This window comes from Lacticaseibacillus porcinae (assembly GCF_003946305.1).
GTDB lineage: Bacteria > Bacillota > Bacilli > Lactobacillales > Lactobacillaceae > Lacticaseibacillus > Lacticaseibacillus porcinae.
Genome location: NZ_RHNS01000022.1, coordinates 1 through 49,083, shown reverse-complemented (window position 1 = coordinate 49,083; position 49,083 = coordinate 1). Strand labels below are relative to the sequence as shown.

55 protein-coding genes and 1 tRNA gene are annotated in these 49,083 nt (G+C 46.8%); 24 read left to right on the top strand and 32 right to left on the bottom strand.

All coding sequences use genetic code 11. The features are described 5' to 3' along the window. Positions 1-125 precede the first annotated feature (125 nt). Positions 126-551, bottom strand: a complete 426-nt coding sequence (locus EKM92_RS12610) for a PTS sugar transporter subunit IIA (RefSeq protein ID WP_164510005.1) — start codon at positions 549-551, stop codon at positions 126-128. A gap of 112 nt (positions 552-663) precedes the next feature. Between EKM92_RS12610 and EKM92_RS12605 the strand changes: the two genes are divergently transcribed. Further along, positions 664-1,152 carry a GNAT family N-acetyltransferase gene (locus EKM92_RS12605; RefSeq protein WP_125711340.1) on the top strand — a complete coding sequence of 163 codons (489 nt, stop codon included), beginning with the start codon at positions 664-666 and terminating at the stop codon, positions 1,150-1,152. A gap of 5 nt (positions 1,153-1,157) precedes the next feature. On the opposite strand, the gene EKM92_RS12600 is transcribed toward EKM92_RS12605, so the two are convergent. Further along, complete coding sequence (locus EKM92_RS12600) at positions 1,158-2,654, bottom strand: UDP-N-acetylmuramoyl-L-alanyl-D-glutamate--2,6-diaminopimelate ligase (RefSeq protein ID WP_125711338.1); 1,497 nt, start codon at positions 2,652-2,654, stop codon at positions 1,158-1,160. A gap of 106 nt (positions 2,655-2,760) precedes the next feature. On the opposite strand from EKM92_RS12600, the gene EKM92_RS12595 reads away from it, so the two are divergent. Next, positions 2,761-2,958, top strand: a complete 198-nt coding sequence (locus tag EKM92_RS12595; protein WP_125711336.1) for a hypothetical protein — start codon at positions 2,761-2,763, stop codon at positions 2,956-2,958. A 58-nt stretch (positions 2,959-3,016) separates the two neighbouring features. Here EKM92_RS12595 and EKM92_RS12590 read toward each other — a convergent pair whose 3' ends face one another. The 3 genes from EKM92_RS12590 to EKM92_RS12580 all read right to left on the bottom strand — a co-directional run bounded on the left by EKM92_RS12590 (position 3,017) and on the right by EKM92_RS12580 (position 5,448). After that, positions 3,017-4,417, bottom strand: a complete 1,401-nt coding sequence (locus EKM92_RS12590) for an MFS transporter (protein WP_125711348.1) — start codon at positions 4,415-4,417, stop codon at positions 3,017-3,019. Between the two features lie 131 nt (positions 4,418-4,548). Beyond that, on the bottom strand, positions 4,549-5,187 hold the full coding sequence (locus EKM92_RS12585) for a histidine phosphatase family protein (protein ID WP_125711334.1): 639 nt from the start codon (positions 5,185-5,187) through the stop codon (positions 4,549-4,551). Between the two features lie 69 nt (positions 5,188-5,256). Continuing rightward, complete coding sequence (locus tag EKM92_RS12580) at positions 5,257-5,448, bottom strand: hypothetical protein (protein WP_125711332.1); 192 nt, start codon at positions 5,446-5,448, stop codon at positions 5,257-5,259. A 177-nt stretch (positions 5,449-5,625) separates the two neighbouring features. On the opposite strand from EKM92_RS12580, the gene EKM92_RS12575 reads away from it, so the two are divergent. The 4 genes from EKM92_RS12575 to EKM92_RS12560 are packed head-to-tail and all read left to right on the top strand — an operon-like array spanning position 5,626 to position 8,878. Then, the gene (locus tag EKM92_RS12575) at positions 5,626-6,363 is read left to right on the top strand and encodes a 1-acyl-sn-glycerol-3-phosphate acyltransferase (RefSeq protein WP_125711330.1); all 738 of its coding nucleotides are present in this window, start codon (positions 5,626-5,628) and stop codon (positions 6,361-6,363) included. Further along, the gene (locus tag EKM92_RS12570) at positions 6,356-7,174 is read left to right on the top strand and encodes a glycosyltransferase (RefSeq protein WP_164510004.1); all 819 of its coding nucleotides are present in this window, start codon (positions 6,356-6,358) and stop codon (positions 7,172-7,174) included. Before EKM92_RS12575 ends, EKM92_RS12570 begins: the two co-directional genes overlap by 8 nt. Positions 7,175-7,178: 4 nt before the next feature. Then, positions 7,179-8,105, top strand: a complete 927-nt coding sequence (locus tag EKM92_RS12565) for a glycosyltransferase family 8 protein (RefSeq protein WP_125711328.1) — start codon at positions 7,179-7,181, stop codon at positions 8,103-8,105. Further along, a complete protein-coding gene (locus EKM92_RS12560; RefSeq protein WP_125711326.1) occupies positions 8,102-8,878 on the top strand; it encodes a lysophospholipid acyltransferase family protein in 777 nt (258 codons plus the stop codon). The genes EKM92_RS12565 and EKM92_RS12560 overlap by 4 nt, the downstream gene beginning before the upstream one ends. 34 nt (positions 8,879-8,912) lie before the next feature. On the opposite strand, the gene EKM92_RS12555 is transcribed toward EKM92_RS12560, so the two are convergent. Continuing rightward, positions 8,913-9,539, bottom strand: coding sequence for a TetR/AcrR family transcriptional regulator (locus EKM92_RS12555; protein ID WP_125711324.1), 627 nt, complete (start codon positions 9,537-9,539; stop codon positions 8,913-8,915). Between the two features lie 159 nt (positions 9,540-9,698). Between EKM92_RS12555 and EKM92_RS13835 the strand changes: the two genes are divergently transcribed. Continuing rightward, on the top strand, positions 9,699-9,821 hold the full coding sequence (locus EKM92_RS13835; RefSeq protein ID WP_263853899.1) for a hypothetical protein: 123 nt from the start codon (positions 9,699-9,701) through the stop codon (positions 9,819-9,821). A 41-nt stretch (positions 9,822-9,862) separates the two neighbouring features. Here EKM92_RS13835 and EKM92_RS12550 read toward each other — a convergent pair whose 3' ends face one another. The 9 genes from EKM92_RS12550 to EKM92_RS12515 all read right to left on the bottom strand — a co-directional run bounded on the left by EKM92_RS12550 (position 9,863) and on the right by EKM92_RS12515 (position 18,001). Next, a complete protein-coding gene (locus EKM92_RS12550) occupies positions 9,863-10,366 on the bottom strand; it encodes a shikimate kinase (RefSeq protein WP_125711322.1) in 504 nt (167 codons plus the stop codon). A gap of 3 nt (positions 10,367-10,369) precedes the next feature. Beyond that, positions 10,370-11,236 (bottom strand): prephenate dehydrogenase, encoded by an 867-nt coding sequence (locus EKM92_RS12545; protein ID WP_125711321.1) that lies wholly within the window; start codon positions 11,234-11,236, stop codon positions 10,370-10,372. Between the two features lies 1 nt (position 11,237). Next, complete coding sequence (gene aroA / locus EKM92_RS12540) at positions 11,238-12,533, bottom strand: 3-phosphoshikimate 1-carboxyvinyltransferase (RefSeq protein WP_125711319.1); 1,296 nt, start codon at positions 12,531-12,533, stop codon at positions 11,238-11,240. 8 nt (positions 12,534-12,541) lie between these two features. After that, positions 12,542-13,708, bottom strand: coding sequence for a chorismate synthase (gene aroC, locus EKM92_RS12535; protein ID WP_125711317.1), 1,167 nt, complete (start codon positions 13,706-13,708; stop codon positions 12,542-12,544). Continuing rightward, positions 13,708-14,019 (bottom strand): chorismate mutase, encoded by a 312-nt coding sequence (locus EKM92_RS13800; RefSeq protein ID WP_164510003.1) that lies wholly within the window; start codon positions 14,017-14,019, stop codon positions 13,708-13,710. The genes aroC and EKM92_RS13800 overlap by 1 nt, the downstream gene beginning before the upstream one ends. Next, positions 14,010-15,227, bottom strand: a complete 1,218-nt coding sequence (locus tag EKM92_RS12530; RefSeq protein WP_225420811.1) for an MFS transporter — start codon at positions 15,225-15,227, stop codon at positions 14,010-14,012. The genes EKM92_RS13800 and EKM92_RS12530 overlap by 10 nt, the downstream gene beginning before the upstream one ends. A gap of 346 nt (positions 15,228-15,573) precedes the next feature. After that, positions 15,574-16,482, bottom strand: a complete 909-nt coding sequence (locus EKM92_RS12525; RefSeq protein WP_125711315.1) for a DMT family transporter — start codon at positions 16,480-16,482, stop codon at positions 15,574-15,576. A gap of 111 nt (positions 16,483-16,593) precedes the next feature. Beyond that, positions 16,594-17,421 (bottom strand): sugar phosphate isomerase/epimerase family protein, encoded by an 828-nt coding sequence (locus EKM92_RS12520; protein ID WP_125711313.1) that lies wholly within the window; start codon positions 17,419-17,421, stop codon positions 16,594-16,596. A gap of 13 nt (positions 17,422-17,434) precedes the next feature. Beyond that, on the bottom strand, positions 17,435-18,001 hold the full coding sequence (locus EKM92_RS12515; RefSeq protein WP_420812595.1) for a restriction endonuclease: 567 nt from the start codon (positions 17,999-18,001) through the stop codon (positions 17,435-17,437). 117 nt (positions 18,002-18,118) lie between these two features. Here EKM92_RS12515 and EKM92_RS12510 point away from each other — a divergent pair, with 117 nt between their 5' ends. Continuing rightward, on the top strand, positions 18,119-18,907 hold the full coding sequence (locus EKM92_RS12510; RefSeq protein WP_164510002.1) for an aldose epimerase family protein: 789 nt from the start codon (positions 18,119-18,121) through the stop codon (positions 18,905-18,907). 30 nt (positions 18,908-18,937) lie between these two features. On the opposite strand, the gene galU is transcribed toward EKM92_RS12510, so the two are convergent. Next, complete coding sequence (gene galU / locus EKM92_RS12505; protein WP_125711309.1) at positions 18,938-19,846, bottom strand: UTP--glucose-1-phosphate uridylyltransferase GalU; 909 nt, start codon at positions 19,844-19,846, stop codon at positions 18,938-18,940. Between the two features lie 164 nt (positions 19,847-20,010). On the opposite strand from galU, the gene EKM92_RS12500 reads away from it, so the two are divergent. Beyond that, positions 20,011-20,817, top strand: coding sequence for an SGNH/GDSL hydrolase family protein (locus EKM92_RS12500; protein ID WP_125711308.1), 807 nt, complete (start codon positions 20,011-20,013; stop codon positions 20,815-20,817). A gap of 135 nt (positions 20,818-20,952) precedes the next feature. Here the strand turns inward: EKM92_RS12500 and EKM92_RS12495 are convergent, their stop codons facing one another. From EKM92_RS12495 to EKM92_RS12485, 3 genes are all read right to left on the bottom strand, one after another. Then, on the bottom strand, positions 20,953-22,023 hold the full coding sequence (locus tag EKM92_RS12495) for a phosphomevalonate kinase (RefSeq protein WP_125711306.1): 1,071 nt from the start codon (positions 22,021-22,023) through the stop codon (positions 20,953-20,955). A 179-nt stretch (positions 22,024-22,202) separates the two neighbouring features. Then, a complete protein-coding gene (locus EKM92_RS12490; RefSeq protein ID WP_420812596.1) occupies positions 22,203-23,552 on the bottom strand; it encodes a DUF2252 domain-containing protein in 1,350 nt (449 codons plus the stop codon). 44 nt (positions 23,553-23,596) lie between these two features. After that, a complete protein-coding gene (locus EKM92_RS12485; RefSeq protein ID WP_125711301.1) occupies positions 23,597-24,196 on the bottom strand; it encodes a TetR/AcrR family transcriptional regulator in 600 nt (199 codons plus the stop codon). 244 nt (positions 24,197-24,440) lie between these two features. Here EKM92_RS12485 and EKM92_RS12480 point away from each other — a divergent pair, with 244 nt between their 5' ends. After that, positions 24,441-25,673, top strand: a complete 1,233-nt coding sequence (locus EKM92_RS12480; RefSeq protein WP_125711299.1) for an aminopeptidase — start codon at positions 24,441-24,443, stop codon at positions 25,671-25,673. A 476-nt stretch (positions 25,674-26,149) separates the two neighbouring features. On the opposite strand, the gene EKM92_RS12475 is transcribed toward EKM92_RS12480, so the two are convergent. Then, complete coding sequence (locus EKM92_RS12475) at positions 26,150-28,480, bottom strand: ABC transporter ATP-binding protein/permease (protein ID WP_125711297.1); 2,331 nt, start codon at positions 28,478-28,480, stop codon at positions 26,150-26,152. 162 nt (positions 28,481-28,642) lie between these two features. On the opposite strand from EKM92_RS12475, the gene EKM92_RS12470 reads away from it, so the two are divergent. Continuing rightward, positions 28,643-29,113, top strand: a complete 471-nt coding sequence (locus EKM92_RS12470) for a MarR family winged helix-turn-helix transcriptional regulator (protein WP_125711294.1) — start codon at positions 28,643-28,645, stop codon at positions 29,111-29,113. Positions 29,114-29,290: 177 nt separating this feature from the next. On the opposite strand, the gene rbsK is transcribed toward EKM92_RS12470, so the two are convergent. Further along, entirely contained in the window at positions 29,291-30,217 is a 927-nt protein-coding gene (gene rbsK, locus EKM92_RS12465) for a ribokinase (RefSeq protein WP_125711292.1), read from the bottom strand. A 415-nt stretch (positions 30,218-30,632) separates the two neighbouring features. Here rbsK and EKM92_RS12460 point away from each other — a divergent pair, with 415 nt between their 5' ends. Continuing rightward, complete coding sequence (locus EKM92_RS12460; protein WP_125711290.1) at positions 30,633-31,805, top strand: MFS transporter; 1,173 nt, start codon at positions 30,633-30,635, stop codon at positions 31,803-31,805. A gap of 38 nt (positions 31,806-31,843) precedes the next feature. On the opposite strand, the gene EKM92_RS12455 is transcribed toward EKM92_RS12460, so the two are convergent. Both EKM92_RS12455 and EKM92_RS12450 read right to left on the bottom strand, forming a co-directional pair. Further along, positions 31,844-33,013, bottom strand: a complete 1,170-nt coding sequence (locus EKM92_RS12455; protein ID WP_125711288.1) for an iron-containing alcohol dehydrogenase — start codon at positions 33,011-33,013, stop codon at positions 31,844-31,846. 87 nt (positions 33,014-33,100) lie between these two features. Next, positions 33,101-33,772: a zinc metalloprotease gene (locus EKM92_RS12450; protein ID WP_125711287.1), complete on the bottom strand. Its 672-nt coding sequence runs from the start codon at positions 33,770-33,772 to the stop codon at positions 33,101-33,103. Positions 33,773-33,879: 107 nt separating this feature from the next. Between EKM92_RS12450 and EKM92_RS12445 the strand changes: the two genes are divergently transcribed. After that, positions 33,880-34,209 (top strand): DsrE family protein, encoded by a 330-nt coding sequence (locus tag EKM92_RS12445; RefSeq protein ID WP_125711284.1) that lies wholly within the window; start codon positions 33,880-33,882, stop codon positions 34,207-34,209. 125 nt (positions 34,210-34,334) lie between these two features. Next, positions 34,335-34,408: transfer RNA gene (locus EKM92_RS12440), tRNA-Arg, on the top strand. A 66-nt stretch (positions 34,409-34,474) separates the two neighbouring features. Here EKM92_RS12440 and EKM92_RS12435 read toward each other — a convergent pair. Genes EKM92_RS12435 through EKM92_RS12425 form a run of 3 tightly spaced genes read right to left on the bottom strand, consistent with a single transcriptional unit; the run spans position 34,475 to position 37,168 of the window. Continuing rightward, positions 34,475-34,897 carry a DUF3284 domain-containing protein gene (locus EKM92_RS12435; RefSeq protein ID WP_125711282.1) on the bottom strand — a complete coding sequence of 141 codons (423 nt, stop codon included), beginning with the start codon at positions 34,895-34,897 and terminating at the stop codon, positions 34,475-34,477. Between the two features lie 18 nt (positions 34,898-34,915). Beyond that, the gene (locus EKM92_RS12430; RefSeq protein WP_125711279.1) at positions 34,916-36,184 is read right to left on the bottom strand and encodes a DEAD/DEAH box helicase; all 1,269 of its coding nucleotides are present in this window, start codon (positions 36,182-36,184) and stop codon (positions 34,916-34,918) included. Between the two features lie 6 nt (positions 36,185-36,190). Beyond that, complete coding sequence (locus EKM92_RS12425; RefSeq protein ID WP_125711277.1) at positions 36,191-37,168, bottom strand: Gfo/Idh/MocA family protein; 978 nt, start codon at positions 37,166-37,168, stop codon at positions 36,191-36,193. A 145-nt stretch (positions 37,169-37,313) separates the two neighbouring features. On the opposite strand from EKM92_RS12425, the gene EKM92_RS12420 reads away from it, so the two are divergent. From EKM92_RS12420 to EKM92_RS12410, 3 genes are all read left to right on the top strand, one after another. Next, positions 37,314-37,688, top strand: a complete 375-nt coding sequence (locus tag EKM92_RS12420; RefSeq protein WP_125711275.1) for a DUF4828 domain-containing protein — start codon at positions 37,314-37,316, stop codon at positions 37,686-37,688. A gap of 96 nt (positions 37,689-37,784) precedes the next feature. Beyond that, on the top strand, positions 37,785-38,207 hold the full coding sequence (gene ndk, locus EKM92_RS12415) for a nucleoside-diphosphate kinase (protein ID WP_125711273.1): 423 nt from the start codon (positions 37,785-37,787) through the stop codon (positions 38,205-38,207). Between the two features lie 112 nt (positions 38,208-38,319). After that, positions 38,320-38,940, top strand: a complete 621-nt coding sequence (locus EKM92_RS12410; RefSeq protein WP_125711271.1) for a hydrolase — start codon at positions 38,320-38,322, stop codon at positions 38,938-38,940. A gap of 38 nt (positions 38,941-38,978) precedes the next feature. Here the strand turns inward: EKM92_RS12410 and EKM92_RS12405 are convergent, their stop codons facing one another. Beyond that, positions 38,979-39,572 (bottom strand): DUF1054 family protein, encoded by a 594-nt coding sequence (locus tag EKM92_RS12405; RefSeq protein ID WP_125711269.1) that lies wholly within the window; start codon positions 39,570-39,572, stop codon positions 38,979-38,981. 62 nt (positions 39,573-39,634) lie between these two features. Between EKM92_RS12405 and EKM92_RS12400 the strand changes: the two genes are divergently transcribed. Next, entirely contained in the window at positions 39,635-40,072 is a 438-nt protein-coding gene (locus EKM92_RS12400) for a YueI family protein (protein WP_164510001.1), read from the top strand. Positions 40,073-40,110: 38 nt separating this feature from the next. Here EKM92_RS12400 and EKM92_RS12395 read toward each other — a convergent pair whose 3' ends face one another. After that, on the bottom strand, positions 40,111-40,308 hold the full coding sequence (locus tag EKM92_RS12395; RefSeq protein WP_125711265.1) for a helix-turn-helix transcriptional regulator: 198 nt from the start codon (positions 40,306-40,308) through the stop codon (positions 40,111-40,113). Positions 40,309-40,451: 143 nt separating this feature from the next. On the opposite strand from EKM92_RS12395, the gene EKM92_RS12390 reads away from it, so the two are divergent. Further along, positions 40,452-40,850: a helix-turn-helix domain-containing protein gene (locus EKM92_RS12390; protein WP_125711263.1), complete on the top strand. Its 399-nt coding sequence runs from the start codon at positions 40,452-40,454 to the stop codon at positions 40,848-40,850. Here the strand turns inward: EKM92_RS12390 and EKM92_RS12385 are convergent. Continuing rightward, positions 40,830-42,494 carry a hypothetical protein gene (locus tag EKM92_RS12385; protein WP_125711261.1) on the bottom strand — a complete coding sequence of 555 codons (1,665 nt, stop codon included), beginning with the start codon at positions 42,492-42,494 and terminating at the stop codon, positions 40,830-40,832. The two genes, EKM92_RS12390 and EKM92_RS12385, sit on opposite strands and share 21 nt — an antisense overlap. Positions 42,495-42,604: 110 nt before the next feature. Here EKM92_RS12385 and EKM92_RS12380 point away from each other — a divergent pair, with 110 nt between their 5' ends. The 3 genes from EKM92_RS12380 to EKM92_RS12370 all read left to right on the top strand — a co-directional run bounded on the left by EKM92_RS12380 (position 42,605) and on the right by EKM92_RS12370 (position 45,738). Then, the gene (locus EKM92_RS12380) at positions 42,605-43,882 is read left to right on the top strand and encodes a replication-associated recombination protein A (RefSeq protein ID WP_125711259.1); all 1,278 of its coding nucleotides are present in this window, start codon (positions 42,605-42,607) and stop codon (positions 43,880-43,882) included. A 1,034-nt stretch (positions 43,883-44,916) separates the two neighbouring features. Beyond that, the gene (locus EKM92_RS12375; RefSeq protein ID WP_125711257.1) at positions 44,917-45,192 is read left to right on the top strand and encodes a hypothetical protein; all 276 of its coding nucleotides are present in this window, start codon (positions 44,917-44,919) and stop codon (positions 45,190-45,192) included. 54 nt (positions 45,193-45,246) lie between these two features. Beyond that, the gene (locus tag EKM92_RS12370) at positions 45,247-45,738 is read left to right on the top strand and encodes a universal stress protein (RefSeq protein WP_125711255.1); all 492 of its coding nucleotides are present in this window, start codon (positions 45,247-45,249) and stop codon (positions 45,736-45,738) included. Between the two features lie 21 nt (positions 45,739-45,759). Here the strand turns inward: EKM92_RS12370 and EKM92_RS12365 are convergent, their stop codons facing one another. Then, positions 45,760-46,632 (bottom strand): RluA family pseudouridine synthase, encoded by an 873-nt coding sequence (locus tag EKM92_RS12365; protein WP_125711253.1) that lies wholly within the window; start codon positions 46,630-46,632, stop codon positions 45,760-45,762. Between the two features lie 72 nt (positions 46,633-46,704). On the opposite strand from EKM92_RS12365, the gene EKM92_RS12360 reads away from it, so the two are divergent. Together EKM92_RS12360 and EKM92_RS12355 are read left to right on the top strand one after the other, a co-directional pair. Next, positions 46,705-47,466, top strand: a complete 762-nt coding sequence (locus EKM92_RS12360) for an alpha/beta hydrolase (RefSeq protein WP_164510000.1) — start codon at positions 46,705-46,707, stop codon at positions 47,464-47,466. A gap of 3 nt (positions 47,467-47,469) precedes the next feature. After that, entirely contained in the window at positions 47,470-47,766 is a 297-nt protein-coding gene (locus EKM92_RS12355) for a hypothetical protein (RefSeq protein WP_125711249.1), read from the top strand. Here EKM92_RS12355 and EKM92_RS12350 read toward each other — a convergent pair. Together EKM92_RS12350 and EKM92_RS12345 are read right to left on the bottom strand one after the other, a co-directional pair. Continuing rightward, a complete protein-coding gene (locus EKM92_RS12350) occupies positions 47,756-48,184 on the bottom strand; it encodes a MarR family winged helix-turn-helix transcriptional regulator (RefSeq protein ID WP_125711247.1) in 429 nt (142 codons plus the stop codon). The genes EKM92_RS12355 and EKM92_RS12350 overlap by 11 nt on opposite strands. A gap of 108 nt (positions 48,185-48,292) precedes the next feature. Continuing rightward, positions 48,293-49,083: EAL domain-containing protein (locus EKM92_RS12345; RefSeq protein WP_225420809.1), on the bottom strand; the 791-nt coding region annotated here is incomplete at its 5' end.

Below are 49,083 nucleotides of genomic sequence, written 5' to 3'. Positions count from 1 at the left end.
TATTTGACTCCACCCGCACAGCGGGTGGTTTTGAGGCACGCGCGTTTTCCGCGCGTACCAGGCTAAAGCCTGCACAATAAAAACAGCCGCAAAGGCAGCTGTTTCATTTTGCTTCTATTCATATTTTACAATTGCCGGCGTAGTTTTTCCGATGCCCCAGCCGCAATTGGTTGGGTAAAGTCTGCCGTTAAGCTTTCAAGTTTACCTGCTACGGCTTGCATTGCTGGGTCAGGATCAGCAGATTCTGGAATAATCACGCCGACAACAGTGTCAACTTGGGCATTTTCTCCCCAAGCAATGGCAGCATCGAAATTGACAATGACAATTTCAACTTTTTTCACCGCGGCACTGGAGGCATGGGTCAACGCGATATGACCCGAAATGACCTTTGAACCGCTGGCTTCACTTGCTAAAAACCCTGAACGTAAGCTTTGACTAGCCAAATCTAATTTTTCTCCTGCAAAGCTGGCCACCTTGGCAATTGCCGTTAATTCTGAAGGTTCTTTCAAGTCAACATTGACCAACACTTGTTTTTTTAATAAGGCGAACATAAGCTTTTCCTCCTTTAAGACCACATTTGCTTTCAACATCCAAAGCGTAACTTGAGAAACGCGTTACAGGTCAACCCTGATTCGCAAAAATCTTTCAAAACAGGTAGACTGGATGCAGACTGTTAAAGGAGTGTTGCTGATGATCACCTTAGAAACCATGTCTTTGGCCGCATTTGGCACTTGGCGCGCCAAAGCGATCAAAGATTTCGCTCAAGATAAAATTGATGCCTTAACTTGGACGCCAGAAGAAGCATTGGAAAAATCCCGCGCTTCCTATCAAGCGCTGTTGCCTCAAGGGTTGCATACTCCAGGTGAATTATTGTTCACGATCAACCATGATGGCACTGCCATCGGTTCACTTTGGGTGCATATTGATAAAGCCACCAATCACTATTTTATTTATGATATCAATATCGATGCAGATCACCAAAATCAAGGCTTCGGTCAACAAACGTTGCAAGTGCTTGAAACCCTCGCCCGTCAGCGTCACATTAAAGCCATCGATTTGCATGTGTTCGGCAGCAACTTGCGCGCGCAACATGTCTACGCCAAAATGGGCTTTATTACCACGGATATCAATATGTCGAAACCACTGGATTGACTTGATCAGGCTTGTTGCTGAATGGTTTTAGCGGCGAAAAAATGACGCACCACTTCCGCATCGTCGAAATGATGTTTGATCGACCCAACAATTTGATAAGTTTCATGACCTTTACCGGCAATCAAGACGACATCTCCTGTTCCTGCCAAACTTAACGCATAACTGATGGCTTGTTGACGATCACTTAATCGCGTGTAAGTCGCAGGGTCTAAGCCTGCCACCATTTGATCAATAATAGCTTCTGGATCTTCTGAACGTGGATTGTCTGCGGTAAAAATCGGATCAGTTGCTGCTTGTAAAGCAATCGTCGCCATTTGTGGGCGTTTCTCCACATCACGGTCGCCACCACAACCCACCACACAAAAAATTCGGCGTTTGGCAAACTTTTGAATCGTGCTTAACACATTTGCCAAGCCATCAGGGGTATGGGCGTAATCAACAATCACAGTCGCCGCTCCTGGATGTGGGATCACTTCGAAGCGTCCGCGGACGCCAGAGACTGTTTCTAACGCTTGAATGATCACCAAAGGATCAATGCCATGCACATAAGTCGCTCCAAACGCTGCTAAGGCATTATACACGTTGAATTCCCCCATTAACTGTAAGTGGACTGGGTAACTGTGACCCGCGATCCGCAATTGAAAGCTAGTGCCGCGACTGGAGACACGAATCTGTCTGGCTTGCAACATGCCTCGCCCTTTCGTCCCATAAGTTAACACATTCGCTGCAGTGCGACTCACCAGCCGCTGACCGTAGGGATCATCGATATTGATCACTGCGGTTTTATTTTTGCGGCCATGGTGATAACTGTTGCCTAACTGTTCAAATAATAAGGCTTTGGCTTCAAAATATGCTTCAAAGGTTTTGTGATAATCCAAATGATCTTCAGTTAAATTCGTAAACACCGCAGTATCAAAATCGATGCCACGTACTCGACCTTGGTCTAAACCAATCGACGACACTTCCATGGCGCAAGCCTTTTTTCCTGAGTGCACCATTTCACTTAAATATTGTTGGTTGGTAAACGGGTCCGGCGTGGTATTATTTGCCGCATGTAATGTCTTGCCACCTTTGGTATACAATGTCCCAATCAACCCACAGTCCAGTTGGGCAGCAGTGAGAATCTTTGCAATTAAATGCGTCACTGTGGTTTTACCATTGGTGCCAGTGACACCAAAGACTTTCAATGCCGCACTCGGATCATCAAAAAAGGCGACTGCGAGTTGCGCCAACGCTTTGTGGGTGTCTGGCACTTGGACGATCAAAGCCCCACTGGCGGAAACTGGGTGTTCGACAACGACCATGATCGCGCCAGCATCGATTGCCGCTTGCACATGTTGATGACCATCAAAATGTTCGCCGTGAATCGCCACAAAACAACTATTGGCAGTGACTTGTCGGGTATCTGGCGTTAAATTGTTCACAACGCGGCCATCCTCGGCTAATGATTTTTGGGTTTGGTGATCAAGATTTAATAACGAAGCACAGTCTGCGATTTGCATAGTCAACATCCTTCCTGAAGTTGTGGTTAGTATCTCGACTCAACCATAAAGTTGGCTTAAATCGTGAAAATTGTGTTATACTAAACCCATAAGGAGGCGGTTTCATATGTTGATGATTTCCGTTTTGTTACTTTTAACGATTGCGTTGATCGCATTGGCACCGCGCACTGTCACCACCTGCCAAACTGCCCGGGTCCCGGTGGCATCTACCCGCGCACAAATCGCATGGTATCAACAAGAGTTGTCATTAGGCCACATCACACCAGCCCAATTTCAAGCCATCAAACGCGAACTTTTACGTTAATTTGAACCCAATAAAAAAACACCCTTTGCGGTGTCTTTTTTAATTTTCAGTTAAAGTCTTAGTCAATGACCTCGCGATTAGGATCTAAGGCGTTGACGACCCACACGATGGCCAACAAGATCACAACCACCACGAACACCGTTTGCAAAGCACCCAACAAAATACCAGCTGCTTGAGGGCTACCGCTGTGTCCAGCGACCACTGCATCCAACTCACGCATTGGCACATTGCCATGTCGCAGTTGAAGCACCACGTTCATGACAGCACCGTAAATCGCAGTCATGACGGTTTGTCCTAATGAGCGACCGAGCGTAAACATCGCCGTGGCGGTTCCTACCAATGCTTCGGGCGCTAGGTGTTGCGCTAAAATCGTATTTTGACTGATCACCAAGCCCATGCCAAAGCCATTGACTGCCGCCACCACATAAAAGCCCCACACCGGAAAATGTGCCCCGAAGATTACCGGTCCAGCATAAAAAATCGCTTGAATCAGCACCACAGTCTTCGTCAAACGCTTAGGAACTAAGTGTTTTAACGTCCAACTGACTAAAAAGCCTGCCACTAACCACATGATCGAACTAAACGATACTGAAAACCCTGCGACTGTGGCATTGACATGATCAAGTCCTTGCAACCAAATCGGAAAATAAACTTGATAGCCGATCAACACCCCAGACAACAAACACGCAGTCACAATTTGAACGATAAACGTTTTAGACGTGAACAAAGTCGGTGGGATCAACGCTGCCGGTGCCTGTTGTTCAACCTTGATAAAGCCCCACAGCGAAAGTCCAAACACAATCACCAAACTTAATGCCCACCAAGGGTTGCGACTCAACGATTGCGCCGCTAACAACAAACTGATCAAACTGATCGACAACCAAGCAATGCCTTTCACATCCAGGGGTTGCTTTTCAGAAACCAGCTTAGCTTCATGATAACCAAACGCCGTTAACCCAAACACGATCACCCCAAGTGGCACATTCACAAAAAACACCCAGTGCCATGACAGATGATCGACTAAAAATCCCCCTAATAACGGTCCTAACAACGCGGACAAGCCCCAAGCGCTATTATTTAACGCCATGGCTTGGGCGCGTTTTTCATATGGGAAGAAATCGGCGATCAAGGTGAACGTCAATGGCATCACCGCCCCTGCCCCGACGCCTTGCACTGCTCTTGCAGCGATCAACCAGCCAATGGTTGGAGCCAAACCAGAAAGCAACGAGCCGCCGGTAAACACTGCGACACCCCATAGAAACAAGCGCTTGCGACCATATGTATCTGCCAATTTGCCATAAATTGGCGTGGTGATCGCGGTGGTGAGTAAATATGCCGCCATGATCCAACTTTGCCAAGCTAATCCGTGTAAACTCGCAATGATCGTCGGCATTGCTGTGGTGACGATCGTCACTTCCACTGAGGTCATGAAAGTAGCGATCAATACCGCGACTAACATTGTCTTTGTTTTCGTTGCGTTCACCTTGATGCCACCTTTCTCAATAGGTTTAGCTTACAACAAATTAGTGGTGGCAAACAGCACGGATCCTTTGAATTTTCTTGTGCCTCATACAAAAAACGCCTGTGAGCTCACAGACGTCCGGCCTCAACATATTTCAGGGAATCAAACGCCATGACTTTAAATCGTCCATGGTCGCAATGAATCTGCGTGACTGATGCATTGTGCATCGTTGTTTGCCCATTTAATGGAAACCCGATCAACGCCAACCATAATAAAATGACGGTTCCGTGAGCCACCGCCATCACCTGTTGATCAGGCTGATCGGTGATCCGTCGAATCGCTTGGTCAAAGCGCATTTGCACCGTATGGGCATCTTCTGCGTCAGCATCAAGTTGATGAACGCCATTGGCCACAGGCACTAATTGCTCCAATTGTGCTGCTGGCAATATTGCTTTTAATGCCTCATGCCGTGCACTTTGCGGTTGCCCTTCAAAATGGGCATAATCTTCTTCCCGCAAACCGGCATCAAGCTGCACCGGTAAATATTGATCAGCGGCAGTCAGTGCCAGTTCTGCGGTGTCACGCGCGCGGATCAAATCACTGGCATAAGCGTGATCAAAAACGATCCCTGCTTTTTGCAAGCCGCGACCTAACGCTTTGGCATCAGCGATCCCGGTTGCCGTTAATTCAGAATCTGCCATTCCTTGGATCCGGTGTTGGACATTGTACACGGTTTGTCCATGGCGGATCAAATATAATTCAGTCATGATTGCCTCCTATAATAACAGCAATCATTTTACCATAGAAAAACCGCCTGGTTGTCCAGACGGTGACGTTCAGAAAATCCCAAATAAAATCAAACTGCCCATCAACACCAATACCAACGCCATAAACAACGCATACCCAATACTTTCACGCGAGCTCGTGGTCACACCGCCGGCAGGTGCTGGACGTTGGCGATCCAAATACACCGCGCGCAGTTGCCAAACCGCAAACCCTAAGAGCAAAATGCCAAACAATTTGAACATCACGCTCACCTCTTTACGCCCTTATTGTACACGCTTACATTGAAATATTCAAGTCTGCGAATAATCTCAATGAGTTTTCACTCATTTTCTGTAAAAGGTTGACACCACCCCTCGTTCGGTTATACTTACGGGTGTGAAAATGATTGAGTGCTTACTCAATGATTCGAGGGGATTCAGGTGCAACACCATTACACATATCAAGACTTTCACCAAGATGTGATTCAAAGTCCACATCAAAACGCCCAAATACCGGCAAATTTTAACTGGGAACCCAATCGCCTTCAACAAGCCTTGGTCAATCCATTAGCAACCGGCTTTGCGCATTTGTATCGTCACTGGCATGGCATTCGCGTGATCGGTGTTGAAAAACTCACCCCAGGCGCTTTCATTTATGCCAATCACACTCAACCTGTTGGCGATGTTTTCGTCCCGCGAACGCTTCCTTTTCCAGTTTCGATCATTGCTGGGCCAGCAAATTTAGGCATCCCGGTGATCGGGAAGCTTTTGCCTGCCGGTCGCGCGATTTTATTACCCAATACCCGCAAACAATATCCACAATTTCTTGCTGCGATCAAGCGCGCTCACACTCTCGGTCAGTTGATCTTGGTATATCCAGAAGCGCATGTTTGGCCCTTTTATCCTGGGATCCGCCCTTTTGATGCGACAAGTTTTCATTATCCAGCCCAACTGAAAGCCCCAGTTTTCACCATGACCACGACTTATCAACCTGGTCGCTGGCCACATCAGGTGCAAACTACCATTTATATCGATGGGCCATTGCCAGTGGATCCGACCCTACCGCTCAAACAGCAACAACACGCACTTTTTCAACATGCACAAGCACAGTTGATCGCCCGCAGTCGATTTTCAACTGAAACTGTGGTGCATTACACTTTGGAGGACGAACATGATTAATGTCTTATATTGTGGCGACGCCCGAATGCAAGACGGGCTGTTGATCTCGATGTTATCGTTGATCAAACACACCCATGAACCTTTACATCTTTACGTGATGACCGCCCGCATCAAAGGCTTTGAACCCATCAGCCAAACAACCGTTGATTTTCTGCAAACGCAAGCCCAACGCGTTGATCCGAAACACCAAGTCACGCGCATCGATGCCACTGACGTCTTTGCCGCTGCGCCACCAACCGCTAATCTGGATACGATTTTCACGCCTTATTGCATGTTACGGCTCTATGCGGATCTCCTGCCAGATTTACCTGACCGCCTATTATATCTGGATACTGACGTGATCGCCCGCCGCCGATTTGGTGATTTTTATCATCAAGATCTCGCTGGTGTCGAGTTTGTCGGGGTGTTAGATCATTATGGAAAATGGTTCTTTCATCATGAAATGGCCACCTTCGATTACCTGAATTCTGGCATGTTGTTATTGAATCTCAAGCAGATCAGATTGACTGGCTTGTTTGAACAGTGTCGTAAACGTTGTGCGACGCAACAAATGTTTATGCCTGACCAATCGGCTTTAAATAAGCTTGCAGTTGTCAAAGTGATTGCACCGCGGCGTTTCAATGAGCAACGCAAACGTCATGCTAACACTGTATTTCAACATTTCACCACGAGTTTTCGACTGTTTCCTTGGATCCACACGTTAACCGTTAAACCTTGGCAAGTCCAAGCGATGCATGATCAACTCCATTTACATGATTATGATGATCTACTTGATATCTACACCCGTTTAGCGCCTGCCATGAAAGGATGATTCGATGATCCCAGTATTTTATTCCATTGATGACCATTATGCCGCACCATTTGCAGTGAGTTTACAATCGCTGCAAGCCCATGCGCATGATCCTCGCGGCTATCAGGTGATCGTGTTGGCTCAAAATCTCAGTCAATCAACTCGCGACACCTTGATGGCGATGATCACAAATCCTTTGGTCCATTTGGAATTTGTCACCATTGATGCCGACACCTTAGCGCAAATCGACGATACCGGCAACAAGTTGCGTTGTGATTACTTCACTTTCACGATTTACTTGCGGTTATTTATTCCGCAACTGTTTAAATCATTAAAAAAAGCCGTGTATTTAGATGCAGACACTTTGATTTTAGAAGATGTCGCCAAATTATATGACCATCATTTGGCCCAGCATTTAGTTGGCGCCGTCAGTGATCCTTTCATTGCCAATGACCCTGTCACCAATCGCTATGCTCGCGTGGCCATTGGTGTGCCTGCTGAACATTATTTAAACTCCGGTGTTTTGGTGATGAATTTAGCTGCCATGCGGACTGTTGACTTCACTGACCACTTCTTATCGTTGCTACATACTTATCACTTTCAAAGTTTGGCCCCTGATCAAGATTATTTAAATGCGATTGTCCAACAACGGGTGTTATGGCTAGATTCATCTTGGAATCGACAAGGCGATGCTGGCCTCGCCCAAATCGTTCACTTCAACTTGTTTGCCAAGCCTTGGCATTACACCAATGTCGCTTATCAAGATGCCTTTTGGTATTATGCCGACTTGACGCCTTTTGCCCAAACGCTACATGCCCAACTCACCAACTATGACCAACAAGCTGCTGATCAAGTCCACATGCAAGCCCTCGTCGATTCAGCAGATCGGATCGCACAACTTGAAACAACTTTTGCCAATATCCGCGATGCTGGTGTGGCGGTTGCCTTATGACTTCTGTCGTTGAAAACATCCATCAAGCCGTCATCGACTTGGCGTGGCATCGCAACGTGATGATCGGCGATCCTGAATTATCAAAAAGCCAAGCACAGCAAGTGTTGGCGAACTGGCAACACGACACAATTTTAAGTCGGTTAAACACCGGGTTAGCCCGCATCGTCATGCATGTTGCTTGCGCCTGGAACATGCGGAAGGTTAAAGTTTATGGTTTGGAGAACTTACCTGTCGATCATCGCGCCATTGTCGTAAGCAATCATTTTGCGCCATTAGAGAATTTGGCTGTCCGCAAAGCCTTAGGGAATCATCGCCTGTTTATTGTGAGTGAGTTAACCAACTTGGCGATGAAGGGTGGCTTAGGCTGGTTAATGCGCCATGCCGATACGATACCGATCGCTGCTGACACACATTATATGGGGCGAGAGTTTATCCCCCAACTTCAAACCCGCTTACACAAAGCGCCAGTTTTGATTTATCCGGAGCAAGCCCTGTGGTTGAACTATCGCAAACCTCGACCTGGTCAACGTGGGGCCTATTATTTTGCCGCCCAACTCCAAGTGCCGGTCATTTCAATGTTTGTCGCGATCAATGCTCAAGGTGAATACGCCGTGCACATTCTCAAAACCCTCAACCCAGATTCAACGTTATCTGCCCGCGCAGCGAGTTTAAAAATGCTCGCAGCAGACGACTTGCAGCGCCAAGCGGCATTTGAAGCCATTTATCAAACCCCTTATGATTTACTTTGGCATGAAGCAGATATCGTCAATTAAAAAAATCCCCGTGGAAAAAAACGGGGATTTTTGATTATGGTCGCAAAACTTTCAATATGCTACGCGTCAGCTTATCAGCATCAGGCACTTGCTGATAAAATAAATAATTCACGGCGGCACCGCCAAGCAATGACCACAATAATTGAAAGATTTCTGCATCCGGCCAGTCCACTAACTGTCCTTGTTGTTTTAGTTCAGTAAAGGTCTGCCCCATCCGTGCAATTTGTGGTGCTGGGATCGCTTGGGCCAGCAGATCACGTCGACTTTGACTATAAGCCAGTTCACTGAATAATAACTTCAAGACTTTGGCGTTGGCAATTAAAAAGTCGATCCGCTCTGACACCAGCTGGCGAATTAAAGTTTTCAAGTCGGTTTCGGGGTGTTTAGCACTGGCGCCGATGAAATCATTGAAGATTTTCGGGACAATTTGCGTCATTACTGGTTGTAAAATCGCATCAAGCAAACCAGCTTTATTTTTAAATTTGGCAAATAAATTACCTTCTGCGACGCCAGCACGTTGGGCCACCAATTTCGTCGACGCATTGGCATAACCAATTTCAGCAAAGACATCGATTGCTGCGGCAATGATCTGCCGTTGCTTGGTGGTGAGATGATCAAATAAATGGGCTTGGTCATATAATTTCAGATCAGATTCTGCCATGTTGCGCCTCTTTGAGTGTTTACTTAAAGCGTAACGATTTTTCCAAGATGCGTCAATAGCTTAACCAATCCTTATGAGCTTAGACACAAAAACTTCTTGATTGCTCGGCATAATATCTTTATCGTCAACCAACAAGCAAATGCGAAAGAAGGAATTTCTATGACGACTTTAGCCCATGTTGCTGTATTTACCATTACCCTTGGTTTGATCGCAGCCTCCACAGTGATGGCTGCCGGTCATAATCGCCGTCGCGCCTTGATCCCTGTAAAAGTGAAGCGTTAAATACCAATCGCCAGCTCGAAAAAATTCGAACTGGCGATTTTTTAGTGTTGCGCTAACCAATTAATGATTTGATCAGCAATTTGATTCGGCGATAAATGATCCGTGGTGATCACCAGATCCGCCAATTCATGATAGCGGGGATCACGTTTTTGTTGCAGTGCCACTAACCCATCGGATCCGAGTTGTTGCACCAGCGGCCGATTGGCATCACGACCGATGCGTTTGAGAATCGTTGTCGCACTCGCTTCAAGCAGCACGACTGGCGTTTGCTTGGCTTTTAACAAATCAAAGTTTGCTGGTTGCATCGGAGTTCCGCCACCAGTAGATAAGATTTCAATATGATCTAACGCTTTGACCAAGGTTTCATGTTCTAATTGGCGAAATCCTGCGTCTCCCCGCGCTGCAAAAATTTCTGGGATGGATTTGCCTGCTGATTCGATGATCAAATCATCTAAATCACGGTGGGTACATTGCATTTTTCGTGCCAATGTTTGACCGACTGTGGTTTTTCCAGCCCCCATAAACCCCACTAAAATCACTGCCATGGGCTATACCTCCTTAGGTGGATCAATACTTTGTCGCACTTGTTGGGCTTGTACAAACCACGCATGCATCGCGTCGACGTCGTGATCGGCAATTAAATCGCGCATATGTTGCAAGGTAGCTAAGTTAGCATCCAATGCGCTAACGATCGCATCAGTATTGCTTTGCATGATTGCCGTCCACATCGTCGGGTCCCCGGCTGCGATCCGCGTAGTATCGCGAAAACCGCCAGCGGAAAACTGCAACGCTTGCGGTTGATCCGTTAAACCTTTGGCCGCACTAATGGCTAATGCTGACGCCACAACATGCGGGACGTGAGAGATCTGCGCGACCATTTGATCATGTTGCGTCGCGTTTAATATTTCAAAATAAGCCCCTGCTGCAGACAAGATATTGCGCAGCGCCAAGATTTGATCATCGCTGGCATTGCCATTCACCAGAAAATAATGGGCCTCTGCAAATAAACTCGCACGCCCAGCTTGGACCCCTGATTTTTCAGAGCCTGCCATCGGATGGCCACCCACAAAAGTCACGCCTTTGGCCATTAACGATTGCGCAGCTTGCATGACAATAGCTTTGGTACTCCCGGTATCAGTCACGATCACACCTGACTTTAATGGCAACGTCGCCAATTGTTTGAGTTCGCGGACAATTTCAGTTACTGGCGTCGCTAAAATAATGATATCGGCGTTATTGGCGTCTGCTAAGCCGTGATTGGCAGTGACATCGATGACTTGATGAGCTTTAGCCCAAGCCAAGCTTTCTGGGTTTTGATCATGGCCAATCACAGTGGCATCACCACGTCGTTGCCGAATCGCACGGGCTAAACTTGAACCGATCAACCCTAACCCTTCAATAAACACAGTTGTCATCTTATGCCTCCAACAAGGTGTTCAAATCATCGAAAAATTCTGGATAAGACACCCCAACAGCATCCGCATGTTTTAAGGTCAGCTTGCGATCTACTAACAAGGCTGCCAATCCTAACATCATCCCGATGCGATGGTCACCATGACTGTCAAGTACGGTATCATGTCCTTGCCAAGGGGTCCGCCCATCGATCACGAACCCGTCAGGTAATGCCTTGACATTGGCCCCAAGTTTACCGAGCTCTTGTTCAACACAGGCGATGCGATCGGTTTCTTTGACGCGCAGTTCTTCAGCGCCGTGAATGGTACTGATGCCATCAGCTTTTGCTGCCAGCAGCGCCACCAGCGGTAATTCATCAATAATCGCGGGAATTTGTTCCGCCGTTAAGTTGATGGGATGCAAATTGGCACTTTGCACGCGGATATCGCCCACAGATTCGCCGGCACTGACAGTTTCGCTGACTTCAACTCGGCCACCCATTTGCACCAACACGTCTAGTAATCCTCGCCGTGATGGATTCAAACCCACATTCGTCAAGGTCACATCAGAACCTGGGATCAACGTCGCCGCAACCATGAAAAACGCCGCACTGGACATGTCACCAGGCACTTGAACGGTTTGAGCGATGAGTTGATCCGTTTGTCCAACTCTGATAGTCATTTGATCTGAGGAAACCTCTAAATCAGCACCAAAAGCTTTGAGCATGTTTTCAGAATGATCTCGCGTGGGTAACAATTCATGAATCACAGTCTTCCCTGTTGCTTGCAACCCGGCAAAAATCAACGCGGATTTCACTTGCGCACTAGCGACTTTCAACTGTATTTCTGCAGCAGTTAAGGGTTGACCGAGAACTACGACAGGTAAGTGGCCATCAGTGGTCTCAATGTTTGCACCCATTTCGCGCAACGGCTCAGATACCCGGCGCATCGGACGTTTGGACAAGGAATCATCCCCGATCAAAGTCGTATCAAAAGCCAAACCCGCCAACAATCCCATCATCAAGCGCGTGGTTGTACCCGAATTGCCCATTTGTAAGGCGTGATGCGGTGGTTGTAAGCCATGCATACCAACGCCATGCACCACCACTTCATCACCTTGACGTTCAATTTGTACCCCAAGGTCTTTGAATGCTTGCAAAGTCGCCAAACAATCAGCGGAAGTTAAAAAGTGATGCACCAAGGTATCACCCGTCGCCAAACTCCCGATCATGATTGCCCGATGAGAAATACTTTTATCGCCTGGCACTGCCAGTTGACCATGTAACCCATGAGCGACATTGGTTTGTAATTGTTTATCCATTATTTCTCCTAAAAGGCATCAAATTCTGAGCGGTAGTCCGCTACTTGTTGTTGCATCCGTGCCAAGTTGGCATCATCAAAAGTCTCACAAAGAACTTTCGCTAACTCAAAAGAAACTGCACTTTCTACGACGATCGATGCTGGGACGATTGCTGTGGTATCTGATCGTTCCACATTGGCCTTAGACACTTCATGGGTATGAATATCAACAGATTGCAATGGTTGATAAAGCGTTGGGATCGGCTTTAACGCCCCGCGCACCACGATCGGCATACCATTGGTCATACCACCTTCAAACCCACCTAAGTGATCGGATAACCGCGAATAACCTTGGCCGGCATGCCAATCAATTTGGTCCATCACTTCAGAACCCAGATTTTCCGCTGCTTCAAAGCCGTCACCGATTTCAACGCCTTTGATAGCATTGACGCCAACAACTGCAGCAGCAATTTTGGCATCAAGCTTTTGATTCCATGCGGTATAGCTGCCTAATCCTGCTGGCACACCGTTGGCAACGACGCGGACGATCCCACCTAATGTGTTACCCGCATGCCGCGTTTCATCGATCAACAAATGGATTCGGTCGACTTGTTGGTCATCCAACATCCGCATGTCATTTTGAGTGATCGCCGCTTCAATTTCTGCGACATCTAAAGGTGATTCTGCTGGGCCTTTCACTGACCCCACTTGATCAACATACCCGACAATGGTGATACCAACAGCTTGCAACAATTGTTTACAAATCGCCCCGACTGCTACGCGCATCGCCGTTTCACGGGCGCTGGAGCGTTCCAACACATTCCGCATATCGTGGTGCCCATATTTTTGCCCGCCAACCAAATCGGCATGGCCTGGACGAGGACGTGTCACTTGTCGCAACGTATTTTCAGGGGTTTCTTCAGCAGTTGGTGACATGATCTCACCCCAGTGCCCATGGTCACGATTTTGAATCACCAACGCGATCGGTCCACCCATTGTGATACTGTGCCGGACGCCGCCGACGATTTGGACAGTGTCATGTTCAATTTTTTGGCGACTACCGCGCCCATAGCCGCCTTGACGCGCTACTAAAGCTGAGTTGATCGCATCGATATCTAGGTGTAACCCTGCCGGCACCCCGGTTAAAATGCTAGTGAGTTGCGGACCATGTGATTCTCCTGCTGTCATGTAATCCATTAGTTATCCTCCAAAGTTGACGTCTTGATTTTTTGCGTTTGATAAGCACGCGATTCTGCCATGATGGTCACAAAAATTTTCCGCGCATGTGGTGCGAGTTGCTTTGAACCGATCGCATCAGCGACTTGATCCAAAACTTGCGCTTCTCTGGCTTGATTTTTTACTGGGACTTGGGCAGCTTGCTTCAACCGCGCAATTTCATCAACAGTTTCAAATCGTTCTGCCAGCAAGGCGGCAATTTGTTGATCCAGTTCATTGATATGTTGACGGGCTGCGACTAAACCGGCTTGTGCTTGGGTGTCTATTGCCATGATGGGACCTCCTGAACTGATGCCTTAGGTTGATGTAAACAAATGCGTGCAACAATAACTAAGCCTAATCCAAAAGCCGCAACTGCAAGATCGCCACGCAAAGCAGCCGCTAAGCTGAGATGTGCAGAAAGCCACCCAGTGATCAAAGGCACTGAGAAGGTTGCTAAGCTCCCAAAATTCATGAAGATTCCAGTGATCATGCCTTTGATATTGGGGTACAAGGTTAAAAACATCGTCAAGCCGACTTGCATACCACCACCAGCAGCAGAAAGTCCAAAGACAAACGCGGCGACCATCCCAACCAGTGGTGTGTGGACCATACATACTGCCGCTAAGCTTAACAACCCAAACAAGTTGAGGCTCAATAAAACGATGCCTTCAGGGGCTTCTTTGCGCAATAACATGAAAATCACCAACACCCCAGAGATACTGCCGATGGAATAGCTCGATAACAATAAGTGCGCATTCATATTAGAAAAGTGTAACACTTTGGTGGCATAAAGGCTGATCCATTGGGTAAACCAAATCATCAACCCCATGGATGTGTAACCGTACATTGCCAAAGCGATCGTTGCGATCCACCGCTTAGTTTTCGACAACCCTTGGGCCTTTTCCACTTCCGCTTCGGTATGATGTTGAATCGCTGGAAACTTCAACGGTGCCACTAAAATCAAATTGATCACTAGCAACGCCGCACCGATTGCAAAAGACCAACCATACCATGCACCGATACCTTCACTGTAAGCGACAAAAATCGGTAAAATGAATTCCCCTAATGACATCGCCGCCTTGATCAAGACATTAGACGCTTTGGCTTTGCCGCCAAGATCAGCAAATGTGGTATAAGACCCGGCATCAAACGCGGAATTGGCGGCGCCGGCACACATGGCCAAAGCGTATGCGACTGGTAAGCTGTGGGTGATCATCATCCCAGCAAAGAAAGCCAGGTACAATACCATCCCAACATTGATACAAACTTTGCGACCGTACCGATCCGCGATGAAACCAAATAAGAAATAAGCAGGGAAGCGTCCCAATCCCACCCCTGATAAAACTAAACTGACGGTTGCCACTGGGGCATGCCAGCTAGCTGATAAGGCCTGCATGTTTTGGGCAATGATGATCAAACCGATGCCATGGACGATATAGTTGATGTATAAGCTTAACGATAAGCGACGTTGCATATTGGCACTGAGTGTTTGATCCATAAGAAATTCTCCTTTATAAACAAAAATTCGCCAACTAGTCGAGTAGTTGGCGAATTCAATCGGAAATATGGTTTACTTCCGCCAGCTAGACAATGTCTAACCAGCAAGCAAAAAGGGCTTAGCCACCTTAGACACGAACGTGTTTGCGTCCGTGCTAGATGCACGGACACTACCTAAAGTAGTAAAAGCCATAATAGTAAGCTGCAACTGCGAGTTGTCGTTGTTTTACCATTGCCATAAATCCCCTTGCATAATTGATGTTTCTAATTAAACACCCATTTTCTCATTTGGTCAACAGCTTTCTCACTTTTTTCTGAAAGTCACCCAATCATCAAAAAAATCCGGTTCACTTCGAAGTGACCGGATTTTTCTTGTGAATCGGAATCAATTGAATGAAGCTGGTACTCAGCACTAAAAGGCCACCGACAATTTCAGCTAATCCAAAATGCGCATTAAACACCAAGATCGCCACGACAGTCGCCGTTAGCGGTTCAAAGACGTTCAACATCCCCACTACTGTCGGACGCACCGTTTTTAAACTCGCGAGGTATAACAAGTAGGCAAACAACGTTCCAAACAACGTCACATAACCGATCCCTAAAACTACTTGCCCAGTGATCACCGGTGCCGGCGTCAAAAATAAAATCGGGGACAACACCAGCCCTGCAAACAACATCGCCCATGCGATCACAATTTGTGCCGGGACTTCTTGAAGCAACTTCACTGGCATTAAAGTATACAGCGCTGCCCCAACGCCTGCCGCAATGCCCCAAAACAACCCTTGAGGGGTCAAGGCTAAGGTGGTCAAGCGACCATGCGTCACCAGCAATAACATCCCGACAAACGCCACTGCCAATGAAATCACGTCAATGCGTTGTGGCCAATGACGTTCCTTAATCGCTAAGTAAATCACAATGAATAATGGCGCTAAGTATTGTAAAACTGTAGTGGTTGGTGCATTCGACGTGGCGACCGCAGTGAAATAAGAAAACTGCGATACCACGACACCCCCAAGTCCAAAAATCAACGCCCCACGTAACTGGCGTTTATTCTTCCATACTGCTATCGTCGCGTCGCGTTGCGTCAGCAAACACCAAGCCATTAACAAGATTCCTGAAGCCAACAGTCGTACTGCAACCAACCAGTCAGGCTGCAAACCCGCCGGTCCAAACAACCATTCCGCGACATTACCGGATACACCCCATAGTACTGGCCCTAGAATCGCACAAATAAACCCTTTTTGTTGCGCGGTCACCTCAACACCCCCGTAAATAAATTTACATTAGTATTTATGTTACCCGCACAATATTTTTGTTTCAAGGGTTTTGCGAACAAAAAAAGCCGGCACCAAGCCGACTTTTTGGGATTACTGTGCATTTTTCTCGGCGGCGATCAAGCCTTCGAGATACCACTGGCTGGCAAGCATCTCTTCACAATTATTTTGATTCTTCAAATTGATCTCAAAAATCGACGTGGCATTGGAGTTCATCGCGTGAATCACCCGCTTCCAGTTGATCTCACCTTCACCTAGCACCAAACTATCATGCGTTTTTCCCATGGAATCCACCAAATGATAGTGGCGGACAAATGGCCGCAAATGTCGCATCGAAGCGATCAACTTGTTGTTGTCACCGTGCACATAAATAAATGCATGCGACACATCGTACGCCAATGGTAACTGCAACTCAAGTAGGCGATCTTCAAATTCAGGATCACCATAAGCAAACACTGGCAACAAAGAGTTTTCAAACACCACATTATCTGGTGCCGTTGCGGTAAAATCAAGCATCCGCCCAAGCACCACTTTTTGGGCAGTTGCCAGATCTGGCCAGTCTTTGGCAAAATCATGTTCACCAGGATGCAACCCGTAGCCGCCATGGATCAAGGCGACAGCCCCGACTGCTTTGGCGTAGTTGATCAAACGCCGCGATGATTGCATCACAAATTGATAAAGCTGTGGAAACATCAACTTGTTGACGCACAACTCCATCCGCAACCCGTGCCATTTCATCGGATGATGAAAAACGACATGAGGCACACTTTGTTGCACCCACGCCACCATTTCTTGAAAATGTGCCCAGCCTTCTGGCGTGAAATCTGCTTCCGTCAAGTGAAACTCAAATACATCTGGATGATGTTGTAAGCGATTTTGAATTTGCACTTCATCAGTGCTGGCTTTTAACCCTAATTGCATACTGGCTCCTCATTTAACTCGGCAAGCGGCGCATCATCCGCTTCAAACGTGGACGATCGACTAATCGCACGCCTAACGAATCTGCCAACTCGATGGCAGAATCTGAGAATTCACTATTGGTCAACACCACTGCCTCATCGAGTTTATAAAAATTGTGACCAGTCCAAACTTCTTGGACCGCCTTGTTTCCGACAAATCCAGTATACCGCTTGCACTGAAATCCGCACGTTTTTCCATTTTTTTCAGCAATAATATCGATCCCTTGATCGCCACTGGCTTGTGTCACTTTGATGTGTTTATAGCCGTTACGCTTCAACAAGTAGCCGCAAAAATGCTCGAATTCATCGCCTTCCATGGCATCCACTTGATCCATTTGCAAATCACGATAGCGAAAATGACGGCGATACACCCACAACGCATTGACGACCACAAACACAGAAATCAAGATGAAGGCAGCCAGATCCAAGTGGCTTTTCCAATTGGTGGGACAATAGCCGCGTAAACAAAACGAATAAAGTAAAGCAATGGCAAACAACGCCAATAATAGCTGATACCCGCGGCACAATACATTATGAATCATGAGCGCTCCTCCTTAGCTTTAAGCGTACCAGAAATAATGGTGCTTTGCCTAAGACTTTGGGTTGATTCTGTTGCATTTTTTCGGTACGCTAGAAGAAACACAAAAGGAAGCGGTTTCTTGTCGATTGAAAGTAAGCTTTTCGCCAGACTACAAGGCGAAACTATCACCCAGTACACGTTAAAAAATTCCCATCACCTGGCGCTTCGGCTGATTACTTTTGGTGCACGAGTACAACAGTTACGGTTACCCGATCAAACAGGTGCAGATCCCAATTTGATTGCAGGCTTTGTCACCTTGCAAGATTACCTTCAGCAACCTGAACCTTTTGGGGCCTTAATGGGTCCAGATTGCCTACATCCCACTCGCACAGATTGGCAAAATTGGAACTGGGAGGCCCAAATTATTGAAAATACTGTGGTGATGCAGTTGCATTTAACTGATGGGCTCAACGATTTGCCTGGTACCCAAACCATCACTGTCACCCATCAACTGGATGACGACAACGTTTGGACCATTCACCTGCAAGTTCAAAGTGATACCCCAATTGAACTGCGGCCTAACTACAATTTAGCCTTCATGTTAACTGGCGATCCTGCTCGAACTATCGATCATCAGCAAATGACCCTTGGTGACATGACCAAGCCTGTGGCAGCGACTCAAACCACGCAAACCCACGTCCAACTTAGCGATGACCGCTGGACGTTAAGGTATCAAGCTAACGGTGGCGGGTTAGCGATTTCGACTTATGACCATATCGATGAATCCACCAATTTCAACGGCATTTTAGGGCATCCCAAAGCAACCGTCGGCATCCGCGCTTTGGCAACTGACGATGATCAACCCATATTAGTCAATGCCGCGCATGCTTTTGAACAAACCACTCGAATCAAACTTCAAGCCAATTAAAAACTCCGCTCATTTGGGCGGAGTTTTTGCTTATTTTGCAGGTTTTGTTGGCTTATCAGCTTGTTTGAGTTGTTCAGCTAAGTTTAAAATGTATGGTCGTAATTGATCTTTGACCTCAGGATGTGTCAAACCATATTCGATCGTGGTTTGAACAAATCCGAACTTATTGCCGACGTCGAAGCGATCCCCTGTAAATTCATGCGCAAATACGCGTTGGGTCTTGTTCAATTCGTCAATGGCATCAGTCAATTGAATTTCGTTGCCTTTGCCAGGCTTTTGATTATCCAAAATGTCGAAAATTTCAGGGGTCAGCAAGTAGCGCCCAATGATGGCCAAATCTGAAGGCGCATCTTCAACTGCTGGCTTTTCAACGAATTTCTTGACGTTGAATAACCCAGGCTTCACTTCGCTTTCAGGGTCGATCACGCCATATGCAGAAACTTCTTCATGTGGCACTTTCTTAACCGCTAAAATTGAAGCATGGGTTTCATTGTAGGCATCGATCAATTGTTGCGTCAATGGCACTTTATCTTGCATCAAATCGTCACCCAACATCACCACGAATGGCTCGTCAGCGATGAACGATTTCGCCAAACGTACCGCATCCCCCAAACCACGTGGATAAGGTTGGCGGACAAAAAATAAATTAACGCCGATATCAGTGGTTTGGTGAACCAATTCCAGCAGTTTGTCTTTATGTTTGGCTTCCAGATTTTGTTCCAATTCAGGCGCAGAATCAAAATGATCTTCAATGGAACGTTTTTGTTTCCCTTCCACGATCAAAATATCTTCGATACCTGATGCTTTAGCTTCTTCAACAATGAATTGAATCGTTGGCTTATCAACGATCGGCAACATCTCTTTGGCTAAAGCTTTGGTAGCAGGTAAAAAGCGGGTCCCGAGCCCCGCTGCAGGGATCACAGCTTTGCGTACTTTCAATGGCTTATCCTCCTCAAGGTATATGTCCATCATACCCGAATTGCCTGCGAAATGGGTGAAAAGAACGTAAAATTTCGGCGAATTAAGACTTAACAGCAGGTTTGAAGCAAACTTGAACGAATATCTGGTAAGATTAAGGTATTACTTATCGGGGGAACGTTTTTATGAAAAAAATTGGGCTATTTTTTGCCGCACTTTTGGCGCTGGTCGCACTCGGCATGATTATTTTCTTTGGTCGCCAACATCAAGCGGATCAATTCGCCGCCCAAAAGGCTTCACATGCAGCTTTAGTTGCAAAACAAGCTGCCAACAGTAGCTCAGCGGTCAGTTCATCAACTACCACGCACAAAACAAACAAGGTCAATCAAAAGGTCGGTCATGATCAATCATTAAAATATGTGGCTTTAGGCGATAGTTTAGCTGCTGGCGACTACACCAGCAAAGAGAATATGGCTTATCAATATGTCTTCACCCGCTATTTAAAAGACACGTTGGGCTATAAAGCGACCCTTGATGGCTTTTGGCAAGCAGGAGCTACGATCACCAGCATTGCGCAACCAAACTACGATAAAGTGGTGGCGATGGCACCAAATCTGATCACGATTGAACTGGGTACCAATGAACAGGACCAAACAAATCCCAACTACGCTGATGCAACCACGTTTCAAACCAATCTGGCGAACTTAGTCGCAGGCTTTAAATCCGACTTACCAAAAACAAAGCTTATTTTATTAACGACATGGAAAGCCGACACCAGTACATCGTATAACCATGCAATCAAAGCTGTCGGAACACAATACACAGTACCAGTGGTCGATATTTCTAAGGTGTATGAAAAATCCAGCAATATTGCCCAGTCAGGCGCAAAGAGTTGGGCTGGCAGCGGCGATGGTTATCACCCAAATGATGCAGGCAATCAAGCCATTGCTGATTTATTAGCGAAACAAGCCGATCAATTCTATGTGCATTAACGTTATCGCGTCTCATGTTGAGCCTTTCAACATGAGGCGCCTTTTTTGAAAATAAAAAAATGCCGCCGGATGACCTTTACCCCCAAAGTTTTGTTCCAACTTTTGGGGTAAAGGTCACGTCGCGACATTTTTTGATTAAAGCACTTCATGCACTTGAAAGGCTAATGGTTCAATTTGGGCAGCTTCCCATTGTTTCATTAAGGCACTTTGGTCGACTGAAGCATCCACCAATGCGATCCCACAGTCACCACCACCAGCACCACTAGACTTCGCAGCGCCACCGGCATTCTCCGCTAAATCACACATTTGCTTTAAAATCGGCGTTTCGATTTCAACACCAGACAATTGCGCCAAGTGATTTAACAATTGTCGATTAGCGCGGATGCCGGCTTGAATCGCAGAAAGTGAATGTTGACGAAAGCCTTCGATCAACCCTTCCAAGGTATTTTTGCTGGCACTTAAAAAGGTTTGATATTCGGCGCGTTCTTTAGCTTGGGCAATTGCAATTTTATCAACCAAGCGACTGGTTGATGCCGGAGAACCGGTCCAACCGATCAACAGTTGCATTTCTTTTGGTGCTTGTAGCAACTCAATCGACAGCTGCGGCCAGTCCATTTCCAAAAGTTCTGCCAACCCATGTTCACGACGTTCAGCAGCCAACCATGCTTTATCAAACGAGCGATAAGCGATCCAACCGCCATACACAGAAGCTGCAATGTCCCCTAAACTACCGTTACCTTGAATGTCCAAATGGGCGATGGCAGCCAGTTTATACAACTGGGCTTTGGTCATGTGAAGGGCATAGAATTGATCCAAAGCTTTGACTGTTGCCACGGTGACCGCAGCACTAGAGCCTAAGCCATACTTTTTGCCATCGTTGGCGTCAAGATCAGAATCGATATCCATGGTGTATACCGATAAGTTACGTCCGAGTTCACGAGCATACATTTCGGTGCAACGAATCGCGCTTAAAATGTAATGAAACGGGTTGTCCCGATTATCAAAGACCATTTCGTCGCCATTGCGTTGCCAAGTTAAGCTGGTTTCTTGATATTGCTTGGAATTGATCCGCCCAATGCCCTCAGCTTTCGTCACTGTCACCGTTACAAATTGATTTAATGCCACGATCACCGCGGGGTACCCTGTTTCCACCACCGCGTATTCACCAGCGATATAAAGCTTACCTGGCGCCTGCGCTGTTACCAATCCATCAGAACCCTTCACCAAAATTTGCCGAATCTATTCGTGCGTTTTGATTATAACCGCAACCGCGCAAAAAAAGCGCCGAATTTGCTTCGACATTACCAATTCTTGAAAAACGCACCTTATCTATTCTAGGCATCTTCACGCCGAAACTCAACTGAAAAATGTGACGTGAAGCGGTTTTATTCAAACTGGCCAGCAAACGCCGCAAAATCATTGACCACTTGATGGAGATAATCCAAACACCATGATTGGATCACGGCATCAAAGTCCTTATTTAAGTAGCCACAAATCACCGCAGCTTGCGGACTTTGAGCATGGGCTTTGGCAAGCAATTGTGCACATATTTCACTGTATGCTTGAAATTGCTCGAAATTCAATTTCGTGACATCAACAGATTCTTTCATATCCCGAAATTGTCGGACATAAAAACTGCGCTTACCGATCGTCATCCACCCTAAAAATGGATCAGAAGCTTTTTGTAAGATCTGAGTGGCAGCGATAATGCGCTGCCCTGCTTGCGTTTCAGATTGTAAACTAGCAGAGTCGGTTTGCAAGCTCAGGTGATGGCGATCTGGTAAAGCTTCTTTGATCTGCAACACAATTGAACTGCCATTAGGACCCATTAGTAACACCAAGTAACAATGGGTACCAAAACTGCCGATCCCCACCGAATGGCGAATCATATCAGTCACATGATATTGATGGAGCAACAAATTGACATCTGCGCGGGTGGTTTCACGATAGGCTAAAAGCCCTTGCATCAAGCTGACTTCAGTGTCTGCTTCAACATGAATCGAGCGCGGCGGCGACACTTTAAAGCGTAATTGCCCGCTTGCAGTGCGTTGGGTGTATTTTTTGATCACTGACGCTTGATCACGAGATTTCGCCTTGGTGACGATTTTATCGATCAACCCAGCTGCTTTGGCATCAATACCACCGATCAACGCATGCACTTCGCTAGTGGTATAGAAGCGCTCAAGCTGCGTTTGTTTAAAACTGGTTTTTAAGCTTTTGCGATAGATGCGGACCACTTGTTTAACCAATGTATCCATTTGATCAGCATCAAAATGCATCTGTGCGCCAAGTAGATAAACACTGGTAGCTAAGCGTTTGACATCATATTCAAAAGGAAGCACCGCGGCTTCATCAAAATCGTTTAAATCAAACAGTAATTGTCGCTCAGGCGAAGCATAAAAGCCAAAATTTTGTAAATGTGCATCCCCAGAGCTCAGCACTTCAATGCCACTATTGACTTCATGACGCAAATCGTACGCCATCAGTTCTGCAGTCCCACGGAAAAAAGCCGCTGGCCCTGCAAGCATCCGTTGATGACGCATCGGCAACAATTCAGCAATGAGATGACTTTCAATCGTGTGAATGAAGTGCGGCGCAGACCGGGTGATCACCGGGCGATGACCTAAAGCACTGATCGGTGTTTCATCACGTTGCTTTTTGCCTAATGCCCGCCGTTGGTCCACGCCAACTGGCAATGGCGTCTTTAAGATATCTGAAATTAAAGAATTGATGATGTCCCTCCACTGAAAAAGTCGAGCCTCCACGAGGCTCGACCAGTTTACATCACTGCAGCTTGATCTAAGGCAATGGCTGAAGGTGCGTTAGTGAAACGCCCATTGGCAATGAAGTCTTGCAACACTGCAAGCATCATTTCGCTGCGTTGATTATCCGTTAATTGAACAAAACCGCTAGCCGCTAGACTCCCTACCCCAGTGCCAACGATCCATAAACCTTTAATCAGATCTTCACGTTGATGATCAGTCAATGTCGCTGCCGGTTGATAATCGCTTAGAATTAAATCAGCTTGCTGATTCAAAAAGTCTCGAACAGCATCAACCCCAAAATTAGCTTTTACAAAAACAGCATCATATAACACCGGTTGCGTGACCACAAAATCGGCAAAAGCCAACCCAATGTCGACTAGCGGATCAGCGGTGTAACGTTGACCAAGAGCAATTTTTAATTCCTTGCGCAACCGCATCATCACAGCTTTTTTCAACTCCCCCATTGAGTTGAATTCCAAGTAGATCGGTTGCGTGGAACAGTTCAAATGTCTGGCAATATTGCGAGCCGTAAAGACTTTAAAACCAGATTCAATGACGATTTGATACGCCATGTCCAAAATTTGTATATCAGTAATTGATTTCTTGCGCGCCATGCGGTTCCCCCACTTTCAAACAGTACCCCATTGTTTGTTCTAATGTTATTTTACCAAAGCTTTTCGAAAACGCAATCATTATTATTAAGAAAATACTAAAGTCATTCAGTCGCCCTTTTCAAGACTAAACTTTTCCGATTCTAGTTTGAAATTGACCGTCTTGACGCCACCACAATTGTTATCTAGGTGAACCAACAGCGATTATGGTATGATGAATCAAATGAGAAAAAAGTGAGGAAGCGCCATGACTTTACCAAATTTCACTGAGAATTTAAAAAAATATGCGACTTTGGCTGTCGATACTGGTGTTCAGGTAAAACCTGGTGACACCGTCTACTTACAGATCAGCACTGAATTACGTGACTTTGCGGCGTTAATTGTTGAAGCGGCATATCAACGCGGTGCAGCTGAAGTGCAACTTTGGTGGCAAGATGACGCCATTACGCGCTTGCACATGCAACACGAAGCCGAAGACCGGTTGTTCAATCAATCTCCCGATGTTGAAGCGCGGTTTAACTATTGGTTGGATCATCACGCCAAACGCATCACCGTCACCAGCGGCGATCCCGATAATTTAGCTGGTATTGATCCTTTACGCATCGCAGGCTTCCAAAATGGCTTCCAAAAGGCCTATGGCAATTTGATCAACGCCATTTCAAACAATCAGATCTCTTGGACAATTCTTGGTGCGGCAACGCCTGCATGGGCCAAGAAGGTTTTCCCGGATGTCGATGTCGACACTGCAGTTGACCAACTCTGGACCGCAATTTTCAAAACCACGCGGATCGATCAACCTGATCCTGCAACCGCTTGGAAACAACATGACCAAACGCTTTCCACCAAATCTGCTTGGCTCAATGACATGCAATTTGATGCGTTGCATTATCAAGCCCCTGGTACTGACTTGACTGTTGGTTTACCAGAAAATCATATCTGGGAAGGCGCTGGCTCCTTCAATCCTCAAGGCGAAGAATTCATGGCTAATATGCCGACTGAAGAAGTCTTCACAGCCCCTGATAACCGTCGCATTGATGGCACAGTTACTTCTACAAAACCTTTATCCTACGCTGGCACGATTTTGGAAGGCATGCATTTCACTTTTAAAGCAGGGCAAGTGGTTGCTGCCCATGCCGATCAAGGCGATGAAACCTTGCAACACTTACTGGCAATTCCTGGTGCCCGATCGCTTGGTGAAGTCTCTTTGGTACCAGATCCAAGTCCGATCAGTCAATCTGGGATCATCTTTTACAACACCCTTTTTGATGAAAACGCCTCTGATCACATGGCTTTAGGAACTGCTTATCCTTTCTCGATCGCGGGTGGGATTGACATGAGTGCTGATGAGCTCAAAGCTCATGGATTGAATGTCGCAGACACCCATGTCGACTTCATGATGGGTTCGGCGGAAATGGATATTGATGGCATCACAAAAGATGGCAAACGCGTTCCGATTTTTCGTCATGGCGATTGGGCTTAGTCGTTAACATTTCATCTTTGAAACATCGTCTGAATGCAGTCAGACGGTGTTTTTTTATTTGTGGTTTGGACACCATCATTATTTTGATGAAATTCTTGTCACTTTAAGCCTGAGTTTGTACATTTAGGTACAATGTTTCTTGTTGCAATCGGTTGCAATCGTGTTATATTAAGGGCAAGTTAATTCCGACCGGTTTCGATATGCGCGCAAAGAATGATTTCCGGGAAGAAGTAACGGGGTCTTGCGGCGTCGGTCGACCTGCAGGCTTGTGCCATCTATGCATCGATGCAGACCGGGTCGCACACCGCGATCGGCACATGAGCTTTACCTGAATGCTTTCAATGCTTACAAAAAGCCCTGGGTAGGCGGTTTCCCCGCTAGCACGCCCAGGTACATACGCAAAATTTGCCGTCATTGACGGCTATTTTTCGTCAAAAAAAAGCGGCTGGCCTGAAGGGCCAACCGTTTCTTTGTGATTATTCTGCTCGTAACGCGATCGCTGCATCTTTCTTCGCAGCCATGCGCGCAGGCACATGCCCACCGAGAATCGTCAAAATTGTCGAAATCAAAACTAAGACAATGGCATGAACTGGATTTAACACTGCCACACCAGATAAGCCGGTAACACCCGCTAATATGGAGTTGATCGGGAAGGTCAATGCCCATGCCACGATCACCCCAAAGATCCCAGCACCAAATCCTAAAATAAAGGTTTCAGCGTCAAACACACGGGTGATATCTTTTTTGCGGGCCCCTAATGCTTTTAAGACCCCAATTTCTTTGGTTCGTTCCAGAACCGATGTGTAAGTGATGATCGCAATCATGATCATTGAAGTCACCAGCGAGATCCCAGCAAACGCGACTAAGACATAGGTGATGGCATCCATCAAACCACCGGTCATATCAGACACAGTGCCGGCTAAGTCGGTGTAAACTACTTTGTCTGCTTTGGACTTGCCTTGGTTGTACTTGTCCAAATATGCCAACACTTTATCTTTCAACTTAAAGGTCGTTGGATAAATTTGAATCGAACTTGGCTTACTGGAGCCACCTAAGCTGGTCAACAAGGCAGAACGCGTGGAATTATCCATGGTTTGCCCAGTGATCACATTGGTAGCACTCGCTTTTTGTGCCGTGACGATGTCAGAGTTTTTGTTAGTATTCAACACATCTTTCGTCAAGGCAGCGCTATAAGCGATCCCACTGGATAACAAGCCATCGGAGTTCTTGGATTTCACGCGAACGATCCCAGCAATGGTCAACGTCTTCGTGTTTGACGCATTCGCCATTTTGGCATAATCCGTACCTGGCATATAAGTCCCTGTCGGCAACTTTGCATAATAATCGTTGTTGGCAACAACTTTAACTTGAGTGCCGACTAAGTCTTTATATTGCACCTTTTGACCTTCTTTAGCCGTATAGCCAAGGTTCTTCAAGGCGTTAATATCAACAGAGTTATCTTTGTTCACAACCAAAATGATATCGTTAGCGTTGGTTGGGTATTTCCCCGCGATCACTTTGTAGTAAGTTTTCAAGAAACTTTGGCCACCATTGCGATCGATCGGATAAACCGAACCACCGATCCCAGTCGAAGCCGCCATCATCGCGCTAGCATTGACTGTGTTGCTATCAGGATCAGAGGTCGAGAAGGTCACAGTTTTGTATTTGCCATCGACTTCTCGAATCAAGTTCATCCCAGTACCATAAGTGACCGCGATGTTTTTGGCATCTTTTTTCGGCATTTGGTTGATATAATCCAAATACTGGTTGGTCAATTTATTGGTATGTTGGGCTTTTTCGGCATCTGATTTCTCTGCTGTGAGATGATCTGCTTTCGAGAAAGTCTTGGTTTTCGTCCCAGTCATCATCGAACTGGTATCTGTTCCAGTTTGTGAAATGGTCACTGGCATTGACGCCATTGCTTCTGACTGCGTTTTATCGATTTGCTTTTGGAAGCCGTTGGACAAAGCCAACACTACAGCAATGGAAATGATCCCGATACTGGAAGCAAATACAGTTAAGAACGTGCGCCCTTTTTTCGTCCGAATGTTGTTGAAACTCAGCTTCAACGCAGTCCAATAACTCATTTTGGTGCGATTGAGTTTGAACTCATCAGTTTTTTCATGTTCAATATGGGGATTGGAATCATGTTGAATCTGACCGTCAGCAAATTCGATCACCCGATCCGCGTATTTCCGGGCCAATTGTGGATTATGCGTGACCATGATGACCAAACGTTCTTTGGACAAATCACGGATCAACTTCATGATTTCTTCTGAAGTTTCAGAATCCAGGGCCCCAGTTGGTTCATCAGCGAGCAAAATTTCTGGATCGTTAGCAATCGCACGGGCAATGGCCACCCGCTGCATTTGCCCACCAGATAATTGTTGCGGGGACTTGTGCATATGCTCTTTTAAGCCGACGCGGATCAAAGCATCTTCAGCACGCTGTTTCTTTTCAGCGGCTGGCACACCAGAAAGCGTCATTCCCATTTCCACGTTGTCGATGATCGACAAGTGAGAAATCAGATTATAGGACTGAAAGATGAAACCAACAGAGTTATTCCGATAAGCATCCCAGTCGGCGTCTTTGAACGCCTTCGTCGATTTGCCTTTGATCAGCAAGTCGCCTGAGTCATAGCGATCCAACCCACCAATAATATTGAGCATGGTGGTTTTCCCAGAACCTGAAGGCCCTAAGATCGCCACAAATTCTTGTTGGCGAAAAGCCACGGACACATCGTCTTGGGCTTTGGTCGTGGTGCCACCCACATTGTAATATTTCTTGATATGTTTTAATTCAAGCACGTTGCTCTCCCCTTTGATGCCACGCGGACTGCGCCGACATGGATACTTGACAATTGCTAACTATATCGGCATACTTAACAATTGTCAATTGATTCATGACCATTTTGTGAAAGATAGGTCCTAAGGCTGAATTTTTTATGAAAATGGTCCAAAGGAGTATGCATGGGGAACGCAACATCAGATGAACACATTGAACTATTCGGTCAGTTATTTGCCACTTTGGCGCAAGGCTTAATGCAGAACCTCTCAATCGAAGAGCTCGGATTAACGCCACAACAAATCATGACACTGATCATGGTATACTCGCATCCAGGGATTACCATGAGTAAACTTGCCGAGTTAATGGGCACCACTGCCCCACAGCTGACCCGGACGATCGCGGCTTTAGAAGCGCAAAATTTTGTCGAACGGATCCATAATCCTGAGAATCGGCGGCAAGTGTTAGTGATGCGCACCAAAGCTGGCGATGCCGTCGCTGAAGCGCACATGCGCAAAGTCCAAGGTCGGATCAATGCACGTTTAGCCGGCTTATCAGCAACAGATCATGTCAAATTAAACGACGCCATGCAAACAGCGATTCATCTGTTTGCAAAAGTTGGCATCGTCCGGATGGATCCGACAGAACATGATTGACGAGTCCTAGTTCACGTCAACCTAGACATCTATTGGATAGGTCCTTAAGAATAACAGTGCCCCTGTCACGGTCAATGATCAAACCGTGACAGGGGCACTGTTATTTCTTGGCGTGTCATTTGGCACGCGCCAGAACCGACATGAACAAAAGTTGTCTCAGTGCGTTGCAGTTCACCATTAACGATTCGTTAAGACATCAACCACGGTTTGACGCTGGGGAATCGAAGGAAACGCACCAAGGGTTTGGACAGTAAACGCACTGGACATGCTAGCATAGCGGATCGCAGTCTCAAAATTGCTGAAATCTGGGTTAAGCTCAGCGGCCAAAGCGCCGATAAACGTGTCCCCTGCAGCAGTGGTATCGACAGCCTTGACTTTAAACGCAGGCACGATCATCTCTAAGTCCCCATATGAAACGTATGAGCCTTTAGCCCCTAAAGTAATGATCACAGCTTGCACCCCATGATCATGGTACCACGCGGCGTTGGCTTGCATTGAAGCCAAATCAGTGACTGCGATCCCAGTGATCAGCCCGCTTTCAGTTTCGTTGGGGACAATAAGATCCGTCACTGCCAACAATTTGTCTGAAAGCTCAGTTTGTGCAGGAGCTGGATTTAAAATCGTATGGTGCCCCACTGCTTTTGTCTGGTCAAACGCCGCTTGAATGACGCTAGTCGGCACTTCAAACTGCGCGATCGTATAATCCACATCGGTTAAAGTGGCTTGGCGATCCATGATATGTTCAGCACGCAAGACAAAGTTTGCCCCATGCTGGACAATGATGGAATTTTGACCACTGGCTTGCAACAAGATGTAGGCTTGACCTGTTTGCGCGTCTGCAAAAGTCGTCACCCCTTGCGTATCAATGCCGTCAGCGGCCATTTGGTGCAACATAAATCGACCGTTGTCATCATGACCCACCCCACCGATAAACGCCACTTTTGCACCTGCACGTGCCGCTGCCACCGCTTGATTGGCCCCTTTGCCTCCAGCAGCTTTCGAAAAAGTCTGCATGCTGATTGTCTCACCAGGCTGTGGGAGCCGATCAATGTGTAAGATACTGTCGACGTTAATGCTACCGACGACTGCAATGGAATTTGTCATGGCTGTTCCTCCTCAGAGATCACATTTGCTCATGATCTATTTTAACGCAAAAGGGTAATTACTCGTGCAACAGTCTCCAGAATCGCGATGAAGGCAGTAGCGTCGCGAAAAATATTGTGCTTGGCAGTGACCGTCTGCTAACTGTTGATTGAAATACCTACTCCTGATCCATTCTCAGCGCTTTGACGATCACTCAAATCCCATCATAACGTTGTTGATGCCTGTATTCGCATGCTTAGTGTATCACCGTATTGTTCCCCGCTGTTTAGCTATCTTTCGATAAATCCGATGGCGTCGCAAATTGCTGTTGAGACGAAAACAACGCTGTTCAAGTCACCTCACGTCAACACATAGCAATTCGATGGTAAATTATGTTAGAATTTTCTTTATGTATTCATTCATATAGGAGGTTAATATGTCTCGTCCGGTTAAACGTACCATCGCGATTTTGATTTTTAGTGAGTTTTTGATGTTACTCGGCATGAGTTTGATTTGGCCAGTGATGCCTTTCATCAAAAACGACTTACACCTTAGCGCGTTAGATATGGGGATCATGTCCTCGCTTTATGCCTTAACGCAGTTCGTCACCAGCCCGATCATTGGCCGCATGAGTGATAAGCTCGGCCGCAAACCGATTTTGATCGGTGGCCTCGCACTATTTGCCATTTCAGAAGTCTTGTTCGCCTTGACGAATCATTTGTACATGTTTGACCTTTCACGAATCATCGGTGGGTTAGCAGCAGGGATGTATATGCCGACAGCACAGGCATTGGCTGCTGATGTCACCGATCACCGCCAGCGAGCAAAAGTGATCGGTTGGTTATCCGCCGCATTATCTGGTGGGTTGATCTTAGGGCCTGGGCTTTCAGGGATCTTAGCAAATTACGGGTATAAAACGCCATTTTGGTTTGCAGCTGGTTTAGGCCTTGCAGGAATGTTGGCAACGATTTTCTGGTTACCTGACGATCGTAAACTGGAAAAATTCCAAGATACTTTGACCCTCCCTCAAGCCTCTGCCGATTGGAAAACCGTGTTAACAGGGCCAATGGTGATGTTATTCACGTTGATCTTAGTATCGAGCTTTGGCCTGCAAGGGTTTGAAAGTATTTATAGTATTTTCGTGAATGAAGTTTTCCACTTCACGTTAAATGACATCGCTTTGGTATTAACCTTAAATGGGATCATCTCATTGACCATACAAGTCTTGTTTTTTGACCGTTTGATCATTTGGTTAGGAGAAATCAAATTAACGCGAATCGCTTTTTTTGCCAGCTCTGCTGCTGTCGCTTGGATCCTTGTCACTCATGCCAAGTGGGCAGTCACGGTGGCCACGTTGATCGCCTTTACCGCCTTTGACTTGTTGCGACCGGCGATTACCACGTTGTTGACCAAGCAAAGTCGCGACAATCAAGGGGTGATCAACGGTTTGAACATGTCGTTGACTTCCGTTGGGAACATCGTCGGACCATTGATCTCCAGCGCCTTGTTAGATTGGAACTATCATGTGCCTTACTTGGTCGTCGTGATTTTCTTAGCCGCTTCATTTGGTCTCACCTATACTGTTCGCCTGCATACAAAAACCGCTTGATCCCCCATTGGGAGTCAAGCGGTTTTTCATTGCGATGATTATTCGGCGTCGTAAGCTTTTTGGAACAATTCGACGATTTGTGCCTTCGTCGCTTTGCGTGGGTTGGAAAAGGCATTGCCATCTTTTAACGCATTCTCAGCCATTAATTCAAAATCTTCAGGCTTTGCCCCTAAGGCTTTGATTGACGTTGGGATACCGACGTCTTGTGACATTTGACGCATCGCTTTGATCGACAATTCTGCGGCGTCACGAACAGATAAACCATCGACATTCTCACCCATTGCGATCGCTAAATCACGGAAGCGTTCTGGGCAGGCAATGATGTTGAATTCTTCGACAATTGGCAGCAACAGCGCACAGCATACGCCATGAGGGGCATCATATTGACCGCCGAGTTGATGCGCCATCGCATGAACGTAACCGAGGTCAGCGTTGTTGAACGCCATCCCTGCTAACATTTCGGCTTCGACCATCCCAGAGCGAGCTTCCAAGTTATGGCCATTGGCCACAGCTTCACGCAAGTTTTTTTCGATCAACTTGATGGCTTGTAAGCATTGGCCATCTGTGATGCTGTTGCGATTGGTAGACACATATGGTTCGATGGCTTGCACAAAAGCATCCATCCCCGTCGCCGCCGTCAATTTAGCTGGCACATCTAATTGTAAAGATGGGTCGTTGAACGAAACCAATGGAATGTTGCGCCATGAGACCACAACAAACTTCAAATGTGTTTCTTCATTGGTGATCACACAATGGCGCGTTAATTCAGAGCCGGTGCCGGCAGTGGTGTTAACCGCAATTAATGGTGGCAAAGCATTTTCTAGCGTTTCGATACCAGCTAATTTGGTGATATCATCCCCGTTAGTCAAAATAATGCCTGTCCCTTTACCAGTATCATGGGCAGAGCCGCCACCAACAGTGATGATCGAATCACAGTTCTCAGCTAAATACTGCGCTTTGGCTGCTTGAATATTACGGACTTTTGGATTTGGTTCGACACCGTCATAAATGCTGTAAGTGACACCAGCTACTTGCAGTGAATTTAAGGTTTGTTCAACTGGGCCATCAGCGACGCCAGCTAGAAATTTATCAGTCACCACTAAAGGATGGGTCATATTCAGCATTTTAGCGCGTTCGCCGATTTTAGCAATAACGCCGGGGCCAAAGAAGTTCACACTTGGCATTAAGAAATCAAAGTTGGTTTTCATAGATGTTGCCTCCTGAATAATTTACTCCTTCAGTATAAGTGACCAAATTCACAATACAACGGACACCGACGCGAATCTGTCCGTTGACTAGAAAAGGGCCAATAAACGATTCACCACCATCGCGATCACGGCCATGATCACCACCACCGCCGACAACAAAATGTTAGCTTGCCTCCAAATCGTTATCCCCGCAGGCCACAGCCATGCCGTTAACAGCGCGGCTAATCCCAACAAGATCACAACGATTGGTAAGCCGATCAACGTGTTTTTGAGATCTTGTGGCGATAAACTTGCCCCGAAAGTTAATAAAATGGTTAGCAAGCTCCAACCGATCACCCAAGGCCAATCTGGCTGTGGACCAACGTTTAACAACGCAGAGAAAGGAACATTGTGAAACCATGCGCGTTTACCGACTGCCAATAAAATCCCCCCGATCCCCCACACAGGTGCCGCACTTGCTAAACCAACACCCAAGCGTTGTCGCAATGAATGGCGATTATAGTTGAAGGTCACATGGGCCGCAGAGTCTTGGTCTGGCCGCATTGAAAAGCCACTGATGCCAACGCCGAACAACCAACCGACTATGGCATGTAGCAACTCATGAACCAAGATGCCTGGTTTCATCAGCCACAGTTGACTATTGGCCTTGCCAGTACGATTGACCACTTGTTGGATCGTCATCGCATTAAGCCATGATAACACCAAGCTAGCAATCACGAGAATCGCTAGCGTAAAACCTGCAGTTTGAACAATTTCCATAAATGACTCCTTTCGATGATGTCACAATTTCATGTCATGCAATTGAAAACGGTTTTTATAAAATTATTATGCTATGATGAAGGCAAATCGATCAGGGGGCATTATTGATGGACGTGATCTTTCATATTGATGAACCAAGTAAATGGCCAGTATTGTTGAGTAACGTGCAACATTATCAAGAGTGGCTCCAAGCCCAAAGCGATAACTCTAGCTTGGAGATTTTGATCAATGGCGAAGCAGTGGTTCAAGCCACTAGTCAAAGCGATATCGATTTATGCTTGTTGGCTCGCGATGTCAATATCGCAGTTTGTGCGAATTCATTGCGGCAACGTGGGATCACGCAAGATCAATTGCAAGGCGGTTTAGAAGTCGTGGCTTCTGGCGTCGTTGAATTGGTTAAACGCCAACACGAAGGCTTTGCTTACATTAAACCATGATTCAGGCGCCTGGGCGAATCTAGGCGTTTTTTTATTTATTTTTGAAGAAAACCACCCTTCACAGATTTTTTTAAACGCGGCAAAGTTGCACCTGCGACATTCTCCACGTATAATTGAGTGAGTTTGCAGCAGTAGCTCACCTGGATAGAGCAATAGTTTCCTAAACTGTAGGTAGTGAGTTCGAGTCTCACCTGCTGCATCGACACAACTAAAAAGTGAGGATCGATCCGGGAAGAGCCCCTTTCGATCCTCACTTTTTTGATGTTTAGGCTTGGTGGTAACTGGCAGCGATTTGATCAAGCATTTTGATCAAAGACTTTTTGCGGCTGTGACCTAACAACAACATCATGAGCTTTTGATTGAAGTCACGCATCATGCTGTTGAACTGACTGCCTTCTTGATAAGTCACTTGCACTTTGCCATCTTGAGTTTCTTGAATATCATAAGCGACTGAATAACTGCCGCTGGTCATTTCAGTTTCAAAAGCATACTCACGATTGACCACATTTTTGGTGATCTTAATATGCGCATTCATTTTGCCGCCGACCATTTTACGATATTCATAGCCTTGCAATGCCGCTGGCTTCAAACTTTCGCCAGTATTTTGTTTGATATCATATAAAACCGAATCAATCACTTTCGTGTAAAAATAGCTGGCTGGACAATCCAATGTACGTGTTAATTTCATTAATGTTCCCCCCGGATTCTACTTGGCAGTATGTTTGCCTTTGTTTTTGCGATCACGCAAGCGTTTCTTCTTGTGCTTTACCACCGGCTTTGGTGCTGGTGCGGCAATGCGTGCCTTGCGTTCGACCACTGGTTGATCAGCACTTGGCTTGGTTGCAGGTGTTGCCACTTTAGGTTTGGCCTTAGGCGCTTCAGTGGTTAACTTGCCATCTACCAAATACCCGCGGCGTAGGTCATATTGTGGCACTAATTTCTTCAAGTCGCGGCGATCGTGATCATCACCTAACGTGACCACATAACCAGAGTTCCCCATGCGACCAGTACGGCCGGCGCGATGAATGTAGGCTTCTGCTCGCTTTGGGGCCCCAAAGTTAACCACTGCAGGCAACTTTTTGAGATCTAAGCCGCGACCAGCGAGGTCTGTGACCAACAATAAGGTGACTTTATGTTTACGAAAGGCCGCTAGCGCATTCGCCCGGTTGATACTGCGGTCATTGCGAGATAACACCGCATATTTCACCGCTTGATGGTGTAAAATGCTGGCGACTTTTTCCAGTTGACCGTTATTATTGAAGAACACTAACGCTTGGAAATCATCTAAATGGGCCAACGCCCGCAACCATTCGACGCGATGGGCATTGTCGGTTTGGACAAATAAATGTTGGACAGCACCTTGGGTATGATCAGTTTTGCGAACATCGATAGTTTGGGCTTCGATGCCAAACCACTTGTCTAATTCAGCAAGCATCGGGCTAGCTGTCGCTGAGAAAAAGCCCATTTGCGTTTCTGCAGGACTCGCCATTGTCAACGCGCGGACTTGATCAAGGCCTGGTTCACGCAATAATTCATCGGCTTCATCCACCACAATGGTTTGCAAGGTATGCAACTTCAATGTCCCGGCGTTAGCTAATTCCACTAAGCGACCGGCAGTGCCGACCACGACTTCTGGATGGGTTTTAAGTTGTTCTTTTTGGCGTTTAACGTTGGCGTTACCCGTCACCCCGATCACCCGCAAGCCGACTGCCTTAGCATATGGCTGCAAGACATTGCGGGTTTGGATCGCCAGTTCTTGTGACGGCGACAAGATCAACAATTGGATGCCATCACCTGGGACCATTTTTTCAAGAAGTGGTAAGCCAAACGCTAAGGTTTTACCTGAACCAGTTGGCGCTAAGCCCACCACGTTCACATCTTGTTTCAGCGGTTGGTATACCGCATCTTGGATCTGAGTCGGCTGGTCGAAACCAGCGGCTTGCCACAAAGGGCGAAATGCTTCTGCTATCAATATTTTCTCCTATTTTGGATCAGTATCAAAAATCAAGTTTGTGCCTTGGCGCAGTTGCCCCATCACCTGATGGACTTGTTGCGCTAAACGCCATTGTTTTTCAAACGCTGCGTGATCATCAGTCAAAAGCGCCTGAGCAAAGAAAGTGGCTTCTTCGATCATTGGATTATCCGCATGCGGAACTGACAAAGACTTTGGTGATCGGGCACTTAACCAAGTCAAATCATTCAACTCGCCTGGGGAATCAAAACTTAACGTGTCGCGGCCAAAGTAAATTTCAGAGGCAGCATGCGCGTTGGTGGTTTTACCCATGCGCAACACCACATCAAAATCTGGATATTGCAGGCGAGCGACGCCATCCCCGTCAACACCACTGGCTAAAAGATGTGGCAGATAAGTCGCGCTTTGCGGCATCCCAAACCAAGCAACTGCCGAACTCACTAAGTATACCCCAAGGTCCATCAATGCCCCACCAGCAAACTTCGTGGTGAAAATATTGGGATCCTCACCTGCTAAGTAAGCATCAAAGCGCGAAGAATACTTCATATAAGTTAACGTCGCCCCGCTGACTGGATGCTTGGCGATCAAGTCTGAAATCACCGCAAAGTTAGGATCATACAGTTGCCGCATCGCTTCAAACAACATCACTTCAGGATGTGCATCTAAAGCAAATTGAATCGCAGCGAGTTGACTAGGGTGTGTGACCAGTGGCTTCTCCACTAAAACATGTTTGCCAGCATTGATGGCGGCGATGGCTTGTTGGGCATGCAACGCATTGGGGCTAGCAATATAGATTACTGACACATCGCTGGCCAAAAAGTCTCCAAAATCGGTAAAGACTTGACCGTGACCGAAACTATCGACTAGCGCAGCGCCAGTGGCAACATGTCTGGAGTAAACCGCTGCCAATTCAAACTGTCCAGTTTGCTCTGCGGCTTGAATAAATTGTTTGGTGATCCAGTTGGTGCCGATCGTCCCCAATAACATGGCAAACCCTTCTTTCGTCGTATTGTCTCTATCATAACAAAGTTTCGTATGATTTGTCTTATTAGTGTCAGCCATTTGTAATCAGTTTGCGTCAACAACGTGTTATGATGAATTTAGTTAATCAATTTTTGAGGAGGCAAGGCAAATGGCCAGACCAGTTCACAATTTTATGCGAAGTTTAACGCAAATGGTCGATCATCTGCACAAGCCCAAAGCTAATCCGGCACTGGCCTTAGCCCAAACCTACACCGGCAACTTCGGGTTTTTAGATGAAGTCACCACCAAATCACATCAATTGAGCATCAGCCCTGAGCTCGACATTAAAATCGATGGCCGCGTGTTGCCTGGCCACGTCACTGGCATCAGCACTGAAAAGTTGACCTTTTTAGATCACTACGGCTATGAATTGATCATCACCAATGGTCCTAATGGTCCAGAATCAGTTTACGATGAAGCCGAAGCCGCCACTTATCGCATCTTGCATCCTCAATCTCAACCTACCGATTCAAAAGCCGACTAAACAGTCGGCTTTTTTCATTGACAATTTTCTGTAACAACTGGAAAAAAAGTCCTCGAAAATGTAAACTAAAGGTACCGAAGTTTTGAGGAGGACGTTATGTCAGAAGAATCTACATTGATCTTAGTCAAGCCAGATGGCGTGAAAGCTGGCCATATCGGAGAAGTGATCACCCGTTTGGAAAACCGCCGCTTTACCATCACCGCTTTGAAAGTGATCCAAGCGACCCCGGCGTTGTTGCAAGCACATTACGCGCAACTGGTCGACAAGCCGTTTTATCCTGGCATTGAAACGTTCATGATGGAAACCCCAATGGTCGCGATCGTCGCCACAGGGACTGATGTGATCGAATCATTTCGTAAAATGGCCGGTCCTACCAAGCCTGAAGATGCAATGCCTGGCACCATCCGCGGCGACTTTGCGCGCGCTTGGGGGCAACAACCGATCAAAAATGTGGTGCACTCCTCAGATTCTCTTGAAAGTGCTGAGCGTGAAATCAAAATTTGGTTCCCAGAACTGTAAATTGACCACCGCCGAATTCGGCGGTGGTTTTTTGCTTCAAATTTCCCAATTTTACCATTCAGGTGTAGCCTATGGGCGTTGGCTGTTGCATTGGTTTAAATGGAGGTATCTGATGACCAGTTTTCCAAGACGCGATCCGCGCACTGACAACTTATTGACCCCTGAAAATGCGGCATTGTTGGTGATCGACTATCAACCGACGCAAATCAATTCGATCCAAAGCATTGCCCATCCTACCTTGATCAAAAATGTGGCCATGACGATTCAACTGGCCCAAAGTTTTCATGTCCCGATCGTCTTATCCACGGTCAATGTTGAAACAGGCCGCAATGAAGACACCATCCCAGCATTGAAAAAATTGATGCCAGGCGTGACCAGTTATGATCGCACTAACATCAATGCTTGGGAAGATAAAGATTTTGTGGAGGCCGTCGCAGCCACTGGGCGTACGAATCTAGTGATCGTTGGATTGTGGACTGAAGCATGTTTAGCCTTTCCGACCCTTGATGCCTTGCAATCAGGATATGATGTGTATCCTGTGGTTGATGCTGTCGGTGGAACCAGCACGATTGCCCATGAGACTGCATTACGGCGGATTCAACAAGCCGGCGCACAGTTGATCACCAACGCGCAACTCGCTTGTGAGTGGCAACGTGATTGGAATCGCACGGAAACCGTTCCTGATTTTGTTCAGGCATTGATCAAAGCCGGGGATTTCTTCTCCTATGAGTAACATCAAACGGTCTGCGCCAAATGGCGGCAGACCGTTTTTTACTGGAGGTGACGATAAATCGGAAGCAATTGGTCGAAGTGTTCGACAATATCAACCCACAAAGCTTCAGGTGTTTGCCACAACGGATCAGTCCGCAAATAAGTTTTCCCAACTAACCATTCCCCACGCTTGACCGTTTGATAACGGTCATTTTGTAGCGTTAAATGAGCAGGCGTCAACGCGCAAGCGCCAGTTTTATCTGTATGATCACCAGATAATTGAAAATCTGCAGGCAACTGTAAAACAGTTGATGAAAGTCCTGACAAATCAGGAAAAAGCGACTTGGCTTCTTGCAAAACTGCCAACCATAAAAACAAGCGATCATCCCAAAAGCCTAATTCGATATGGGGCAACATTTTATAACCTCGGGCACTGGTCGACAAAGCTAGCCACGTGTCAACAGGCGGGTTTTTATGTCGGCGGGCATGTTTGGCAATGTGCAAATATAAAAGATCACCTGACCTGGTTTGGGCGCGGTTTACCAATGCGGTGCCAGCTTGTTCAAATTTCGGATCTAAGTCCCGGCGAATGCGGGTCAACCGGCCATTTAAGGTTTGATCATCAAAGACATTGAAATCGGTTTCCTTAAACATCTACAAACCTCCTGAACGACGTGTTACAATCTGGGTATATGATACCATATGGAGGGATTATCTTGTCAGAACAAGACCCAACTGACCGCTTGATGCAAAATCTCAACGGCACCCCGCAAACCTTACCTGATCAACGCCGACTCTATTTAGGCTCGCTAAGAGAACGGGTAGCTTTGGCGATCACGAATCAACAATTACAAGCTGACACGACGTTACCAGCATTTGTCACGGCGTTAAAGACCTATGCCCAAGACCCCACTTACAAAGTCTTGCTCAATGGTAAAGTCGATATGTCAAAAACTGCCCCTTATATGAAAGCAATCAAAGCGCAAGGCTTGGCGTTTACTTTGGTGAATGATGACACCGCAAGCCTCGATGCCAAACGCTTCTTCTTATTGGTCGTCAACCAACAAGCCATCGATCATGAAGACATTAGTTTACCGATCCCTCAAGTGGATGACAAACCAGCCAAGCGCCACTGGTTTGATCATTTCTCCTAAGTTAAAAACTGGCTAGTGCAATTGCACTAGCCAGTTTCTCATTGATGATTCGGATCGAAGAATTGTTCCCAAGCAACATCTAACTTCTTCGCCAAGGCCTTGGCCCGGGCAACTGTCGGTGTGCGCGCCGCTTGTTCATAGGCAGCTAGCGTACTCACCGGAATTCCTAGCAGTGAAGCGAATTGACGTTGGGTCATCCCCTTTGCCTTCCGCTTCGCGATCAGCCAATCGCGCATCCGGTTCACTCCAATCTCGTATCCGCTTACTACAAAATTACGTCACAATAAGTGCAACGTCAACTGAAAAATGCCCTAATTGTGGTTTTCTTTCAACTATACATTTTGTATTGTAAGCTAGCATTAATGAGGTGAAATTTTTTATGAACGCAGAACGGTTAAAACAACTTCGCACTGAGCACAAAGGGTTACGCCAAGTCGACCTCGCGCAGTCATTAGGGATCTCTGCATCCGCTTATTCTTCTTATGAACAAGGGGTGCGCGAACCTGATGATGAAACCAAACGGCATTTAGCAGATTATTTCAGTGTGTCATTAGATTATTTATTAGGTCGCACCGAACATCGTGCCACACCAATGTTAGCCGACGTGGATACGCAACTGGCCCATTTACTCTCGGAACTTGATGACAATGGCAGCCAACCCACGCTTGCAGGCCAGAAATTATCACAAAATCAACGTAAAGTCTTACGTGAATCTCTGGCTGGCACGTTAAACGTTGCTCGCGCTCTCACCCCAGATTCAACCAAGGCGCATCACTAAACCGGTGGCTAAATCACGCTTTTTGCCCATTTGTGCAACCGCATGTGGCCAAATTGCTGGAGTACCAGTGACACTGAGGATCTCGGCTTGATCAGCTTTGGTGGGATCATAAGCTTGATATAAATTGGCGATCACCATATCAACGCCAGCAATTTGCAAATTCAAAGCTTGCGCTGCTTGCACCGCAAGCTTTTTGTAGCCGGCTTCTAAGTCGTCAGTGACATCATAGCCGTCGGCACCAAAGCGGGTATTTGACGCTGCTCGCAACAACACTTGATGGCCACGAGGGATCACTTGATCTGCAGTCACCCCTTGCGCCTTTAACATCGCTTGCGCAGGTTCGTCTAACACGACAGGTTGCCACCCTAAAGGCCGACGCAAATTCTTATGACTGACTAATGCGGCAATACTGCGACGACCATCGCCAACGACATTGGCAGGCGTCACTTCCATCGCCGCGACCACTTGTTGATCTTGAACAAATAAGCGATAAGCAGCGCCTTTGGCATAAGCTTCGATCAATACTGGCCCATATTGCAAGGCTTGCGTGAACGCTTGGCGAAATTCACTTTCACTAGGTGGAAGCATGAACACCCGCACCCCTTGGCCATCATGGCCGATGGTTGGTTTGATCGCGATCGCCTTTTGGGCAAAACTCGTATGAAAATCATGTAAAGCTTGGGGCAAGTTGGTGTATACCGCAGCTGGTGGCGTCGGTAATTGACGTTCAGCTAAAAGTGCTTTAGTTGCAGGCTTTGACGTCGCTAAAATGGTAGCAGCATAGTCATTGCCAAGCCCACCGCCAGCAATCACATGATCATCGATTTTTAACACTGGCGTCGTGTCATCCAACACGGCGATTTTTTTCCCTAATTTTAAGGCGGCACTCAATAACAATTGATCATCTAAGCGCAATTGAGGATACCCAGCTAAATGCACCCCATCGTCTGGTGCTTGCACTTGTCGCCGCTTGCCAGCTTGCATGCTTTGAATCACCCGGACTGATTCAGGATCAAGCAACCGCGGGGTCCCCCACTGCGCCAAATCATCAGGCAACGTATTGCCTAATACCCCCCACAATGCGGCTTGCAACCACAATAAACTGGTCGTTTGGCTGCCAGTTGAGGTATTGGCTAAAATCGGCACCTGCTGGAGTTGTAAGCCAACGATCCCTTTTTGATCGATAGCTTGACCTAATAAACTTAAATCAAAGCCGTGATCGACCCCAAACATTTGTTGCAACTGTGGTTGTACCTTTGGCCAAGCGAGGCTTTCGCGTTGGTACCACCCATTATGAAATTCTGGATATTTAGGGGCATTTTGATTATCAGCGATCGCTAAAAAAGCGTTGTGGATCAAAGTCTCTGGCAATACCCAAGTCAACGTGAAAGGCTGACCTTGCAGCTCCGTATTTTGACCCAAACGTTCCAGCGACACGTTGACCGCTGACAGCAAACGGGTGGTTTCCCGCAAGTCACTAGACCATGGTAAGGTCACCACTAAGTTGCTTGCCTCAGTTTTCCAATAAGGTGATCGCGGTAAATTTTTAGCTGCTGGTCCTAATTGCACCGTCATTTTCAGTTGCGTTTGAGGTAATAAGCCGATCAAATTCAGTTGATCGATCATTTTTCCATAGTCGTACACGTTGATCATCCGCCTTTTTACATTGTCATCTTATCGTAACACGCTGGCAGTCACATGCAAGTTTGCCCAGTTGTGCTATGATGGAAAAAAATCATCAAAGGAGGATGATCATGCAACAACCGCTTGCCTTTCGGATGCGCCCGAAGAATTTGGATGAAGTGGTCGGCCAGCAACATTTAGTCGGTGAAGGTCAAATCATTCGCCGCATGGTTCAAGCTTTACGGCTGAGCTCGATGATTTTGTATGGCCCGCCTGGTACTGGGAAAACGAGTATTGCTAGCGCGATCGCTGGCACCACAAAATACGCCTTTCGGACCTTAAATGCGGCAACTGATACCAAAAAAGACCTTCAAATCGTTGCCGAAGAAGCCAAAATGTCTGGCACCGTGATTTTACTACTTGATGAAATTCACCGCTTGGACAAAACCAAACAAGATTTTTTGTTGCCACATTTGGAATCTGGTCGCATTGTGTTAGTTGGCGCCACCACTGAAAATCCTTATATGAGTATTTTGCCTGCGATTCGCAGCCGGACCCAGATCTTTCAAGTATTTCCGCTGACAGCTGAAGATATCGATCAAGCCGTCACCCGCGCTTTGGCGGATAAAACTCGCGGCTTAGGCAATTATCCAGTTATTTTGGAAAAAGCGGCGCGAGAATTTTTGACCCATGCGACGAATGGTGACTTGCGTTCTGCACTCAATGCTTTGGAGTTAGCCGTGTTGTCGACGCCTGAAGTCGATGGCCACATCACCATCACAGACACGATCATGCATCAATGTTTGCAAAAGCGTGCTATCGACGGCGACGCTGACGGCGATGCCCATTATGATTTGATCTCAGCTTTTCAAAAAAGTATCCGTGGCTCTGATGTGGATGCTGCCCTTCACTATTTAGCGCGGTTGATCACCATCGGCGACTTACCAAGTATTTTGCGACGATTGCTGGTGATCGCTTATGAAGATATCGGCTTGGCGAACCCACAAACTGCCAGTCGCACTTTAACGGCCATTCAAGCCGCTGAGCGCCTCGGGTTACCAGAAGGTCGCATTCCTTTAGCCAACGCCGTGATCGACTTATGCTTGGCACCAAAGTCCAATACCGCTATTGACGCCATCGATGCAGCGTTAGCAGATATCAAAGCAGGCCATTCTGGCGCGATCCCTGATGCTTTAAAAGACGCCCATTACAAAGGCGCTGCAGCCTTAGGCCATGGCGTAGATTATAAATTCCCCCATGACTATCCAGGCGATTGGGTCAAGCAAGACTATTTACCAGAAACCTTGCGTGATCGCCAATACTATACGCCTAAAACCACTGGGAAGTATGAGCAAGCCTTAGCCCAACGGCTCGCGCAACTCCATCAGCTCCAAGGGCGAAAAAATTGACAATCGCGGGGTAAAGTGTTAGTGAAAACAGCGCTACCAATGTTGAAGCCACGCTGTTTCACCTCAGGGGTCTGACTTGCATCTCAAGAAATATCATGCTATGATTTAACCATGGAAGTCACCTAAGGTATGCGCGCTTCCCATAATTCAGTTGACCGAACAGTTTCGAGACCTTGGGACCATCAGAGCCCAATGCCGTGTGATTCTTTCACTGAATCGCTAACGCCTTGGACGTTTGGACCCACTTGCTTATTAGCGGGTTTCAACAGAACGGGAAGAGAACGGTACTACTAGCCTTTCATTTAAGTCTTCGCGACTTAGCCGGCTTCGGCCGGTTTTTTTGTGCTTTCGAATTGACTTTTCAACTATTGTCGATCGACGGGTTTGTCATCAACTGAGGCTGCGGAAATGGACTTCGTTGGCAAGTGACCTCATTTTAGAAATAAACGATTTAAAAATTGGTATACATTGTGAAACTCATTGAAAACGCGATAATATCAAGCAATAGTTGGCACTTAAAAATATTCTCGACCGATTGGTTGCATTTATTTTAAAGTCATGATACCATCATAGTGAATTCCGCGAAGATCAAAGTAGTTGAGACTCGAGCTTGGCTTGCAGTCTTTGACCTTCATTGGTACGCTCGCCTTGGCTGTTGGTGACAGCAGTCAAAGTCCTACTACCCAGAGTGCGCATGACGAAACCGCGATCCGAGCTACGGTAACACAGGGTAAGTGAGCAACATGTGGGAGTCCGCCCACAGGCTTGGATAATCTTGGTAGCCATCCAAGTTCGCGCAGCTGGTGATTCTGCCTGTCTGATCCGGCGGGGAACGAAATCCTCGATATAATACCGCACCACCCTAAGGCGTGTTTCTTGCGCGCCAAAGGAACAAATGAGATAAGTAACGGACCACGGGCCAGTGTGAGAATTGCTGGGCCGTGGTTTTCGTGGCGCCAAACCTTTTACTGCGGTTGCCCCACTGGCTGATGGCAGGTACAATGAATTTAAAGTGTATTTAAAGGAGCTCAGTCATGACTGTCATCATGTTGATTTACGCAGTGGTATTATTTGCCTTAGCCGGCTATTTATTCGGCCATCGTCAACACAATTTTTTAACCTTGAAAGACGTTCCTGAAAAACTCGGGAAAACCTTATCCAACTACGCGTTATTGTTGATCGTCGCCGGCATCATTGCCGTGATTGCGGCGTTTGTCCCCAATCAGTGGTTGCAAATCGCAGCCTTGATCTTAGGCGCTTTGGCTGGTGGATTACTTGGCGCTCGCTTACCAAAATTTCTCAATATGTAAACGGCTTTCACAAAGCGCTTCAATGGCTTATAATAAAGTTAAGAGGTGATAGACATGTTACAACAATACAAACACATTTTGGTTGCGATCGACGGCTCTTATGAATCTGAATTAGCTTTTGAAAAAGCGATCGCTGTTGCCAAGCGTAACGACGGGGAATTGTTCATGGTGCACACCGTCGACACCCGCGCGTTTCAAAACGTGTCCAGTTTTGACTCCGCCATGGTCGAACAAGTCACCGAAACCGCGAAGCAAACCATGGAAAAATACATGCAACAAGCTAAAGACGCTGGGTTGCAAAAAGTCAGCTACACCATTGAATATGGTGCCCCAAAAACCATTATCGCTCGCGATATGCCGAAACAACACAACATTGATTTGATCATGATCGGTGCTACCGGCTTAAATGCAGTGGAACGTTTGTTGATCGGCAGTGTCACTGAATATGTCACCCGCAACGCCACTTGCGACGTGTTAGTGGTTCGCACCGATTTACAAAATCAACCGGCTTTAGCCTCCACCAAGAAGCCAAAACCAACGAAATAATTGTACAAAAAAGCCGGAAAATTAATTTCCGGCTTTTTTGATGGCCGCCTGCCAAGCTTTTGGCATCGGCAACGCCGCAGTGATCTGCGTTTGCGTGAAGGGATCTTGAAAACTTAACTCGCTAGCTTGTAGCAATTGCGTCGAAAATTCACTGAGATCGCCGCCGTACAAAGCATCCCCAACCACTGGATGGCCAAGATAAGCGAAATGCGCGCGGATCTGATGGGTGCGGCCAGTTAACAAGTGAACCCGCACCAAAGCGTTGTTCTCCCCTTGCGTCACGACTTGATAATCGGTGATCGCATTTTGCCCGTTTGGATTGACTTCTCGATGGATGCCATCGCTAGCTTTGGCCAAAGGCGCCTCGATGCGCCCACTTTGCGGCAATTGCCCTGAGACCACGGCCAAATAACGTTTGGTGAGTTGGGCGTTGACCCCTAAAGCATCCAATCGTCCTTGGGCAAAGGGATGCTTCGCCACCAACACCAAGCCAGTGGTATCGCGATCAAGTCTGGTGATAATGGCTGGTTGCGGATGTTCGAAGCCTTGTTCGTGTAACCAGGCGGCAACCCGATTAAGCAGCGAATCATCTGGTGAACTCGGACCAGGCACACTGGCCAAGCCTGCAGGTTTATTCACGATCACCCAATTCTCCAACTCTTGCACCACAACCAAAGGCTTGGCGCTCAACGCCACATGCCCTTCATCCGGTAATTCAAACCGCACTACCGCCCCTGCTTTAATTTCACGATTATGCGTTTGACGTTGGTGATCGACCCAAACCAACTGTGCGTCAAATAATTTTTTTAATAGCCGGTGGCTGACCCCTTGTTCAGCTAACGCGACTTTAACAGTGGTATTGCGAGGCGCTATGGTGGTAAAGCTGAATCGCATTTTCTCCTCCTTGAGACGGTTGGTTTAACCGTCACCCTCGCGGTATAATTAAATTATTGTGGAGGGTGAATGATGTCAGAACTGCTAGATGTTGCATATGGCAACGATGCCTTACAAAAAATGGATCTGTATTTTCCAGATCAGCCAAACCAAGCACTGATCATTTATGTGCATGGTGGCGGTTGGATTCGCGGCGATAAACACAAAGATGCCGAAATTGGTCAACAGTTGGCCGCGGCTGGTTACTTGGTGGCAATTCCCAACTACCGCCTGTCGCCAGTACACCGGTTTCCTGATGCACCAAATGATATAGCCAATGCTTGCACGTGGTTAAAACAATCAACTTACGATTTTGATCGCGACCGCATCGGATTATTTGGGGTTTCCGCTGGCGCGACCATGGCCTTGATGCAAAATGAAGCGGGACATTATCCCACTGTAGCTTGGAGCCCTTTGCTTGACTTTGCCGCATGGCTACAAGATCACACCACTGTGCGCGCAGCAGTGGCGGCGACTGGACCTAAGCCATTGGCTGAAGCAGCCTTTTACAAATATGTGCTGCAAGCATACCTTGGCGCCTTGGATCCAGAATTGTTAGCTGAAGCGGATCCGTTAGTCGGGTTGAATCAAAATCTCGCCCCGACGTTGATCTGCAATAGCCAACAAGAACTGGCACCTTTGTCGCATGCTTTGCGTTTTCAAGGCAAAGCCGCAGGACTTGGTCAAAGTGTCACCATTCAAGTGATGCCTGGCCATCATCATGCGCGTGGGTACACTGCGCAGGCGATGCCAAATACCATCGACTTTTTCAACTATCACCTATTAAGGAGCTAATTTATGCCACTTCTCAGTTTGATCATTGACGCCCTTGCGTTTGGTAGCTTATATTTGCAACGCCAAGGCAACTTTTCCACTAGCTTAGGCTTCGGCGTCCAGATCATTTTCACCATTATTTTGTTGATTTTTGTCTTCGGCTATCGCGGACAGCGCAAAGGTCGGTTCAACTTTGACACTTGGTCACATGTCTTCACCTTACCATTTGCCTTGATTGTGATCTCCTTCATCGGCAACGGGCTGCTCGCCTTTTTATATTACCTGAACCTCAGTGGTGCCAACTCGTTGATCATGCGTTAAGTTCTTGGCTTAAGCGATGCAATAAATTTAATAATTGGGTGTGCTCAGTGGTGGTCAGTAGACTTTCCACTGCGGCTTCACGATCATGGAAAACGCCGTGGATCTTCACCACTAAAGCTTGGCCTTTGGTGGTAAGAGACACGGCTTTTTGACGTTCATTGCCAGCGACAACTGCCCGTGAGACCAAATCGCGCTGTTCCAACACTTTCACTAAGTTGGTAACTGTGGCATCTTGCTTCCCTAAATAATCAGCAAGCTTTTTTTGACTGGTTTGTGGGTGTTTGGCGATGAATAATAAGCTCCGTGCTTGGTGGATCGTTAAACTCAGTTCCCGCAGCTTACTTAAAATGTGGCCTTGATTCAAGGTGTTCAAGCGGTACAACGCTTCGACGACGCTGTGCTCGTTTTCTAGTTCCATGAGGTCCTCCTATTGTTTCAATGATTAATAGTTTAGTGGACAAGTATTGTTGGTGCAAGTCCAAACCACATAAAAAGAGCCCATTGACAGGCTCTTTTTGCTTAGTCGCTATAATAGTGGCGTATTTTCTGAGGTTTGTAGCTTTTCAGCTGGGCGCGAGAAGTAAAAGCCTTGTAGCCAGTTGATACCCAAATGATGCGCCAATTGTACATCTTGAAACGACTCGATGCCTTCTAACGTGAAATCTACGCCAGCGTCATTTGCCAAGGCCTTCCACCGCGGAATATCTGTCGGCGCTTCGGCAACACGATCGAGATCACGCATATTTTGCAAGGCATACTTCAGCATATCCACATGCGGTGTGAGTTGTTTGACCAATTCAAAATCATCAAGATCTGTGCCCACATCATCTAAGGCTAAGCCGATCCCTGATTGGCGATATTGTTGACCGATCGTTTGAATTTCTTCAAGCGTTGGTGCTTGAGTAAGTTCGACAGTCAAATTACCCAAATCAGGCGTGCGGCCAGCAAACGTGATCAGCTGTTGCATGGTATCTTCGGCGGCAAATTGTTTAGCCGTTAAGTTGATCGACACATTTTTGATCGGTAAATTCCGCAACACATGTTTCATCATCCGCATTTGCATTTTAACCGTAATTTCGAAATCATGTGGTAGTAACCAAGCGTTTTGCTCAGCATTCCAAGCCCGTAATAACAGTTCATAGCCAGATGGCTGTTGGGTTTTGCTATCAACAATGGCTTGGGTGAAATAAGTGTAAGTGATCAACGCTGAGCCTCCTTTTGGTTGAGTTTCGTATTCGACAGTCAAAAACCACCCGTTAAACGGGTGGCTTGCTCTGGGGCTATAAGCCCCCGTTACCGGCAGCGTCTCAAGGCGCT

What these genes read in the sequence shown, in the direction of transcription:
- EKM92_RS13835 (WP_263853899.1), top strand. Translation starts at nt 9,699, where the DNA reads ATGACGACTTTAGCCCATGTTGCTGTATTTACCATTACCCTTGGTTTG.
- EKM92_RS12470 (WP_125711294.1), top strand. Translation starts at nt 28,643, where the DNA reads ATGGGGAACGCAACATCAGATGAACACATTGAACTATTCGGTCAGTTA.
- EKM92_RS12395 (WP_125711265.1), bottom strand. Translation starts at nt 40,308, where the DNA reads ATGCGCGATTGGCTGATCGCGAAGCGGAAGGCAAAGGGGATGACCCAA.
- EKM92_RS12595 (WP_125711336.1), top strand. Translation starts at nt 2,761, where the DNA reads ATGTTGATGATTTCCGTTTTGTTACTTTTAACGATTGCGTTGATCGCA.
- EKM92_RS12445 (WP_125711284.1), top strand. Translation starts at nt 33,880, where the DNA reads ATGGACGTGATCTTTCATATTGATGAACCAAGTAAATGGCCAGTATTG.
- EKM92_RS12550 (WP_125711322.1), bottom strand. Translation starts at nt 10,366, where the DNA reads ATGGCAGTGATTTTAGTGGGGTTTATGGGGGCTGGAAAAACCACAGTC.
- EKM92_RS13800 (WP_164510003.1), bottom strand. Translation starts at nt 14,019, where the DNA reads ATGGCAATAGACACCCAAGCACAAGCCGGTTTAGTCGCAGCCCGTCAA.
- EKM92_RS12585 (WP_125711334.1), bottom strand. Translation starts at nt 5,187, where the DNA reads ATGACTGAATTATATTTGATCCGCCATGGACAAACCGTGTACAATGTC.
- EKM92_RS12565 (WP_125711328.1), top strand. Translation starts at nt 7,179, where the DNA reads ATGATCCCAGTATTTTATTCCATTGATGACCATTATGCCGCACCATTT.
- EKM92_RS12435 (WP_125711282.1), bottom strand. Translation starts at nt 34,897, where the DNA reads ATGAAATTAACACGTACATTGGATTGTCCAGCCAGCTATTTTTACACG.
- EKM92_RS12350 (WP_125711247.1), bottom strand. Translation starts at nt 48,184, where the DNA reads ATGGAACTAGAAAACGAGCACAGCGTCGTCGAAGCGTTGTACCGCTTG.
- aroA (WP_125711319.1), bottom strand. Translation starts at nt 12,533, where the DNA reads ATGGATAAACAATTACAAACCAATGTCGCTCATGGGTTACATGGTCAA.
- EKM92_RS12610 (WP_164510005.1), bottom strand. Translation starts at nt 551, where the DNA reads ATGTTCGCCTTATTAAAAAAACAAGTGTTGGTCAATGTTGACTTGAAA.
- EKM92_RS12425 (WP_125711277.1), bottom strand. Translation starts at nt 37,168, where the DNA reads ATGTTATTGGGGACGATCGGCACCAACTGGATCACCAAACAATTTATT.
- EKM92_RS12355 (WP_125711249.1), top strand. Translation starts at nt 47,470, where the DNA reads ATGCCACTTCTCAGTTTGATCATTGACGCCCTTGCGTTTGGTAGCTTA.
- EKM92_RS12450 (WP_125711287.1), bottom strand. Translation starts at nt 33,772, where the DNA reads ATGGAAATTGTTCAAACTGCAGGTTTTACGCTAGCGATTCTCGTGATT.
- EKM92_RS12530 (WP_225420811.1), bottom strand. Translation starts at nt 15,227, where the DNA reads ATGGATCAAACACTCAGTGCCAATATGCAACGTCGCTTATCGTTAAGC.
- EKM92_RS12480 (WP_125711299.1), top strand. Translation starts at nt 24,441, where the DNA reads ATGACTTTACCAAATTTCACTGAGAATTTAAAAAAATATGCGACTTTG.
- rbsK (WP_125711292.1), bottom strand. Translation starts at nt 30,217, where the DNA reads ATGACAAATTCCATTGCAGTCGTCGGTAGCATTAACGTCGACAGTATC.
- EKM92_RS12410 (WP_125711271.1), top strand. Translation starts at nt 38,320, where the DNA reads ATGACCAGTTTTCCAAGACGCGATCCGCGCACTGACAACTTATTGACC.
- EKM92_RS12380 (WP_125711259.1), top strand. Translation starts at nt 42,605, where the DNA reads ATGCAACAACCGCTTGCCTTTCGGATGCGCCCGAAGAATTTGGATGAA.
- EKM92_RS12405 (WP_125711269.1), bottom strand. Translation starts at nt 39,572, where the DNA reads ATGTTTAAGGAAACCGATTTCAATGTCTTTGATGATCAAACCTTAAAT.
- EKM92_RS12420 (WP_125711275.1), top strand. Translation starts at nt 37,314, where the DNA reads ATGGCCAGACCAGTTCACAATTTTATGCGAAGTTTAACGCAAATGGTC.
- EKM92_RS12590 (WP_125711348.1), bottom strand. Translation starts at nt 4,417, where the DNA reads ATGTTAGTCGCGGTATTGATCGCTACTTTCATGACCTCAGTGGAAGTG.
- aroC (WP_125711317.1), bottom strand. Translation starts at nt 13,708, where the DNA reads ATGGATTACATGACAGCAGGAGAATCACATGGTCCGCAACTCACTAGC.
- EKM92_RS12570 (WP_164510004.1), top strand. Translation starts at nt 6,356, where the DNA reads ATGATTAATGTCTTATATTGTGGCGACGCCCGAATGCAAGACGGGCTG.
- EKM92_RS12520 (WP_125711313.1), bottom strand. Translation starts at nt 17,421, where the DNA reads ATGCAATTAGGGTTAAAAGCCAGCACTGATGAAGTGCAAATTCAAAAT.
- EKM92_RS12485 (WP_125711301.1), bottom strand. Translation starts at nt 24,196, where the DNA reads ATGGCGCGCAAGAAATCAATTACTGATATACAAATTTTGGACATGGCG.
- EKM92_RS12500 (WP_125711308.1), top strand. Translation starts at nt 20,011, where the DNA reads ATGAAAAAAATTGGGCTATTTTTTGCCGCACTTTTGGCGCTGGTCGCA.
- EKM92_RS12545 (WP_125711321.1), bottom strand. Translation starts at nt 11,236, where the DNA reads ATGACAACTGTGTTTATTGAAGGGTTAGGGTTGATCGGTTCAAGTTTA.
- EKM92_RS12515 (WP_420812595.1), bottom strand. Translation starts at nt 18,001, where the DNA reads ATGATTCATAATGTATTGTGCCGCGGGTATCAGCTATTATTGGCGTTG.
- EKM92_RS12600 (WP_125711338.1), bottom strand. Translation starts at nt 2,654, where the DNA reads ATGCAAATCGCAGACTGTGCTTCGTTATTAAATCTTGATCACCAAACC.
- EKM92_RS12365 (WP_125711253.1), bottom strand. Translation starts at nt 46,632, where the DNA reads ATGCGATTCAGCTTTACCACCATAGCGCCTCGCAATACCACTGTTAAA.
- EKM92_RS12375 (WP_125711257.1), top strand. Translation starts at nt 44,917, where the DNA reads ATGACTGTCATCATGTTGATTTACGCAGTGGTATTATTTGCCTTAGCC.
- EKM92_RS12370 (WP_125711255.1), top strand. Translation starts at nt 45,247, where the DNA reads ATGTTACAACAATACAAACACATTTTGGTTGCGATCGACGGCTCTTAT.
- EKM92_RS12605 (WP_125711340.1), top strand. Translation starts at nt 664, where the DNA reads ATGCAGACTGTTAAAGGAGTGTTGCTGATGATCACCTTAGAAACCATG.
- ndk (WP_125711273.1), top strand. Translation starts at nt 37,785, where the DNA reads ATGTCAGAAGAATCTACATTGATCTTAGTCAAGCCAGATGGCGTGAAA.
- EKM92_RS12580 (WP_125711332.1), bottom strand. Translation starts at nt 5,448, where the DNA reads ATGTTCAAATTGTTTGGCATTTTGCTCTTAGGGTTTGCGGTTTGGCAA.
- EKM92_RS12555 (WP_125711324.1), bottom strand. Translation starts at nt 9,539, where the DNA reads ATGGCAGAATCTGATCTGAAATTATATGACCAAGCCCATTTATTTGAT.
- EKM92_RS12460 (WP_125711290.1), top strand. Translation starts at nt 30,633, where the DNA reads ATGTCTCGTCCGGTTAAACGTACCATCGCGATTTTGATTTTTAGTGAG.
- EKM92_RS12455 (WP_125711288.1), bottom strand. Translation starts at nt 33,013, where the DNA reads ATGAAAACCAACTTTGATTTCTTAATGCCAAGTGTGAACTTCTTTGGC.
- EKM92_RS12390 (WP_125711263.1), top strand. Translation starts at nt 40,452, where the DNA reads ATGAACGCAGAACGGTTAAAACAACTTCGCACTGAGCACAAAGGGTTA.
- EKM92_RS12560 (WP_125711326.1), top strand. Translation starts at nt 8,102, where the DNA reads ATGACTTCTGTCGTTGAAAACATCCATCAAGCCGTCATCGACTTGGCG.
- EKM92_RS12360 (WP_164510000.1), top strand. Translation starts at nt 46,705, where the DNA reads ATGTCAGAACTGCTAGATGTTGCATATGGCAACGATGCCTTACAAAAA.